Genomic DNA, 57,671 nt, shown 5'->3' with positions numbered 1-57,671 from the left:
GCCAAACCTTTATTCATAAAACGATCATCAAAGTGGTATAACCCTGACACCCGAAACAACTCCTGTGATAAATCTCCTCCATGTGCCTGAGATACCGTTACAACCAGTCGATCTCCCAGATCAACCTCTAGTAAATCAGCCAGATCATCACCAATTATAATTTCACCTTTTTTAGCCGTCAGATAATGTCCTTTTATCATTGCCTGCTTTAACTTACTAATCTGTGATTCTTTTTCTGCATTAACGCCATATACAATCACTGAGGTTACATTTTCAGATGATGACAGCATAGCGCCGGTTAATATTCTTGGTGCATAACTTTTTATCTGTTTTATATTTTCAAGCTTTTGATAAAGGCTGTTATTGTCTTTTAAATAAATATCAATATCACTTGCTTCTCTAAAACCCTGTTGATGTATTTGCGCATCACCTAAAAAAGTTTCCGTACTGGTTTTTATCATTGAAACAGACATACCGCGTATAAATGCATCAGTAAATAAAAGCGCAGCCAGGCCACTGGCTATCAGACAAATCGTCAAAGCAGTACGTCGCGTATTACGAAAAATATTACGTAGCGCCAGAGAATAGTTTAAATGCATCATACGGCCTGCAATGCCTGTAATGGTGAAATACGTGCTGCACGAACAGCAGGAATAAGGCTCACTAATAAAGTACTGCTAACAACCACCAGTGCAGGTACCCCCATGCTAAACCAGCTTATTTCTCCAAGCATAGATTCAAATAATACTCCACCCATATCGATTGGCTCGGGCATGGTTATACCAACAACGGAAAGCCAGTAATTTGCCGGCAAGGCAAACACCAACCCCAACAGACAGCTGATCATAGAAAGAAAAAAAGACTCGAGCATAATTAATTTAAAAATTGTTGCAGGTCGTGTCCCGACTGCTTTCAAAACACCAAATTCACGTGTACGTTCCAGTGTTCCCATCAGTACGGTATTTAACACACCAATAGATACAATAAAAATAATGATACCCATTGAAATATAATTACCTTTTAGATCTGCCTGCATACTTTTATAAAATACCTCTTCTACTTTTTGCCAGGGTTTCACCTGCAAATCATTTTGCTGTAAAATTTGCTGTAGTTTTTTAGAAAAATCCCGGGCAAGTGACTGGTGGTTAAGACTAATAGCCAGTTCATGAACCTGATCACCCATACTTAGAAACTGCCGCATACCATCCATACTTAAATATACATTCATACGTTCGAAAGATTCAGCTGTGCCGACAATGGCCACAACTTCAAAAACATCATTGGCGATAGAACCATCAACACCCTGAGAGATTAATACCAGCTCATCGCCAATTTCCAGATGCAGGTTTTTTGCCAGTGATTTACCTAACATTGCAGGAAAATAACCGTTAGATGTCACTCCGCTAGTTAGATATTGACCCTGATTTACTTTTTCTTTAAGAAACGTTGTTTCAGATTCCAGCTCGGGATTTATGCCAATCACATTCGCAGGAAATGTTTTATTTTTACCATACGCAAGAGAAGGTCCATATATTCTGGCTGTAACACCTATAACCTGTGGATTATTTTTAATACTTTCTATTAAAGAAGTTGTTTGGTTTATAGTTTTAAAAAGAGATGGGCGATCAAGGTAATTACCCTTATGAACCTGTACGTGCCCAGTATGATCACGCGTAAACAGATCAATCATATTACTATAACTACCTTCAGTCATAGACAACATAAAAGACAGCATAAAATAACCACCGCCCATACTTAAAATCGTTAATAAACTACGCCTTCGATTACGTAATATATTTCGTAAGGCCAGTTTTATGATTAACATTACTGAACACGTTTCTGTAAGTTTCGAAGGGTAAATACACCCTTATTTATATCGTTATTAAACTCAAGTTTAATATATTCAAATTCTGTTTTATGCCCTTTTTTGTTATGAGGCACCATACTCATGGTTGCGGGTATTTTTTTACCTGAAAAATCACGAACATTACTAAAGTACATACTACGTACCTTTTCACCTTTTTCATTAAAATAATTTTGCTCTACCGGCAACAGCCCTTCTTTTTCTACCAGAACGTCTATACGTGCCCAGACGGTTACCGTGTCTTTTTTAGGTATTAAGACGAGCTGGTATTGATCGCTCGATTCTGTCATCTGCACATTATATTCTTTTACCAGTGAAACCTCGCGCACCAGATCATCATTAGTAAAATCAGACCCCATCCAGGAACCCATCATCATAGAAGGAGGCACTTTGATGACTTTGTTAATTTTAGGAAAATAGTTCCACATCTCACGACCCTTTTTTAAGGTAGCTACTCCACGGTCTTTCTTTGGTGACAATATTCGAATAAAGGTATCATCCATACCAATGGTCCAGCTCTGTAATTCGAGGGTACGATTCCAGTTAGGCGTCACTATGTGCATTTTCATGGTTGAAACTGAGCTATCAGAACGATACAACTCATCGATTTTTTTTAATAATGCAACTGCTTCAGAATTCGCAGAAACAGGCATACTAAACACCGAAAATATTAGTATTATTATAAAGGTTGTAAAATAATGCCCCATCACTATCCCCTATAGATATTAATGTTATAAGCTTCATACTACCGTATAAACATTCGCTTAGAAATAGATTTATGAACACCTGTAAATATAGATAATGATCAATTAAAAAAATCCGGTAGGCCATTCCAGAAAATACCGGGATTTTAGCAACTACCGGACAATACCCACGCTAATTCTTAGCTTGCTACTTTCTTAATTGGTACAACATTCAACGTCTGCTGAATAAAATCTCCATCATACAGATCATCATGATTAGCGAACATTTCCTTACCTTGCTCAAGAGAAGTTTGCATCCAGGTCGATGTTTGACTGAAGAGCTTTTTAAGCAATTTCTGATTCAGGCTATGTCCTGCTTTATACGCATAATAATGACCAATAATTGGCGCGCCTGCTAATGACATATCACCGACTACGTCCAGTATTTTATGTCGTACAAACTCATTCTCTACTCGCAACCCTTCAGGATTAACTATTTTCTTACCATCAACAACTATTGCATTAATTAATGATCCGCCTTTAGCGAGACCTTTTTCTTTCAGGTCTTCAACCTGCTCCGCAAAACCAAACGTTCTAGCGTAAGCAATATCTTTAAAATAACTATCTTCTTCCAGCGTAACCGAATAACACTGAGCTCCAATAGCAGTATCAGGAAAATCAATACACATGCTTACACGTGGCACTGAATGAGGCATCAACATGGCATATTTATCACCATCATTAACCACAACAGGTTTTTGAATCCAGATACCCTGCTTAGGCGCTTTCAGATAACTTTTACCTGCATTTTTAATCACTTCAACAAAGACCTCTGCACTACCATCCATAATAGGTATTTCAGGTCCATCAACTTCAATTCTTACATTGTCGATACCACATGCAATCAGGGCAGACATAAGGTGCTCTACCGTATTCACACCTACACCATATTGATTAGTCAAATTTGTAGACAGAATAGTATCTGAAACATTACTCCAGTTAGCGTCAATGACACCCTGACCAGGATGCGCATCGGTTCTAACAAAATAAATGCCTCTTTCATCAATACTGGGTTTCAGGCTAACCGTTGTTAGCTTTCCGGTATGCAATCCGATACCAATAAATGAAACGGGTTTGCGAACAGTTGATCTATTATATTTATATATTGTATCCATCGCCGTTCTCCATAATGAGTGGGTGAATACAATTTATTGGATCTATGACGTTCGGGATGGTCAGTTAATGCCAGTCATGAGTCATTTAACGCCAGACATTAATAAAGACGGTTAAAAGTGTGATTTAGCTCGTATATTTAGGGAGTTATTAATTTTAATATTCATATTCTGTAGGCGTTAACGCGGGGTTTCCCTATATTCATGAGGAGAGAAACCGGTCCAGCGACGAAACGCTCTGGCAAAATTGCTCGGCTCAGAAAAACCTAACAAAAAGCCAACTTCAATTATCGACCGATCACTACCCCGTAAATATTGTTTTGATAGTTCACTTCGTGTTTCATCAAGAATGGTTTTAAAATTAGTTTTTTCATCTTTGAGTTTACGTTGTAAATTTCTCAAACTCATATTAAGACTACCGGCAATTTTCTCCTGATTAGGTACGCCGTTATTCAGTTCTTCAATAATACGCGCTCTAACCTGCATACTGAGATTGCTTTTATCAAATTTTTTCAAATATGTGATAACGGTCTTATCACTCATTCTTGCGAGATCAGGGTTTGCAGATACCAGTTTTCTTTCGAATGTATTCTTTGCAAATATTAACTGATTTTCAGAACCACCAAACTCTACTTTAACATCAAAAAAATCATCAAATTTTTCTGTATTTTCAGGTGGTTCATGAGCAATAACAACTCTCTCGACTTTCAGTTCCGGCCCAAATGTAATTCGACACATATGAAACAATGTGGCAACTGCAGCATCCATTGAAACAGTAACAGGTTGTTTTAACTTTGAACGCATTACAATCTGATAACAGTCGTTTAACTCATTTAGTGAAAAATCAGTAGCTGTTGTGACTGCACTCTGAAATCTGATCAGCCGATTTATCGAGTCTTTAAGTGTATCACTTGTAATCCAGGCAAGACCAAGACCACATAATGATGCCGGTTGTATAAGGGCTGCATAAGTTAAACCAATGGACTCATCTTGCGTTTGTTGCAGGGCAATTTTCCATACTTTCTGTAACATCGATGTACTAATTCGATCATTGGGCTGGTATGCAACATCCATATCTATACCCGCCTGTTTTGCTATAGCGAATTTATCAAGCCCATAATAATCGAGTAACTGCCCGAGAACAGATGCGACACTAACTATCGTTGTAGCCTGATCTTTTTCCATTTAAATCGATTCCATTTATTTCTTTTTTTCTGGTAATAATGATTCACGCAAATCATAAACAATTCTGTGTGTATTATGACAACGAGCACAAACCGTAACCGCTATCTCACCCATTAGTTTCTGACTTTCTTTTATATGACCCAGCTTAATATTTTTCTCAAGACTTTTTATTCTATTGCTAGTCGCTTCACCTAAAATACGTTCCTGTGGATACTCATCATCCTTGTGGCAAGACTGACAGCTACTTCGTAAATTTTTCAATTGTTGTTTAAAGTTCTGAGTCGTATTTAATGCGGCCTGATTATTTCCATCAGCTAATGAAATCAATATACGATTAACATACATAGATAAATCCTGCATGTTATTCTCTATATTCTGCGGCTCACCATCAACATCATTAATTTTCAAATCACTATAATCGGGCGAACGATAAATTGCCGTCACCTGAGGCTGATAATCATCATGGCAATTATCACAGGTCTCACGTATTTTATTCAATGTTATAGCAACGTTATAAAAATCTTTATTTTGAGCATGTTTTCTTACACTGGAAACAAGCTCAGGTTTAATTTTATCTTCCCACTCCGGCACCATTTCAGAAATTTTATTATAATGTTTTTCAAAATTTGCAAGCCATTTACGCATATGCACTTCATCTTCCTGCCCGGCATACTCTCTCATAGCCTGCATTTCACGACGAAGTTTAAACATAGTATGTAACCACACCTGTCTTTTATTTTCTGGTTTGTACCATTTAGCAAGTACAACCGGTGGTTTTTTTATATCAATAGAGCTATCAGGTTCTGCATTAACAGCTGACATTCCTGTACTGAATACAATGCTACAAAGTAAAAGTAATTTTAATATTTTCATTTTAATATATAACCGAAACATTATTATCACCCGCCAGTTTATCCAGACGGTTAATGAGTTCATCACTGGGCTGCACACGCCAGTCATCACTTAAGGATATTTTTGCCATGACATCATTACGTGTATAGTTAATCCATATTGGACAATTGCCTTCTCTAAAAGGATTCAGCACGTGATTAAGCTGATGCACAATACTATGGTCACCATCGTTTTCTTTTAGATTAATTTCCAGACGTTGGGCAAATTTTTGTCTGGCCTCTGTTATATCGTATATTGTATCTGCCGTTATTCTATAACCACCGAAATAGTCATCGTAAATAACTTTACCTTCAACAATTATTAATTTATCTTTATTCAGGAGATAATTATATTGTTCAAATTTTTCTTCAAATATACGCACTTCTACCCGTGCAGTACGATCATCAAGTACCGCTGAAACAATTTTCCCACCGGTTTTTGTTTTTCTCACACGCATACCAATCATTAAACCGGCGAGTTTGTAACTTTTAGCATTGCGTTGCGACATATAACCACCACCCGCACCAGATGCTAAATCACTCTGGTCGGCTAAAGCACCAAGGGAACAATCGGTAAATTTTCTCAATTCCTTTTCATAACGTTCAATAGGGTGACCGGTAAGATATAATCCCAATGTGTCTTTTTCAAAGGTGAGACGTTTTTCTTCTTCCCATTCAGCAACGGTTACTTCATCAATCGGTGCGATTGTATCTTCTTCTGCAGCACTGCCAAATAAATCATCCTGCCCGATACTTGCATTTTTCTGATACTGCTCCGCTCCCTGCATCGCATCACGTAAACGCGCCATTAAACTCGCACGATTTGGACCAAGCTCCTGTAATGCACCTGCTTTTATTAATGCCTCTAGTACACGCTTATTAACTTTACGTCCGTCAACACGGCGACATAAATCATATAAATCTTTATAAGCACCATTATTATCTCGCTCTTCAATGATGCCTTCTAAAGCAGCATCACCAACACCCTTAATTGCACCCAGACCATATAAAACCTGCGTTTCATCGGGCACTGAGAACTTGATAATTGAACGATTAATATTTGGCGTTAAAACTTCCAGCTCCATACGGTGGCAATCTTCAATTAAGATAACCACTTTGTCCGTATTATCCATATCGGCTGATAATACGGCAGCCATAAATTCAGCAGGATAATGTGCTTTTAACCAGGCCGTTTGATATGACAGTAATGCATATGCAGCTGAATGGGATTTATTAAAACCGTATCCGGCAAATTTCTCCACCAGATCGAATATTTTCATCGAAAGTTCTGAATCAATACCATTTTCCAGTGCACCGGCTTCAAACACGGCACGCTGTTCAGCCATAACTTCGGCTTTCTTTTTACCCATGGCACGACGCAACATATCTGCGCCACCCAGCGTATACCCGGATAACACCTGAGCAATCTGCATTACCTGTTCCTGATACAGAATAATGCCGTAGGTTGGCTCCAGAATCGGCTTCAGAGATTCATGTTGATATTGAGCATCTGGGTAGGATACTTCTTCCCTGCCGTGTTTACGGTTAATAAAGTTATCAACCATACCTGACTGAAGCGGGCCGGGACGAAACAAAGCCACTAATGCGATAATATCTTCAAAACAATCCGGCTGCAGACGTTTGATAAGATCTTTCATTCCACTGGATTCCAGCTGGAATACTGCGGTGGTTTCAGATGCTTTTAATAAGGTAAACGCTTTTTCATCATCCAGTACAATCCGGTTAATATCCAGATCATGCTGATCAGCATGCCGGGCTTTTATATTCCTCACTGCCCAGTCGATAATTGTTAAGGTGCGTAAGCCCAGAAAGTCAAATTTAACCAGGCCTATCGCTTCTACATCATCTTTATCAAACTGGGTAACAATACTGTGACCACCCTGTTCACAGTAAAGCGGGGTAAAGTCGGTGAGCACCGAAGGTGATATAACAACCCCCCCCGCATGTTTACCCGCATTTCTGGTACAACCCTCTAAAGACAGACACATATTGATTAAGTCTGTGACATCAGCTTCATTTTTATATGCATTAGCTAAATCATCAGATTCATCTAATGCTTTAGTCAGGGTCATACCAATTTCAAAAGGGATCATTTTGGCAATACGGTCTACAAAACCATAACCCAGCCCGGATACACGCCCAACATCTCGTATAACCGCTTTAGCAGCCATTGAACCATAAGTGATAATCTGAGATACCGCATCTCGCCCATAGGTTTCTGCAACATAGGCAATTACCCGATCACGACCATCCATACAGAAGTCGACATCGAAATCCGGTAGTGAAACACGTTCAGGGTTAAGGAATCGCTCAAACAGCAACTCATACTCAAGGGGGTCAAGATCGGTTATGAGTAATGCATAAGCCACGAGAGAGCCGGCGCCTGAACCACGACCCGGACCCACAGGAATTTCATTATCTTTTGACCACTGAATGAAATCTGCAACAATCAGGAAGTACCCCGGGAACCCCATCGTGTTGATAACGTCCAGCTCAATATCTAAACGTTCGTAATAAGGCTTGCGTCTCTCCTGTGCATTTTCTGAATCGAGTGGAACGAGTATCTCAAGACGCTTATCCAGACCTTCTTTTGATACTCGAATGAAATACGACTCAATTGTATCTCCTTCCGGTATGGGGAAATTAGGTAAGAAACTTTCACCCAGTCGTACATCGATACTACAACGCTGGGCAATTTCAACGGTATTCTGTAAAGCTTCCGGAATATCCGCAAACAGCTCACACATTTCTTCTTCTGTTCGCAGGTATTGCTGATCACTATATAATTTCTGACGACGGGGATCATCCAGCGTTCGACCATCATGAATACAAACTCTGACCTCATGACTATCAAATTCATCCTGCTTTAAAAAACGAACATCATTGGTAGCAACAACCGGCGTATTCGTCGCCATTGCCAGACTCACAGCCGCATGCAAATACTCTTCTTCATCCTCACGACCGGTACGCTGTAATTCAAGATAAAATCGGTCAGGGAAAATGTGCTGCCAGGCTTTCAATAACGCTTCGGCCTGCATCTGATTTCCAGATAATAAAGCTCTTCCCACATCACCTTCGCGGCCACCCGAAAGCGCAATAATGCCTGCACTGGATTCTCGTAGCCAGTCCACTTCAATCATCGGGATTCCACCATGCTGACCTTCGAGATAGGCGCGTGAAATTAGCTGGGTGACATTCAGGTAACCTTCATTATTCTGGCACAGCAAAACCATTCGCGATGGCTTCTCGGTTTCAACTGCAGAACGTAACCAGACATCGACACCCACGATAGGTTTTATACCGGCAGACATAGCTGCACGATAAAATTTCACCATGGCAAAAAGATTAGACTGGTCAGTCAGAGCGACTGCAGGCGCATTCCGATCTGACAGTGTTTTTATCAAAGGCTTGATGCGAACTACACCATCCACCAGTGAATATTCGGTGTGTAGACGTAAGTGTATAAAACGGGGATTCATTAATCTATAATCTACTTTAATTACTCAATGTAACTTATTGATTTTATTTAATTATGGGGCTTTATTTTAATTATGTATTTGCACGGTCATTATGAAACAGAAAGTGATGACTAACAATCACTAATCACGATTTACCACTATTATTTGTTTTTCAGGGATTAGAAACAGGGTATTTTCCCACTTTGAGGTTAAAACGCTATCAAAACAGGTTAAAAATAACCACTTTATCGGTTATTGAATTGAGAGGCAGCCCTATTGCGTTATTACAAAATACACAAGACGGATAGATAGATTAATAAAGCCACGTAACTTATTGATAACCATAACTTTATAATTACTTAACAAAAGATAAACCGGTTGTTATGAAACACATCCATCGGGGAAAGGTCTCGCTTTTTGAGCCCTGTCCCCTGTGCTGATTCCAATCTGATTGTCAGAGCCATGAACTACTCCGTACAACTCCTGGTGGCCTCAATAAGGAAACAGAGCGCCAAAAAAGCAGCGGTCTATCCCCGATGGATAAGATCCTAAACAGGGTAAAAAACAAATCACATAACAAGAGCCAGACCATGCGAAAAGGGTCAAACTCCGATGAATATACGTCTGAATAGAACTCAGAAAAACACGGATACTAGCCCTCCAACAATCGCCTCACCGGCCCAAAAGTTTTACGATGCTCAGGGCATGGACCATGCTCTTCAAGTAGTGCCATATGCACTTTTGTGGGATAACCTTTATGCCGGTCAAACTCATATTGAGGGTACTCTTTATGCAGATCTTGCATCTGCTGATCCCGCTCAACTTTAGCCAAAATTGATGCCGCTGCTATTGATTTAACCCTGGCATCCCCCTTAACAATTGCTTCTGCTTCACAACTCAAATCGGGTAATTTATTACCATCAATTAGCGCAAAATCCGGTGCAATAACCAGAGCCTCAACTGCCTTTTTCATAGCCAGCAAACTCGCCTGAAGTATGTTTATTTCATCAATAACTTCAGGTCCAATCGTCGCAATTGACCATGACTTTGCCTGCAGCTTTATTTCAAGAGCCAACTTCTCACGCTTTTTAGCCGTCAGTTTTTTCGAGTCATTCAAACCCTCAATCGGGTTTTCCTCATCCAGAATAACGGCTGCCGCCACAACAGAACCAACTAATGGCCCCCTGCCCGCCTCATCCACGCCGGCAACAAATCGGTAGTTTTTAAGATCAATTTCAATGTCGTCTATCATCTTTTCCGGTACAATCCACTGCTAAATAAATACCGAATAATACATAATAGCCACACCCAAGAGCAAGGTTAAACAACCCTCAGATTATGAAAAGAGTAATGATCAGTGCAGGAGAAGCCTCCGGTGATATGCACGCGGCAAATATAGTAAAAGCCATAAAGAGCAATCACAACAATATTGAATTTTATGGCATGGGCAGCACACAACTGCATGATGCAGGTGCCGAACTATTGATCGATTGCGCTGATATTGCGGTGGTTGGCCTGGTAGAAGTACTGGTACATTATCGAAAAATAAAACGAGCATTAAACACATTACGAGAGTCATTACGTGACAATCCGCCAGATTTACTTGTACTGGTTGACTATCAGGAATTTAATTTCAAGCTCGCCGAAACAGCCAAAAGCCTTGGAATTAAAGTTTTATTTTATATCAGCCCTCAAGTCTGGGCATGGCGCGAACATCGGGTTCACAAAATAGGTAAAATTATAGATATGATGGCCGTTATACTGCCATTTGAAGAAAAATTCTATAAAGATGCCAATGTACCGGTTCGCTTTGTGGGAAACCCGCTTGTCGATAAGACCCATCCAGATAAAGACAAACAAACTTGCTTTGAAGAATATGGCTTAAGTAATGCAAAAAAAGTCGTAGGACTATTTCCCGGCAGCAGACATGGTGAAATTAAGCGAGTATTACCCATACAGCTAGCTGCGGCTGAAATATTGCTCAAAGATAAACCTGACCTACAGTTTATTCTACCTGTTGCCAGCACTTTAAATAAAGAGCTATTTGACAGTTATCTTGAACAATATAGCCACCTTAATATTAAACTCGTTAAAGACCTTCCCTATAACGTAATGCAGTGCTGCGACACTATTATGACCGCATCCGGTACTGCCACTCTGGAAATTGCGTTGATGGGTATACCAAATTGCATGGTTTATAAAATTGCAACTATCTCATACCTGATACTTCTCCAGCTTGTTAAAATTAAACATATAGGCCTGGTAAATATTGTTGCAGAAAAATACATAGTTAAGGAATTTTTACAATTTGATGCAAAACCACAACTGGTTGCCGACGAGATTAATTTAATTCTAGATGATGCTACCTACAGAAAGAATATGGTAAACGAACTAAATGCGGTACGAGATAAACTAGGCAAAACCGGCGGCATAGATAATATGGCTGATTTAATTCTTGAGATGTTAGATTAACAATCAGATAACTATAAGCGATTAAACTTATGCCAGTATTTCATCGATTTTATTTATAAACTTGTTAGCTGAATAAGGTTTAGTCAAATAGCCCTTTATACCAATATCTCCAGCTTTCTTTTCGTCCATCTCTAATGACTGACCAGTACACAAGATTATAGGAAAATCAGGCTTCACTTCAAATATTTTTTTAGACAAAGTTGTACCATTCATTTCCGGCATTGTCATATCTGTAATCATCAAATCAACTTCATTTATATTTTTTAAAATGTAATCAAGTGCATCGATAGATCGGCTAAAAGTAACAACTCGAGCCCCATGTAAACTGAGAAGATCTCTAATAAACTCTAAAATTAGCAGCTCGTCATCAACAACAACAATGGTTTTATTTAATTCAGAACTAGAAGTGTCCTGCCCTAAATCAGGAGATTCCATATTCTTTTCTTGCTCAGATACAGGTAACAATATTGTCATCCTGGTACCTGAATGAGATGAACTAATAAGCACATGACCATGATGTGAATGCACAATACCATGAACGACAGACATCCCCATGCCCGTACCTTTACCTACCTCTTTAGTGGTAAAAAATGGATCAAATATTTTATCCATTACATCTTCTTCAATCCCACTACCATTATCTTCGATAGTCAGACTAACGAAGTCACCCGAAAATTTCTCATGACAAGAATCACATTCAGAGGAAACATAACCAGACTGTAATGTAATCTTTATTTTACCAATATCCTGAATAGCATCACGCGAATTAACACAAAGATTAATTAATATCTGTTGCGCCTGAATTGGATCTATAACAACATCAGGTAGATTATTAGGGATTAGAGACGTTATTTTAATACTGGAAGGAATCGTTGATTTTAACATTTTAACACTTTCCTTTACTAAAGGAGCAAGCGCAACAGGTTCATCATGAGTTGCATGAGCTCTGCTAAACAACATCATTTGAGCAACAAGATCTTTAGCGCGCTGACCTGCAAGATACACATTATCAAGATACTCGTTAAGCTTTTCATCCCCACTAGAAGACACCATTAATTTAGCTAACTCCGTATACCCCAACATGGATGCTAATATATTATTAAAGTCATGTGCGATACCACCAGTTAAGTGCCCTATAGTCTCCATTTTACGAGATTGATCAAGCTGTCGATTCAACTCGATATTTTTAATATCAATTTCTTTAGTATGCGTAATATCCTGAACAATACCAAACATCTTTAGAGGTTTTTTATCTAAATCACGTAAAACATAGCCTTTTTCTAAAACCCAACATATGGCTCCATCAGGCCTAATGACTCGATGTTCGACACTATAATCAAACCCGTCGAAACAGGCCTGAATAGCCGTTTTAACAATTTCACGATCATCCGGGTGTATAAATAAAATAAAATTATCAAAATTAATTTCTGTATCTAATCTGGAACAACCGAATATATTATAAATTTCATCAGACCACTCCAGATCACCTGTTGATATATCCCAATCCCATACACCCAGAGACGAGTAACTATGAATATAATTCATTTTATCAACTTTTTGAGATAACTCTTTTGTAGACAACGTTTGCTTCTCTACATTATCTTTTAACGAAACGTAAAGATAAGAATTAACCAGTGAAACCGACACCTGAACCAGCATCATTTTAATAAAGTCAAACAGCTCTAACGATAAGGGAATATTTTTCCTTGAATTCTCTAAATACAAAATCGCAAGAACTCGCTGCCGATAAATAACAGGAACACAGATAATAGATTTTATAGAATTATTAATAACATAATCTTCTTTCATAAAAGGCGAAAAAGATTCATCACTATCAAGATACACACTTGTTTGAGTACCAAAACAATAATGCACGAGATCATCTAAAATAACATTACTACCCTGCTCAACATCATGATTCAAATCACTATTCAGCACACCACCAATACAACTACATGCAATCTCAAAACCATGATTCAAACAAGATACAAAATAAATCTTATCTGCAGACGACTCACTATATGCCGACTCAACTGTAGTCCTGATAACCGATTCTGAACTAAGCGCACCTGAAACAGCTACAGATGCTTTCAACAGTCGACTAAACTCACCAGTCCATTTGTTTTTATCTTTAGACTCAAAACGACCAACTCCATCAGAAACAAGCACTGCCGCATAATCATGTGATAACTGTTTTACTTTAAGATCAGCCCCCCATTCACCGTACTCATCTACAGACCGCAACACATACTCTCTAGCCATCAAATACTCATGCTTTAAACAGGCGTCCTGAGCTAAAATTTCAAATAAAATACCCTTTTCAAGGTAACTACCTTCATTTATTACATGCTTAACCATCTGATCTAGATCTTCATTTATTTCAAAAAGATCAATATCATTTAATAAAAAAGAAATCTTAATTATGCAGAACTGCACATTATAATTTAAAGGCCCAACACGAGACAATTTAGACAAAGACTTTGCACTAATTTCAAGTTTATTTAAAATAGAAAGGTATTGATCCTCTTTATGATTATGATTTTTCAACAACTGCAACAACGAAAGTGACTCATAAAAATATATCTGTGTTACAGGGAACATTACAATATCAATATTCATACCTACAAGACGTTTATCTATAACATCAATCACCACCTGATAATTACCATAAATATAATTAGTAATTAAATTAACTATTGCCTGCCACGCAATACCAGGAGAAAACTTAATTTCAGAAAAATACTCATACGAATCCTTGCTTAACTCACATGATTTCTGCTCATCCTTGAGAAACGTTAAATCATTATTCGACAACACATTAACAGCGTCACAAAGATAAAAATACGACATTAACATCTTTTTATCATTTGTTTTATTCAGAAATGAAAACACATCTTTTGAAGAATCAAGAACACAACTCAATTTTTCACCCGACAAAAACTTTGTCCAAACAAAAAAATAGGAAGCCCAGGCTCCAAACAAAAAGTCACTCGTTAAAACAGATGATTTATAACTTGAATAATATCTTTCAGAGATATCACTAAAACTCTCAACATAAAAAGCAGTATAATTACAAAATAAATTTGTAATTTTAGGAAACATTATTTTATCATCATATTTATCTATTATTTTTAGTGCTAATAACCCCGATTCATAGGCCTGGTCATGTTCGCCTTTTTCTGACAAATACATTGAATACATTACAAAACCGAATGAAGATTCACTATACAATGTTCCAAAAATCGAAACATCTAATATTTTATAAATCGACAATTCCATTAAATCAAGATTTTGAGAATAATAAGCTGCCTCCCATAAATCGAGCAATATTCTTATCTGATATTTTTCTTCATCGACACTCTTATACTCACCCCCATCAAGACCATCAAATATATGTGAACTTATTTCTACCAGATCAATGCTTTCTACTTTCCGTTTCAATTCTTTTAATTTAATATCAGTAGAAGGCAAACCAAAATCAAAACGCGACAGCAATTCCACCCCTTTCGTAGCTGCAGAACCATACCCCTCATCTGTGCTTACAATAATATCTTTATATAACGCATAATATTTAGCAGCATCTGCCAATTCTTTACATTGATTCAGTAATTTATCAATTTTGTCAATCAACCCAGAAAAATCACCACTCAAAAATGAGGTATAAACACTACCATAGTGTATTGACTCTACAAATTTTTCTCCTAGCTCTTCCTCATGAGAACAAACATAATCCAGAGCGTACTTATAAAACGAATTAGATGTATTATAAGAAAGTTGATTCAGTGAATATCTGGCAGCTTCTACATTGATTTTTACAGCATCTAAACGCTCACTATCATTTAATATTGATTTCGCTAAATTAAGCTGTATTACCGACTCGAATAGATTGTTTTCACCTATATTCTTCTGCAATGAGTAAGATATATTTTTATGAATAAATCGTTGCTCGTCAATATCAATGCTTGCGTAAATCACCTCTTTTACTTTGTCATTTGAAAACGAAAAACCATCAAACAACATTAAAACACAACCAATATCTATGCATTCCTGTAAAACCTCACTAACATCTGACAAATCCATCAATGAAATATCAGACAATAAAACTTCACTTATAGGCTTCCCATAACATGCCATATATTTTAATAACTGGATGTGTTTTTCACTAATATTATTTATATTTTCTCTTATATAATATTCTAGGCTCATATACTCACCTGAAAGTTCTTTTAGTGCTAACTCATCCAGACTGTCTGCATTCAGGTCTTTTGAATACAAACTAATCAATATTTGCTTTAAAAAAAACGGATTTCCCTGCGATCTTCTATTAATATTGTTTAAATATATATCGCTGAGACTCAAGCCCAAGTAATTACTTGAAAAATCACAAAACTCAATATTAGAAAACCCATTAATAGATTGAAAATAAACATTGTTATCCTGCATGCATTTTTCTATTAATTGAGCGGCATAAACATTGGTAGCAACTTCATTCGATCTATACGAAAATATAAAGTGTATATAAGTCGATCTGTTATTTAAAATACTCATGATTAACTCATGATTTTCTTTATCACACCATTGAATATTTTCCATAACCAGGAACACATGTCGCTTATCAATTAAATGCTCTATAAAAATAATCAGACCTTTATAAAAACCCTCACTACCCATCGCCTCATCGACTACATCATCAAATACCGATATATCGAACACATCTCTACATAAAGAAAAAACAGAGCTAAACGCATGTTTATCAACTTTATTTTTCAAATACTTAAAACTATTAACTATATTTTCAGTTGAATAAAAACCTGCAAGAGATAACAGGCATTGTTTAATTGCGGCAAATGGTTGACTAATCGACTGCTCATAAAAAACACCTTTTAGAAAAAGAAAGTTTAATGAGTGACATTTCATTTCAAGATTTTCAATAAACACGCTCTTGCCGTAACCAGAGTAACCACTTATCACAATATCACTTAAATTATTTTCATATAACTCTGTAATTTTATCAAAAGCATGGTTATATAATTTTCGGGGATAAATACTGTTGTTAATTTTATGAAGGTATATGTTCTTGCAGTTAATTCTAGACGCATCGACACATGTATTAATATATGCAAGAGTCGACCTCAATTCATTATCCGTACAAAATCTTTTTTCAGCTCTGAACTCGGTTAGTCGGGTCAAAGCATTTTTTATAATTAAATCGACTTCTTCAATTTCTACAGGCTCTATATCTTTATTATGGAGTGACCTTATTTCATCTGTATTTAATAGTTTTCTTTTTAATATCAACTCATAAAAGATCAGACCTAACTTATAATAATCACTCCTCCAGTCAACAACACAGTCTGTTTCTTCTAACTCTTCCGGAGAAACATATAAAGTATGTTCAGTATTTTTTATTACTCTGGAATTAGTATAACGATCTGATCTCATCAAAACGGGAATAATCGTCACTACATTGTTAACACTGTCAAAATATATATGATCAGGTCTTAAAGTATGAGAAAAATACGACAGCTGATGTGTCTGTTTTAGAAATATGGCTATTTGATTAACAATATATAACGTCTGAGACAGTGTTAGCTGTTTAATAAAAGTATAATTTGATAGAGGTTCACCTTTTATAGCTTTAAAAGCAACCGCAATAACACTGTCAGTATGATCCAGTTCTTCAACAGTTGCTATATTCGCGACAGAAGACAATTTATCTGATTTAAAAATATCTATTATATTGTTAAACAGTTCATCTTTATTTTGAAATGTTTTTATATAAAATGCCTGATTATATAATTTATCAGTCTTTACAAAAGCACCCTCTGCCTTGTCGTCACTGATATTCACATATTCATCAATATCATTAATTTCTAAGGCCTTTTCCAGGTGTTTTATCATAAATATCACTATTAAATTTAAAGATCAAATCATATTAATACAGTCTAGCAGTTATAACATCAGATGCAGTAAAACATGCCTAAACGGGATATTTAGTCATGATTAGTTACTTAGTATAAAGAAACTCTTATGAAACATAAGATTTGTCTGGAATTGACAGAATAAAATCACATCTTCAAATAGATGTAGGACTAATAAAATAAGATTTGTCCAGAATCAAAATCGTTAACCTGTATTCAGTAGGTTTTTTAATCAGGGTATTGAATATACCCTATATGGTACTGGAAACCAAAGAGGCTTATCGAATAATGCCGCGTTCTGACTGGCAAATAAAATCGGCCATTAGTTTGACCTCAGGATATTGATTTATAAGCTCAGATGCTTCTTCCATTGCCTGATTTCTCGGTTTTTTGGATCGCACCATCAATTTATAACCATTTACAATGGCTCGAATAACCTCGTCACTACAGCCACTTCTCTTTAAACCAACTTTATTAATACCGCTAGCTTTACCATAACTACTGGCAACAATGACATAAGGGGGCACATCCTGATTTATAATTGAACCCATACTGGTAAAAGCACGACTGCCTATTTTTGTAAACTGATGCACGAGTGTAAAACCACCCAGTATGGCATGATCACCAACTTCTACATGTCCTGCACAGGAGGCTGAATTGGCAAATATTATATGATTGCCGATCTGGCAATCATGAGCTACGTGAACATATGCCATTAGTAAATTATGGTCACCTATTCTAGTAATACTACAACCGTCATCCGTTCCACGTGAAATCGTTACATTTTCACGAATAATATTGTTATCACCAATTTCCAGATACGATGTTTCTCCAGAAAATTTTAAATCCTGAGGCTCTTCACCAACAGAGGCAAACTGAAAAATTTTATTATTTTTACCTATTTTTGTTGGCCCGTTAATAACAACATGAGGACCAACCCAGGTGCCAGAGTCAATTTCAACACCAGCGCCTATAATGCTATAAGGACCAATACTGACATCTTCAGCTATGCTGGCTTTTTCATCTACAATAGCAGTTTGGTGAATCAACTTAATTATTCCGGCTTTTCAGTTGCTGCACACATTATAGTAGCACTTGCAGCTAATTTACCATCTACTGAAGCTTTACAATCAAACTTCCAGATTGCACGTTTTCGTTTAATAAGCTCTACATCCAGGGTTAAAACATCACCCGGAACAACCTGACGCTTAAATCGAGCATCATCAATACCGACGAACAGGTATAAGGCGTCTGCTTCTGGACTCTCATCCATTGTTTTAAAACCAAGTAAACCTGTAGCCTGAGCTAATGCTTCCATAATTAACACACCCGGCATGACCGGATAACCAGGAAAATGCCCCTGAAAGAACGGCTCATTTATAGTTACATTTTTTACTGCAGTTAAGGTTTTACCTACTTCGTAATCAAGCACTTTATCAACCAGCAAAAAAGGATAGCGATGCGCTAGCAATTTTTGTATTTCAGCAATTTCGATTGTGTTCAAAATGACACCTTAACCTTTATTTTTAATTTGTTTTTCTAAATCACGAATTCGTTTGGCCATATCATCAAGCTGTCTGAAACGTACACTGTTTTTACGCCATGACCTTGTATCATCCATAGGCGTTGGTGACGAGTAAGAACCCGCTTTCTTGATAGACGATGAAACCAGTGTCATAGCGGTAATGATAACATTGTCAGTAATTTCAATATTATCCCGTATACCTACCATACCGGCAAATAAACAATTTGCACCAACTTTTGTGCTTCCGCCGACACCTACACCACGGGACATAAGTGTGTGTGCACCAATATGAACGTTATGTGCTATTTGCACATGATTATCAAGCTTTACACCATCTTCAATAACTGTATCGTTTAAAGCTCCTCGATCAACTATAGAGCAAGCCCCTATCTCAACTTTATCGCCTATTCTAACACCGCCAATCTGAGAGATCTTCAACCATTCTGTTTTATCAAATTCAAAACCAAAGCCATCAGAACCAATAACTGACGATGAATGAAGTATACAGTGCTCACCAATACTACACTCATAATACACGGTTACATTTGGATATAAGTGTGTAGATTTACCAATTTTACTATTTCGGCCAATCACGCACCCAGCCTCAACGATCACATTATCGGCAATCTCGGCTTTTTCTTCAATTACAACATTCGCACCAATATAAGCAGATTCTGAAACTTTAGCCGTCTCATCAATACTGGCTGATGGGTGCACACCTGCATCAGGGCGCGACAATGGGTAAAGCAGGTTAACAACTCTTGCATAGGTAGCACGCGGGTTATCTACGACAAGCGATGAAACGTCTGTTTCTTCAAGCATCTCTTCTTTTATGATAACCGCACTTGCAGATGTACTACGTAAATTATCGATATATCTGGCACTTGAAACAAAACAGATATCACCTTCAGCTGCTTTATCAACAGGGGCTACTGAATTAACAACAACATTCTCATCACCATGCAATTTAACGCCTAGTTCTTTAGCAAGTTGTTTTAATTTATAACCCATCGATAACCTCAGCGATCTTTACAATTACTTCTTAACTGCTTTTAATACAAGAGCTGAAATATCGTCAGTGATGTTTGATTTATCATCAACATAAAGAACACCCTCATTCACAACAAAGTCATATTTATTTTCAGTTGCATATTTTTTAACAACTGTATTAACTACTTTTCCAAACACCTGCATCTCTTTTTTACGCACTTCTTTTAATTTTGTTTCTAATGCCAGGGCCATTTGCTTATACTCAGCAAACATTTTTGCTACTTTTGTTTTAGAGGCGATTAATTTATTTTCAGTCATTAACAACTCATTTGTTTTAATCTCTTTTTCTAATGCTTTGATAGCAGTTGCCTTATCATCTATGGCCTGTTTTGGGCCGTTAAATTGTGCTTCAAGTTTTTTCTCTATACCTGTCGCCTCTGCATATTCACTAAGCAATATATTCGGATTTACATAACCTATTTTTAGTGCATAACCTGAAACTGGAGCGACTAACAAACTCAGCGTAAATAAAGTTGATATTAATTTTTTCATCTAAAATTCCCCTAAAAGAACGAACCTATACTAAATTGAAATGCCTGTGTTTGATCACCCGGCACATTATTAATTGTTTCTGCATAACTAAATCTTAATGGCCCTATTGGTGCTAACCAGACAAACGAAACACCATATGAACTCCTCAGCTCATCAGCCTGAAATCCACCTTTAAAATCATTTGCCAGAACATCATCCTTTAAAAACACATTACCGATATCATAGAACACACTCAAACGCACAGAACCGGGTGGTTTTTCCATAAAAGGAACCGGGAATATTAATTCCGCACTTGCTACCGTTCTTATATCACCACCAATTGGATCACCTGTGCTTGCTATCGGATCACCATTTTCATCAGTACCTGTTGATTGGGGGCCTAACGAGTTAGAGTCATAACCACGAACCGTTCTTAGACCACCTGCGAAGAAACGCTCATAAAACGGATATAGCTCAGTATTTCTATAACCATCACCATAAGCGACATCAGTTCTTATTAAAGTGGTTACATTACCACTAATCGGGAAATAAAACTTATTACGATAAGTGACTTTATAGTACTCCAGATCACTTCCGGGAGTTGTTATATCCAGTAATATTGACTGACTATTACCACTGGTAGCAAAAACAGTTCTGTTTCGAGTATCATGAGTATAACCAGCTAACATAGTAAAGGCATCTATTCCTGCTTCCAGAAAGTCTCCATTTACATCGACCTGGCCCTCTCCATTCTCAGTTAGAAAATCCAGAACATCCTGCGAGACTGTTGTTGTACCCCTGATTATATCTGTGTGTTCATAACCGACACCTAAACGAAGACGATCAAATTCACTCAGTGGTATACCATAAGATAAATTCAGTCCGTAGTTATTTTCAAGATAATTAACGATATCCTGTTCAGCTGTATCTCGTTCACGATATGACAAAGCAAGCGTGCGGCTTATACCGTCTATAGTATGATAAGGGTCTGTAAATGATACACTGTATGTTTGACCAGCGGCTTCACGGTTAAGCGTAAGCGCCAGCTTTTCACCGGTACCATTCAGATTATCCAGCGTCATACCCAGATTAAACACAAAGCCCTGACTCTGAGAAAAACCCGCTCCAATATTAAAACTACCTGATAATCGCTCAGTTACGCTAATATTAATATCAACAAGGTCTTCAGTTCCCGGCACCGGGTCTTTATCAACATTAACTTCTTCTATATATGCTAAACGCTGCAAACGGATTTTAGATCGTTCAAGCTTGCTATTAGACAGCTCTCCACCTTCCATTAATCGTAATTCGCGTCTTAATACTTCATCATTGGTTTTATAATTACCCGTAAAATTAATTCGGCGCACATACACTTTCTTGCCCGGATTCACGAAGTAACTCAATTCTACTTCGAGTGTTTCATCATCGATAACTGGCATCACTTTTACTTTAGCAAATGAAAAACCCTCATTTCCAAGTCTTCGAGTTACCAGATCTTTACCCTGCACCATTTTATCACGTGAAAAAACATCACCTTTCTCAATAAAGATAAGTTTTCTCAATTCTTCTTCTGGCAGTTTTAAATCACCCGCCAGTTTCACTTCTTTAACCTTATACTTATCACCTTCTGTAACATTCATCGTGATATAGATATCTTTCTTATCAGGCGTAATTGTTACCTGTGTTGAGTCAACGGCAAAACGAACATAACCCCTGTCCTGATAATATGATTTTAATGTTTCTTCATCAGCAGCCAGTTTTGGTTTCGCATATTCATCCATGCTTGTAAACCAGTCCCATGTACCAGGCACACCAAGTTGTAACTCGGATAATAAAGTATCATCATCAAATACACTATTGCCTACAATATTAACCTGCTTGATTTTTGCTATAACACCTTCCGATATTTCTATATCAATATCAACTCGATTACGCTCCAGCTCTTTAACTGACGTTGTAATCCGAACCGCATATTTGCCGCGACTAAAATATGCCTGCTGCTTAAGGCCCTGCTCAATTTTATCAAGTGCTGACGGATTAAATACCCGACCTTTTACAATACCAATATCAGTTAATATTTCTTCTAACTGTTCATCTTCAATATCACTGTTACCAGACCAGGTAATACCTGATATTGCCGGTCTTTCCAGTACTTTTACAACCAGAGTATTGCCATCTTTTAAAAGTTTTACGTCTTTAAAGAAGCCCGTGTTATACAGCTCCTGAATAACATAAGTTGATTGAGAAGTTTCAAACGGGTCACCAACTTTAACAGGTAAGTAATTTAGCAATGTACCATCAGGTATACGTTCCAGACCTTCCAGACGTATATCATCTACTACAAAGCTGCTACCAGCATATAGGTTGTGTTGAAAAATTAAGATAAAAAGTAAAAGTAATAACCTGCGCACAATTTCGCCAAATAAATATAAATTAATTAATTAAACGTTGAATATCATTAAAAATAGCCAGACTCATTAATAAAAACAATAATGTCAGTCCAAGCCGTTGCCCTAGTTCTTCAAAGTTCTGTGAAACAGGAGATCCTTTTACTATTTCGATAAGGTAATACATTAAATGCCCACCATCCAGCATAGGTACGGGTAGCAAATTCAATACACCCAGACTTACCGAGATCATAGCCAAAAATTTAATATAAGTCAGAAAGCCGATACTAGCAGTAATACCTGCATATGTTGCAATGGTAATAGGCCCTGATATGTTATCAAGAGCCGCTTCACCGGTTACCATTTTTCCAAGCACTTTTAACGTTAGCGCCGAAAATGTCCAGGTTTCATCAAGAGCACGGGTTAGCGCACCAAATAAACTATATTCAATACGAGTTTTAGTTTTATTAACCAGTTCTTCCGGTATTTCAGGATATGCACCCATAAAACCAACCAGTTTGTCTCCGCGTTTTTTTTCTGCCGGGGTTAACTGAATGTTTTCCTGACCGCCATCTCGTTCAACAATAAAGTGAAGTGTCTTACCTGCACTCTGCTGCACAATACCTACCAGTTCTTTCCAGTCTTTTATTGGCTTATCATTAATAAATAAAATCAGGTCCTGTGCTTTTAATCCGGCAGCTGAGGAAGCACTGTTTGGTGTAATACCTCCAATTAATGCCGGAATTTCAGGTGTCCAGAGTTTAAAACCAAGTAGTTTTGTAACGTCTGTTTTTTCCTGCAGTATTTTCAGATCACCTATAGGAACATTACGCTCAACAATGCGAAGTTCAGCTGTTTTAACCTTAACTGTTAATGAACCGCCATCAATACCCTGATCAATAAGCGCAAGCCTGAAAGACTGCCAGGTTTTAATCTGCGTATTACCAACAGCAAGTATTTCATCTTCATTCTCAAAGCCAGCCTGAGCAGCAGCTGACTCTACAACAGGCGCAGCAATAACGGGCTTTATACCTTCTTCACCGTTTATAAAAAATATGAAATAAAAGAAAGCAGCAAGAATAAAGTTAAAAATCGGGCCAGCGGCGACAATTGCAAAACGTTTTGCAACAGGTTGGGTATTAAAAGCTCGATGTCTTAACGAATCATCAACCTCACCCTCCCTTTCATCAAGCATTTTAACGTAGCCACCTAAAGGGATAGCCGCAATTACAAACTCAATAAGGTCTTCGCCTTTTTGTTTTTTCCACGAAAAAAGCGGTTTTCCAAAACCAATTGAAAAACGCAGAACTTTTACTTTAAGTAATCGAGCCACCCAGTAGTGACCAAACTCATGAAATGCAACCAGAACACCTATTGCAATAATAAAGAAAAGCACATTATATAAAAAACCACCAGAACTCATCGCTTAAACTCCAGTTGTTTTACCCAGTCTTCTGAGACCTGTCTCGCATCTGAATCAGCCTGAAGAATTATCTGTAAATTATCGGCATCAATTTTTGTTATGTTTTCCAATGTTTTTTCAATGACCCTGGAGATATTTGTAAAACTCAATTTCTTGTTTAAAAAAGCATCTACAGCAATTTCGTTTGCCGCATTTAATATAGTTGTCGAAGTACCACCCTCATTAAGCGCCTCGTAAGCCATTGCTAAACAGGGAAAACGCTTAAAGTCAGGTTTTTCAAACTCCAACTTTGCGACATCGAAAATATCTAATGGTTCAACTCCAGAGGGTATTCTTTCTGGCCAGGCCATCGCATGAGCGATAGGTGTACGCATATCCGGATTACCCATTTGCGCAAGCACCGATCCATCGGTATAACTCACCATAGAATGAATAATACTCTGTGAATGCAGTACAACCTGTATCATTTCTGGCTTTGTATTAAACAACCAGCAGGCCTCAATAACTTCAAGGCCTTTATTCATCATAGTTGCAGAATCAACTGAAATTTTTTGCCCCATAACCCAGTTTGGGTGAGCAACAGCCTCTTCCGGTGTCACATCGTGCAACGTATCAATACTGCGAGTTCTAAATGGGCCACCACTGGCAGTTAATAGTATTTTATTAACACCGGCTGCTTCCAGGCCTTTCTCAAAGTGAGATGGCATACATTGAAATATTGCATTATGCTCAGAATCTATCGGCAATAACTCAGCCTGATGCTTTTCTACTTCTTTTATAAATATATCACCCGACATCACCAGCGCTTCTTTATTAGCCAGCAAAATACGTTTGCCTGCACGAGCAGCTGCAAGTGTTGGCAGGAGTCCGGCGGCACCAACAATAGCCGCCATAACCTGATGCACATTATCAAGACCGGCAACTTTTTCCAGTGATTCAACACCTGACAATACTTCAGTATTCAGTCCGGCCTTATCAATTTTTTCTTTTAATCTTTGCGCTGCATCAGCATTTACCAGAACTGCATATTCAGGTTTAAATTCAACACATTGTTGATATAACTTCTCATCCGCCTGATTTGCAGTTAAAGCAACTACGTTATACTTTTCCGGGTGACGTTTAATAACATCAAGCGTATTAACACCTATAGTGCCGGTAGATCCCAGTATACAAACTCCCTGTGTAGATAAACCAGAGGTAGACATTAAAAAATCACCTGACTTAGCAGTAGGGCAAGAAATGGAGCAGAAGACAAAACGCTATCAATTCGATCTAAGATACCACCATGACCAGGCAAAATACTTCCTGTATCTTTTAGATCTTTTTCACGCTTAAGCAAACTGACTGACAAATCACCTGCTACAGAAATAAATGTGGCTAAAGCTGCAATAATCAACAACATTAAAAGTTCGATTATTTGCAACTCAAATAAAATAGCTGCAAGAAAGCTGTATACCGCTGTAGCAAAAACAGCCCCATACATACCTTCTTTAGTTTTCCCCGGGCTTAGCGTTGGAGCCAGTTTATTTTTACCAAAACGTTTACCAGAAAAATAAGCACCTATATCAGCTACCCAGACTATACTCAGACAATAAAAAAGCCACCATGCGCCTTCAGCACGCACTAACATAAGAGCAAGAACAGGGGGTATTAATGCAACTATACCTATAATTAACTTCGCTACCGATATTGACTGATTAGCAGGCTGCGGGCCTTTTGAAAACATATGATATATTGCAACAAACCAGACCAGAACGGTTATCGATAAAATAGACGTTAACCACTGAGGATTATCATTAATTAATAATTGGGAGAAATATGCCCCTGCCGTAATTAATAATGCATAAACAGCACGTAATGCTGCATGTTGAACACCACTTAGTCTTGCCCATTCCCAGCCAGAGATAAGCATCACAACCAGTAGAGAATAAAAAACAATATTTACAGGCTGGGTAATTATTCCCCAGACCACTAAAGCAGCTAAAGGAATAGCAGTTAGAACTCTTTGTTTAAGCATTAAACATTAGACCTGTTGTGTCTGAGTTGGCTCAACTTGCTCGCCAGTTTTACCAAATCGCCTTTGACGACCGGCATACCAGTTCAAAGCAGCTGAGAATTCTTCTGATTTAAAATCAGGCCATAACACATCAGTAAAATATAATTCAGTATAAGCTAGCTGCCAGATTAAAAAATTACTAATACGCATTTCACCACCTGTACGTATAAATAAATCTGGTTCTGGTAGCTGTTTTAAGCAAACAAATTCATCTATTAATTCAGCATCAATATCACAAACCTGTAACTCACCGAGCTGTATTTTCTTTACTATAGATTTACAGGCTTCAGCTATATCCCATCTACCACCATAATTAACAGCAATATTCAGTTGCAAACCCGTATTATTTTCAGTTAATTCTTTCGTTTCTTTAATTTTTTTCTGTAGTTTTTCAGAAAAAGCAGATATTTCACCTATAAAACGAACACGTACATTCTGTTTGTGCAAAGAATTGATTTCAGACTGAAGCGTAGAAACAAATAGCTCCATCAAACTGCTCACTTCCTGCTCAGGACGTTTCCAGTTTTCACTACTAAAAGCAAACAGGGTCAAAGCCTGTATTTTATTCTTAACACTCTCTTCTACAATTTTACGCGTTGATTTAACGCCGGCATGATGTCCTGCTGTTCTTGGCATAAATCGTTTTTTAGCCCAGCGTCCATTACCATCCATAACAACAACAATATGTTTTGGCCGGTCGTTTTCTTCCTGATCTTTATTATTTATTGATGTAACTGTCATTACTTTAGTCAGTAGTGAAAAATCACTAAATCTCCATCATTTCCTTTTCTTTTGCTTCCAGCAACTTATCGATTTCAGCAACATATTTATCTGTCAGTTTTTGAATAGCATCTTCCGCATTACGTGCTTCATCTTCTGAAATTTCTTTTTCTTTCAGCAAATCTTTAAAGTCACTATTCGCGTCACGACGTATATTCCTAACAGCGACCTTACCCGCTTCTCCTTCAGCTTTAACCACCTTAACCAGATCACGTCGACGCTCTTCAGTTAACATGGGCATAGGTACACGAATAACCGTACCTTGTGATGCAGGGTTTAAACCAAGATCAGCTGTCATAATCGCTTTTTCTATTGCACTCACCATAGGTTTCTCCCAGGGTGTAACAGCTAACGTTCTTGAATCTTCTGCTACGACATTGGCAACCTGTTTAATCGGCGTCATGCTGCCATAATAATCGACCATAACCTGGTCTAACAAGCTAGGATGTGCTCGGCCTGTGCGAATTTTCGTCAATGCTGTTTTCAGGGAGTCCACACTTTTAGTCATGCGTGATCTGGCATCCTGGGTTATTTCATCAATCATGTATCTCTCCGACTTATTTATTGCATCTTTATAATTTTATTTATGTATTTTTACTTGTTAATTAAGACGGTGTAACAGTAGTGCCTATAGACTGGTCTGAAATCGTACGAACCAGATCACCCGCCTCATTCAAATTAAAAATACGTAATGGCATATTCTGTTCTTTACACAAAACAATAGCAGTCGCATCCATCACTCCCAGGTTCTTAACTAACACTTCATCGTAACTAAGCGTTTCATAGCGTTTGGCATCCGGGTTTTTCATAGGGTCAGAATCATATACACCATCTACTTTTGTCGCTTTCATTAATACATCCGCTTCAATTTCAATTGCACGTAAAGCACCCGCACTATCGGTAGTAAAAAATGGATTTCCTGTACCTGCACCAAATATAACAACACGACCTTTTTCAAGATGACGAATTGCACGGCGACGCACATAATCTTCACAAACCTGATGAATACTTAAGGCTGACATAACTCGACAGCTAGGCCCTACTCTTTCAATTGCATCCTGAAGCGCCAGACAGTTCATCACCGTAGCCAGCATTCCCATATGGTCACCGGTTACACGGTCCATACCCGCTTCTGCCAGGCCTGCGCCACGAAAGATATTACCTGCGCCGATAACGACACCAACTTCTACACCTAAATCTACAATCTGTTTTATTTCCGCCGCAACACGACCAATAATATCAGGATCAATACCGGATTCCTGTGAACCCTGTAAAGCTTCACCACTTAATTTTAACAAAACACGTTTATAAACTGGTTTAGATTCACTCATTATTATATCCACTTATTATGTTTATTACGCATTAAATCACGATCTAAAGATCGCCCCTATAAAATCACCTGACATTAAATATTAAGTGACTTTTTTAAATTCTCTATATTCCTTATACACAAAAAACCGGAAAATTAATCCCGGTCTTAAGTCCATCCCTGAGTATTCTTATAACCTAACCGGTTATTTATAACGGTTCAGATTGCCTCTGGCTGACTTCAAATCAAGGCGGGAAATCTGAACATACAAATGTATGTGTCCATTTCCCAACGAAGAGTTGAAGTCAGCCAGAGGTGAGCTGAGCCGTTAGAAGTTAGCTGGCGCCTATCTGGGCCATTACTTCATCTGCAAAGTTCTCTACTTTCTTCTCAATACCTTCGCCTACTTCAAAACGAACAAAGCTATTAATAGTAGCGTCTTTTGATTTTACTAACTGCTCTACAGTTTGATCTGGATCTTTAACAAACGCCTGACCCATTAGAGTAATTTCAGCTAGATATTTACGAATACGACCACCGATCATTTTTTCGATAATTTCGTCAGGCTTACCACTTTCTTTTGCCTGTGCAACTAAGATGGCTTTTTCTTTAGCCAGCATTTCTTCAGGCACATCATCTTCACCAATACAGGTAGGATTAATTGCAGCAATATGCATAGCGATATCTTTAATCAGGTCCTGGTCATCTTTATTTAACTCAACCATTACACCCATACGAATACCGTGATTATATGAACCAAAAGCACCTTCAGTCGATTTACGTTCAAAGCGACGAACCTGGATATTTTCACCAATTTTGGCAACCATACCCTGTCGTGTTTCTTCAATCGTTTTACCACCTTCAAGCGTCATTGCACTCAACGCTTCAACATCAGCTGGAGAATTTGCTAAAATACATTGCGCAACACCGGTAGTAAATGCTTTGAATTCATCACCACCAGATACAAAATCTGTTTCACAGTTAATTTCAACAATAGCCGCTTCTTTCTTGTCATCACTTACTGCGATAACAACTAAACCTTCTGCAGCAACTCGACCCGCTTTCTTATCCGCTTTTGCAAGACCAGATTTGCGCATATTTGCAATTGCTGTTTCCATGTCGCCATCTACTTCCTGTAGTGCTTTTTTACATTCCATCATACCGGAGCCGGTGCGCTCACGTAATTCTTTAACCATTGCAGCAGTGATCTGCATAGTATTCACCTCATTAAATATTTATTTGTTAGAGCAGGCTTTCACCTGTCCGTTATATTTGCTATTTCAATCCGTTATTAATTAAATATTAATAACAGGAAGAATGGACGGGTTCAAAACCCGCCCCACAAGATTATTTGTCTTCAGCAGATGCTTCAGCTGCCTTCTTAGGCGCTGCTTTTTTCTTTACCGCTGCTTTCTTCTTAGGTGCTGCTTTTTCAGCTGCAACTACTTCTTCAGCTTCCTCTGCACCAATATTTAATGAAGCCGCTTTACCTTCAATAATTGAGTCTGCAACCGCTTCGATATAAAGCTTGATTGAACGAATTGCATCATCATTACCTGGCACAATGTAATCTACATCATCAGGTGAATTGTTAGTATCAACAACACCGATTACAGGAATGCCAAGAACTTTAGATTCATGTACTGCAATGGCTTCATTACCTGTATCGATAACAAAAACAGCATCAGGCAAACCGCCCATATCCTTAATACCACCCAGTGTTTTTTCAAGCTTTTCCATTTCACGGGTTTTGTTTAGCGCTTCTTTTTTGATCATCTTGTCAAAAGAACCGTCTGTAGACATCGTTTCTAATTCTTTAAGACGACGGATAGACTGACGTACTGTATTGAAGTTAGTCAGCATACCACCTAACCAGCGGTGGTTAACGAAAGGCATACCACAACGAGCTGCTTCTTCAGCGATTGCGCCGCGAGCTGCACGCTTAGTGCCTACAAATAAGATTTTACCATTAGAAGCAGCAACTTTGCTGATTGCATTCAACGCATCGTTGAACATAGGTAATGTTTTTTCAAGATTGATGATATGAATCTTGTTGCGGTCACCAAAGATGTATTCTGCCATCTTAGGATTCCAGAAACGTGTTTGATGTCCGAAATGAACGCCTGCTTCAAGCATTTGGCGCATTGTTACTTTAGCCATGATTTAACTCCAGTTAGGGTTAGGCCTCCACATACCCCTTGCAACAACCTGATCCAGAGAAAAAACCCTGTTCGAGGCACCCAGTTACTAAGGTGATGATATGTGTGCGTATTTAAAAAAATTATCGTTTGCGCATAAGCGCGGCGGCTTTATATCATATATACCGTTTTTTAACAATAAAAAGCGTATTTTTTATCTTAATAAAACCGCTAAGTCCAAGAAAACTAAGGAAATCTTGAAAATCGTCTATAATTCAGGCCTAATCGCTTTCCAAGACAAAAAACACAAGCAAATCGAGCATATGAGCATACTGATAAAAACACCGGAAGAAATCGAAAAAATGCGCATCGCAGGCCGTTTAGCGGCTGAAGTACTAGAGATGATCGAACCCCATGTAAAACCGGGGGTTACCACTAATGAGCTCGACCGTATATGCCATGATCACATTGTGAATAAACAGAAAGCGATTCCAGCCCCTCTTAACTACCACGGCTTTCCTAAATCTATCTGCACCTCTCTAAACTTTCAGGTTTGTCACGGCATACCGTGTGAGAAGAAACTTAAGAAAGGCGATATCATCAATATCGATATCACTGTAATTAAAGATGATTACCACGGAGACACCAGTAAAATGTTCCATGTAGGGGAACCAACTATCAAGGGTACTCGTGTGTCTGACGTTTCCCATGAGTGTCTGATTAAAGGCATTAAACTGGTTAGACCAGGTGCCCGCCTTGGCGATATAGGAGAAGTTATTCAGAAGCATGCCGAATCAAAAGGTTTTTCTGTAGTACGTGAATATTGCGGCCATGGTATTGGCAGAGGGTTTCACGAAGACCCACAGGTTATGCATTACGGCACGGCCGGCACGGGTGTGACATTACAGGAAGGAATGATCTTCACCATAGAACCTATGATCAATATTGGTAAACGTCAGGTTAAGGTACTTAAAGACAACTGGACCGTAGTGACTAAAGATCATAGCCTTTCAGCACAATGGGAGCACACTATTCTAGTCACACCTACCGGATACGACGTTCTAACACTGCGTGAAAACGAAACAATTTAATACTTCGAAATGGAGCCAGTTTAAACGCACTGAGCCTTAAAGACGGCTTGACCCGCCCGACCACCTGACGTCCATACACAAGCGTTACAGAAATACGATAGAGATTACATGACAAATATAACACTTCGTTCCATTGAAATTTTTAATGTAAAAAGCTTTAACAATCAGCTGGAGTCAAAGCCAGACCAACTACTCAGTTTACTGAAAGAAACCATTCAGTCTGGTCAGGAAGCGATCAAACAGGCATTTGAAGCTGGAGCAAGCACGCTTGAAATCGTCCATACCCGCGCCAGTTTTATTGATCAGATTTTAATTCAGGCATTTAATGTTCATTTTTCTGATTGCAACCAGAGCGTTGCATTGATAGCTGTAGGCGGTTATGGCCGAGGTGAGCTACACCCGGCATCAGATATTGATCTGATGTTATTATTAAAAGAAAAAGAAAGCCCGGAAACCAAAGAAAAACTTGAACAGTTTTTAATGCTGTTATGGGACAGTAAGCTCGATATCGGACACAGTGTACGCACCCTCACAGAATGTATCGACGAAGCAACAAAAGACATAACGGTAGTCACCAACCTGATGGAGTCACGCCTGCTAACGGGTGATGAATCACTCTTTAATGACATGGTGGATGCCACTGGACCTGACAAGATCTGGAACAGCAAGGATTTTTTCAAAGCCAAACTGGATGAGCAAACCCAACGCCACCGCAAATTTGGCGACACAGCTTACAATCTTGAACCAAATATAAAAGAAAATCCCGGTGGGCTGCGCGACCTGCAAATGATTGGCTGGGTTGCCAAACGTCATTTTGGTACACGAATATCACATGAACTGGCAGATCACAGCTTCCTTTCACAGACCGAATTATCTACGCTAAATGAATGTCAGACCTATTTATGGAAAATACGTATACATCTGCATTACCTTACAGGTAAACATGAAGACCGCATGTTATTTGACCTTCAAAGACAACTGGCTAGCGACTTTGGATACGAAGATGGTGATAACAACCTTGCCATTGAACAGTTTATGCAAAAGTACTATCGCACCGTACTTGAACTTGAACGACTAAATGAACTATTACTACAACTGTTTCGTCAGGAGATTCTATATACAGACGAACAGGAAGAACCGGTTGTTATAAATCTTCGTTTCCACGTTATAAATGACTACATTGCAGCCCGCAACGAAGATATTTTCATCGACCACCCCAGCTCATTATTAGAGATTTTTCTCATAATGGAGCTACACCCCGAGATACGCGGGGTACATGCCCAGACAATTCGCCTTATACGTGAGCACAAACACCTCATTGACGAAAAATTTCGTGCTTCACAAACAGCAAAACAGTTATTTATAGATATCATTACTCAGACCCGCGGTGTAACGCATGAGCTACGTCGTATGAACCGTTACGGCATTCTTGCAGCATATATACCGGCATTTAATCAAATTGTAGGGCGCATGCAGTACGATCTGTTTCATGCTTATACCGTCGACCAGCATACGCTGTTCGTTGTTAGAAACATGCGGCGTTTATCTGTGCCTAATTTTGCCCATGAGCAACCTCTTGCCAGTGGCATTTTTCACCACCTTGAGAAACCTGAACTGCTTTATCTGGCAGGCCTGTTTCACGATATTGCAAAAGGCCGCGGAGGCAATCACGCAGAACTGGGGGCTGTCGATGCTGAAGAGTTCTGCCTTAATCATGGCCAATCGGAAGAAGACAGTAAATTTGTTGGCTGGTTAGTCAAAAAACACCTGCTAATGTCAATGGTAGCTCAGCGTAAGGACATCAGTGACCCTGAGGTCATATTTGCCTTTGCAAATGAAATGGGCAGCCTAGCGCATCTGGATAACCTCTACCTGTTAACTATGTGTGATATACGTGCAACCAATCCGAAACAATGGAACTCATGGAAAGCCAACCTGCTAGCGGAGTTATACCATAAAGCCGCTGCTGCGATAAAAGCAGGTTTAGACAACCCAATACGACGGGAATTTGTATCTCAGGAAACACGCACGTCTGCAACACGCCTGTTAGCTAAACTCGGCGTCGTATCTGAGGAGTTAAATGAATTGTGGACACCCTTCCCTGATGACTACTTCATTAACCATACACCCTATGAAGTTAGCTGGCATAGCCAGATCCTGCTTGATCCAGAGCAGTCATTACCAAAAATAAAAAGCCGCATAACCTCACGTGGTGAAGCTGAAATATTCATCTATAGCGAAGAGAACGATAAATCATTCGCTATCATCGCATCAACACTAGAACAGCTCGGTCTAAATATTGCTGACGCTAAAATCAATATCACGGATGATAATTTCGCTATCAATAGCTTTAAGGTTCTAGAAGATAATGGCAGCAGCCCGACTGAACAGTACAGAATGGTTGAGATAACAGACAAACTTATGTCTCGATTAACCAACCCTGACGATATAATTAACCCGTCCAATAGACTTCCAAGCCGCACCCAGAAAAACTTTTCTGTAGAAACAAAAATACGTTTCGACCAGCTTGTAGGTAATGATATTACCGTATTAAATATCGTCGCAAGCGACCGTCACGGCTTACTGGCAAATATAGCCAAGGCCTTTGCAGAATGTGAAATACATATTCATCACGCAAAAATTGCTACAGCGGGTGAAAAAGCCCTGGATAATTTCTATATTACCGACAAAAACCATAATCCACTTCTTGATGACCAGTCGTTGGAAAAACTAAAATCAACCCTGCTTAAATATCTAAATTAGCATTACGGGGCAACACTCAAGTTGCCCCGGGCTCAATTTAGAGCACCTCTCACACATCAATTTTCAACACTTAATAACAGTTTTCTGTATATGTACTACAATAAAATGAAGGACTTAGGGGAATTTACTTAATTTTTCATTAAGATGATGACACTTTGTGACAATAAAACATAAAAATGCGGGCATTGGCTGTGCCAAATATTATATCGATTAAAAAATTACTCACTTCCGTCTGTCTTACACTGAGCATGGCAAGCACTTTATCTCATGCTGTTAACACCCCACTCGAGGACAAACTTCCTCTTGATACGGTCGTTATCATGGACAGCTCAGGTAGCATGAAACAAACCGACCCCAAACAGCTACGTAAACCTGCTGCTAAATTATTTATTTCACTACTTGGTAACCAGGATCGACTCAGTGTTGTCAGCTTCAGCAGCAAAGCCTGGCCAATTACTTATCTGACTCAACTTGAAAACGACAAGCAGCTTAATCAGGCACTACGTGCTACAGATAAAATCTCACACAAAGGCATGCACACCAATATTCACTCTGCAATTGAAAAAGGCATTGAGTTTTTAAAAGAAAGCGACCAGATCAACAGAGAACCTATTATTATCTTAATGTCTGATGGACAGATGGATGTAGGTAATGCTGAAAAATCTGCACAGTTAAGAACTCAGATATTTGAAGATTTGCTACCCAAATTAATTGAACACAATATAAAAATATACAGCATTGCATTTACCGAAGCATCCGATCAGGAATTATTACAGGAAATAGCTGAAGCAACAGACGGTCGTTATGCATTAGCTGCAAGTGACGATGTTTTACATAAGGTGTTCAGTAAAATATTTGAACAAACTAAACAACCTGACATGCTCCCCTTAAATGAAAATAAATTCATTGTTGATGCCAGCATTAATGAAATTACAATTATAGCTAATAAATCATCTGAAAATAGCCAGATATACCTTCAACCACCCACTGGGGAAAAAATAAACTCCACCTTTAAATCTGAAAAAATAAAATGGTTTGTCTCAACAAGCTTCGATATGATAACCATAAAAAAACCCGATGAAGGCGAATGGAAAATTTTATTCAGCGATGATGATAACCGGGCATATATCGTAACTGACGTAAAACTTCGCACCCAGTTCGAATTCAACGAAGACAGCTATCAACCTGAATTAATTATAAAATCATGGTTTATTCAGAACGAAGAAACTGAAGCTAATCAGGAGTTATTAAAGAGCATGGAAGTCGCTTTAGAAATAGAGCACCCGGACGACACCATAGAGACATTCCCAATTGAAGCTGCCAATGAACAGGGGGAATTTATTATTCACTTTAAACCTCAACTCGATGGAATATATGGGGCAGCCATCATTGCCAAATCACGAACATTTCAACGCCAACAAATATTCTCCTTTAAAAACACCATGCCTACTGAACCGGAGCCTGTTGAAGAAGTCATCATAAAAGAAGAAGTTATTATAGAAGAACCTGAGGCCCTGCCTATAGATGAAGAACCCGAAGAAGACATAACAAAGATATTGATTTACTTTGGCATATTTAATGTCGTAATAATATTTCTTGGATTAAATGGATTTCTTATTTATAGACATTTTAAAAACAGCAAAGCAACACCAGAAACCTCAAATGAAGAAGAATAGAAAATAAAATGCAAATCCCTCTAATATACGTATTGATCATAGCTGAAGTACTGCTTGTATTTATAGGGTTAAGTATAACTCTGGCAGTAATTCTATTACGTAAACCCAAACTCACTAATGCAGATCAAAAACTGACAGCTCAACAGGCCGAGGATGAATTTGATGCCATTGATCTGGGAAGCAGCTATATCGATTTTCTTGAGCAGGCAATGGAGCGCAACAACACAAAATCAGAGCAACAGAAAAGCATTGAAGAGGAAAAACCTGACAACACTGAAGAACAACTCGAAGATAAAAACACCTCACCCGCCCCCAATGAAACACAAAGCAGCTTATTACAGGCACGTGAACAGTTTTTGCTTATGGAAAAAGCCGCCGCTGAGAACACTGAACATGAAATACAATTCTGGGATAGCATCTACGATGGAATGAAAAACCTGCTTGAACAATTTTCAACTACAGAAACCATATCTTCTACGGAATCAAATGAAAACCCTGCACAGGAAAGCAAAGAAAAAGTATTTTATATCGAAACTCAGGGTAAAAAAATCGACGGTGAAGTTAACAAATTAAAAGATATAATTTACGAACAGGAAAACGCTTTAAGCAGCATGAAAAAAGCGATGGAAGGCGCTGAGCAGGAACACCCTGAAGAATCCGAATCACTTAAAATACTTAAAGAACAAATTGAAACTATCGAAAGACAACTCAGTGACTCTAAAATGTGCATGGAAGTTCTGGAAATGGAAAACAACCGCCTTCAGGAAGAAGTCGATAAAATGGAAGCCCGTCATGACTCTTTATTTGAAAAACAGGATGACAACAAAGCCGAGGAAAGCGACTCCCTCATTGACCTTGATCAGATAAAAGAAGTGGTCGAGCAGCAGGAAAATAAAATCAAACAACTTATTGATACTATTGAATCCCTTGAAATTGACGCTGCTCAGGCAGACAAACTAAAAGACACTATTAGTGATTTTGCCCGCACTTCAAAAGAAATGATGAGCTGCATATCAATACTTGAAGAGGAAAATGAGAGACTCAAAGAATCAACTGAAGAATCAGAAGCAGCTGAAGTAAATGATTCGGCTGCAGACAATGAAGAGACCGATGCATTAAAGAGCGCAATAAGTTCACTTGAAGAAGAGGTCATTAAAAAAGATGTTGCATTTGCACAGCTGCAGGATGAGTTCAGCTCTATGGAAACAGAGTACCTGGCCATGTATGAAGCAATGCACGGCGATAACTCATAATAAAATCCTGTAAATACAAACTATCCACTATAATATACACGCCATACATTATGAGAGAAGCGGATTTTTAGATCATGAAAATAGATAAGACTTTATATGACCGTCTTGGCGGCATTGAAACACTCAATAAGGTACATAAGATATTTTATGACAAAATCTATGCACACAGCTGGTTGAAAAAATACTTTGCTGAAAAACCACAGCACGTACTTGAAGAACAGCAAACTGATTTTATGATGCAGCTATTCGGTGGACCTAAAGGTTATAGCGGAAAAAGCCCCAAGTCTGCTCATCAACATATGTTAATCACCGAAGAGTTATTCGAAGAGCGAGCAAAGATTCTATCTGCATCCATCAAAGAAGCAGGTGTCGCTGATGATTTAAGAAATGAATGGATTGCTGCTGATGCAGCATTAAAAAAAGCATTAATAAAACACTCAATAGATGAGTGCTCCGTCGCCTACCCTACCCAGCCAATTCTTGATTTTCCAAAATAAATATAAATATCGTTACAACATATTAGTTAATATATTTATCCTGCACACTTCGCATCACACTATTTTTCGTCAGCTACAGCTACCCCTACAGCGTTAAATATCAGAAACTATTAGTTCCATAAACGACAACAGCCGGGCAATGCCCGGCTGTTGTTGAAGCTTATGATGAAAGTATGTAACTTATTCTTCACCAATAATCGTCAACTTAATCTGTGCATTTACATCAGAATGTAAATGTAGATCAATTTCATACTCACCCGCATTACGAATTGGACCAGTAGGAAGACGAACCACTTTCTTCTCGATATCTACGCCTGCAGCAACAATCGCTTCGGCAATATCTGCATTACCTACAGAACCGAATAACTTACCTTCAGAACCTGACTTAGATGTAATGCTAATAGTCATTTCATCTAATTTGGCTTTAAGTGCAGTTGCAGTTGCTAGTGTTTCAGCTTCTTTAGCTTCAAATTCAGCACGACGCTCTTCTAACTCTTTAACGTTTGCTTCGTTAGCAATTTTAGCTTTACCAAATGGTAATAGGAAATTACGTGCGAAGCCATTTTTAACGCTTACTACATCACCCAGCTTACCCAGGCGATCAACTTTTTCTAATAGAATGATATCCATTATTTAATCCTCTGAATTTAGTGCTGGTCAGTGTAAGGAAGCAATGCAAGGTAGCGCGCACGCTTAATTGCAGTTGTTACCTGACGTTGGTATTTAGCTTTAGTACCTGTGATACGTGCAGGTACAATTTTACCTGTTTCACCAACAAAGTTTTTCAGCAGATTAAGATCTTTGTAGTCACACTGTGTAATGCCTTCAGCAGTGAAACGACAGAATTTTTTACGACGAAAATATGCCATCTTTAATATCCTCTCAATTATTCAGCAGAAGCATCTGCTTCAGGAGCAGCTTCTTCAGTAGGTGCAGGTGCAGATTCTTCAGTTGTTTCAACTTTAGTTTCACGCTTATCAGACTTCTTGCTTTCTTCTTCTTTCATAAGAGGAGATTGCTCAGTGATAGCTTCTTTGCACTTGATAACCATATTACGTAGAACAGCATCGTTAAAACGGAAGCCAGATTCCAGCTCAGCCATTTCTTCATTGCCGCACTCTACATTCATCAGAACGTAATGAGCTTTATGGATTTTATTGATTGAATAAGCCAGTTGACGACGGCCCCAATCTTCAAGACGGTGAATTTTGCCACCTTTAGATTCAATAATGCCTTTATAGCGTTCTATCATCGCTGGCACCTGTTCGCTTTGGTCAGGGTGGACCAAAAACACTATTTCGTAATGACGCATTGTATGCTCCCTACGGTTAATGCCCTCTGCATAGCTGTATAAACAGTCCATCAGTAGAACAAGGAGTTAAAAAAACTGAGCCTCATGACTCAGGCGCGCGATTATACGGGGTAATAGGCCTTACTACAAGCCCTGATAACAACCTGAGGATCTCTTCTGCAAATATTCAACACCTACGGGTCTAATCACCAGATTTAGATAAACCTTTCGTGTTTTCAAAAAAGCCCCATATTTCCTCTGAGGCGTCAATATCCATAGAGCTATTGCCTAATAATCGTCTACCAAAGAACTTAAGAGGGTAACCAGGCCATATATGCCCCCCTCCCTCTATATCTAGCTGCTGCAATGTAACACCATCACGACATGAGTTATAACTCACCTGTGTCACAAGAGTATTGTCCTGAGTATCTTTATTTTCCAGCTGCATACGTCTTTGTCTCTCACACTGGTTATGTGAGCGCCAGAACGCCATCATCTTATCAACAGAAACAATTTTACCTCCTTTCCCCCTGAACCAGCCTTTCTTAACTTCGCCCCCACCCCATGGCACAAACGTATCTTCACGACCATTAATCATTAATATATTGATCGCATTCGACGGTTTACAGGATTGATAAAGTGACAGGCCCATTGTTGCAACGACAGATGCATAAGCTTTAAATGAGCTCGACTCACAGGCCAGACGCTGAGTAAAAAAACCACCGTTTGATATGCCTGTAGCAAAAACACTGGATTTATCGACCTCTTCGTTATCGACAAGCAGACTGATAATCGCATTTACATAAGCAATATCATTAACACCATCTGATGTCGATTTACGACCATCATTCCAGTGCCCTTTATGAGATTGTGCATAAACAACGATAAATTTTTCACGCCCTGCAATAACATCAAATTGACTAACATCACGCATTTTTTCCGCGTTACCGCCACCCCCATGAAAAACCATTAACAGGGGAACAGGTGTATTGATATTTTGCGGTTGATAAATATGAAATTCACGCTGCAGGCCATCTACAGTAATTGTACGTATAGCCGAAGCCACAGCGGTCGAAACAAACAACAGAGAAATAAAGCTATAAATATGTAAATATTTCATTTTAGACTTACAACTTAAATCACGCCCTGCGCCAGCTAGTTTCTGCCCCCTTATCTTCCAGCTCAATACCCTGTTCTTTTAACGCATCACGAATACGATCAGCTTCACCCCAGTTTTTATCGATTTTAGCCTGTGTACGCTGTGTTATTAAATCGTCTATCGCCGAATCATCCAGACCACCTGAACTACCACCACTTTTTAAGTAACTTTCAGGATCATCCTGTAACAAGCCTAAAACATCACCCAGGTGTTTTAATGTAGCAGCAAGTGCCGAGGCTTTATTAACATCTGTTGTTTTCAGCTTGTTAATCTGATTTGCAAGATCAAATAATACAGACATTGCCTCAGCCGTATTAAAATCTTCATTCATGGCACTTTCAAAACGCTGAACATATTCTTTCGAATCATCATTCATTTCTGTAATTTCAGTATCACGCAATGCTGTATATAAACGACTTAATGCAGCGCCCGCACTGTCTAATAATGTATCTGCGTAGTTTAACGGGCTACGATAATGGCTAGCTAAAATAAAGTAACGAACATCTTCTGCACGATAACGCTCTAAAATTTCACGAATGGTAAAGAAATTACCCAGTGACTTGGACATCTTTTCATCATCGATGCGCACAAAACCATTATGCATCCATAAATTTACAAATTTTTCACCTGTTGCCGCTTCACTTTGTGCAATTTCATTTTCATGATGAGGAAACTGCAAATCCTGCCCACCACCATGAATATCAAATGTATTACCCAGGCAACAGGTTGACATAGCAGAACACTCTATATGCCAGCCCGGACGTCCTTTACCCCAGGGTGACTCCCAGAAAGGTTCATCAGGTTTTGCCGCTTTCCATAATACAAAATCAACTGGATCATTTTTATTTTCATCGATCGCTACACGCTCACCTGCACGTAAGTCTTCAATAATTTTTCCGGAAAGCTTCCCGTAATCTTTGAACTCACTGACATCGTAATACACATCACCGTTACTCGCGGCATAAGCAAAACCTTTTTCAATCAGGGTTTCAATCATCGAAATAATATCATCCATAGATGAAGTTGCACGCGGCTCTTCATCCGGAGGCAGCACACCCAGCGCATGCGCATCTTCATGCATCGCTGTAATAAATCGGCTGGTTAGATCATTAAAATCTTCACCATTTTCATTCGCTCGGGCAATAATCTTATCGTCAATATCCGTTACATTACGCACATAGGTCACATCGTACCCCTGTGATTTAAGATAACGAGTCACCATATCAAACACCACCAGCACTCTGGCATGCCCTAAATGACACAGATCATAAACCGTCATACCACAGACATACATACGAACCTTATTTGGCTCGATAGGTTTGAATTGTTCTTTTTGATTCGTATAGGTATTGTAGATTTTTAACATATTGCCCATTTAACTTAAGTTAATAATAGTCGGTAAATTTTCGCGATTATTATACAATGCTTTGCAACAAAAATTGGAGTTATAAGAATGGTTAATGTGTTATTTGTTTGCATGGGCAATATTTGCCGATCACCCAGTGCTGAAGGTTATTTTCGTCATATTGTTGAAAAAGCTGGCCTAACGGAACAGATTAAAACGGATTCAGCCGGTACACACGCCTATCATATAGGATCTCCACCCGATACTCGTGCACAGGCATCAGCCTCTAAACGCGGCATAGATTTAAGCGATTTACGTGGCCGTAAGGTTGAAAATAAAGATTTTAAAAGCTTTGATTATGTAATTGCCATGGATAACAGTAACCATGCCGATCTTCAGGATGTTGCTAATGGCAACCCTGACAATCTATTTATGTTTCTAAAATTTGCAGAGAATTTTTCAGAAAATGAAGTTCCTGACCCATACTATGGTGGTGATCAGGGTTTTGAGCATGTCCTGGATTTAATTGAAGACGCTTCATTAGGTTTACTAAACGACATCCGCGAAAAGCACGATATTTAAATAATTAAATCAGGCACACATTCCCACGCAGCTGCGCAGGAATGTTTTCAGGTAACCTAAAATTCCCAGGGCTTACGCTCTGATTTTTCAGCCGGTTTAGAACTCTTATTATTAGCCGGTGCAGGTGCAGCTGATTTAGCTGGCTGTGCTGGCTTTTTCTGTTCAGGTTTAGCCTGCGATTTTTCTGCAGGCTTCTGCCCCTGAAATTCCCAGGGTTTAGCAGCAGACTTAGATGCATCTGCCTGTGGTTTAGATTGCTTCTGATGCACAGGTTTAGACTGAGGTTTTGCACTTTCTACCGTTTTAGGTGGAGCTGACTTAACCTCATTATTAACAGGTGCCTGAGCAGGTTTAGATTCAACCGGTTTAGACTCAGCTGACTTTGACTGCTTTGGTGTTGATGCTGGTGCTGGTGCAGGTGCTGCTTCAGCTTTAACATTTTGCGGTTTCGGTTTTGATTCCTGAGTTTTAACATCCTGCTTCACATTTTGTGTACTCTGTGGAGCGGGTGAATTATTTTCTGATTTATTTGCAGATGGATTTTGCTGCGGTTTTTTATCACCCGTCTGCTGCGCACGGTTACCATCAGCCTGTTTTTCTACCGGCTTATTTACTGATGGAGCCTGATCTGTTGTCTGCTGAGTCTTTTGCTGTGAAACCTGCTGATCACCCTGCTGACTATTCTGTTGATCACCCTGCTGACGATTATCATTACGATTCCCGCCACGACGGCGACCTCTACCACGACGATTTCCACGTTTTGAACCGTCTTTTTGAGTATCCTGCTGACCACTATTAGGCATTTCATTTTGCTGTGAAGCTGCCTGATTAACAGTTTGATCAGTTGAATCTTTATCTACTTTAGAAGAATCAGGTCTAGCTGACTGCTGTTTATCATCGCGCTGATTTTTATTTCTATTTTGCTGATTTCTATTTTGCTGATTTTTGTTCTGCCTGTTCGCATTTTGCTGCTCATCACGCTTGTCTGCAGAAGGTTTATTTTGTTGACGAGACTGCTGCTGTTTATTCTGCTGCTTATTTCCCTGCTTCTGACCGCGCCCCTTATTATCGTTACGATTACCATCACGACGTCCACGACTATTTCGATTACGATCGTTACGATTACGATTACGATTACCCTGCTGATTACCCTGTTTTGGCTTTTTAGGTTTTTCTTCTGACTCTGCGCCACCAAATAAAGACTTAATAAGACGTGCAAGTAAACCAGGCGGTTTCTCTTCTTTTTTCTCAACTACCGGAGCAGGTTGTGCAGGCGTAATCGATTGAACCGCTGGCTTTTCAGCTTCAACTGAATTTGCAGAATCACGACCGGGCACATAAACTTCTTCAGTTTCACTTGCAAGCTGGTATGAAGTTTTACCTTCTACACTACCCACTTCAGATTTACGTAAACGACTTACTTCATAATGTGGAAGCAACATGACTTTATCAGCAATAAATGAAATCTCTACACCCGTACGGTTTTCAATTTCAATTAAATCTTTACGTTTTTCATTAAAGATATAAGTTGCCACTTCAACCGGCACCTTAATAATCACACGACCGGTATGCTCTTTAAGTGATTCTTCTTCTGCAATTCGTAACAAAGATAGAGACAGTGATTCAATATTACGAATCGTGCCATAACCGTTACACTGAGGACATACTTTCTGTGTTGCCTCCCCTAGTGACGGACGCAATCTCTGACGCGACATTTCGAGTAAACCAAAACGTGAAATTCGACCAATCTGCACACGTGCACGATCCATCTTCAATGCATCACGTAAACGGTTTTCTACCGCACGTTGATTCTTATTTGCCATCATATCGATAAAATCGATAACCACCAGACCACCCAGATCACGTAAACGTAACTGACGAGCAATTTCATCGGCCGCTTCAAGGTTGGTATTAGTAGCTGTTTCCTCAATATCACCGCCTTTTGTAGCACGGGCTGAGTTAATATCGATTGATATCAGTGCTTCAGTAAGGTCAACAACGATTGAACCACCTGAAGGCAATGTCACTTCACGCTGGAACGCAGACTCTATCTGGCCTTCAATCTGATATCGATTAAACATCGGAATATCATCTTGATATAACTTCAATTTACGCTGGCTATTAGGCATAACCTGCTTTACAAAATCTTCAGCTGTTTTATAAACTTCCGGGCTGTCTATCAGGATTTCACCGATATCATCACGGAAATAGTCACGCAGTGCGCGAATAATAACATTACTTTCCTGGTATATAAGGAATGGAGCCTGACGGGCATCGGCTGCTTTTTCTATAGCACCCCAGACCTGCGCCTGATAATCCATATCCCATTGTAATTCTTCTGTCGCACGACCTACGCCTGCGGTGCGCACAATAAGCCCCATACCTTTAGGGATTTCCAGACCACTCATCGCATCGCGAATTTCTTTACGATCATCACCTTCAATACGACGAGAAACACCACCGGCACGCGGGTTATTTGGCATTAATACCAGATAACGACCTGCCAGAGATATAAATGTTGTCAGTGCAGCGCCTTTATTACCACGCTCTTCTTTATCAACCTGCACAATAACCTGCTGACCTTCCTTAATCGCTGTGCGAATATCAGGGCGACCAGATGCATTACGCGCTTCATCGGTAAAGTAGGTGCGAGAGATTTCTTTAAAAGGCAGGAAACCATGGCGATCAGCACCATAGTTAACGAAAGCCGCTTCCAGACTTGGCTCAACCCGGGTAATTGTACCCTTGTATATGCTGGCTTTCTTTTGCTCGTGTGAGGATACTTCGATATCCAGATCGTAAAGTTGCTGGCCATCGACCATCGCAACGCGCGTCTCCTCTTTCTGGAGAGCGTTGATTAAAATTCGTTTCATTGGAATGTAAACCTGAGTTAGTTTGACACTCTGATGGGGGTAAACCTGAAATTACTGGAGACACTGCATAGGCGGGCTGTTGATTGTGAACAGTATTAGTACCGCTCATACAAAACATATAAACAGCCGCGAGCCACTCTTCCATAAGCGTAAAGGATATTACCTGCGCTTCTGGGTTGCAGTTCAGTTTTTGTTTCAAGTTGTAGATCAAAGTGAAATTCATTAATTACTAATTAGTTGGTGATAGATTTAATAAGGCTCTACCTAACCGGTGTGGGTTTATAACTACGCATAAACCCGTATTCTTTAATACTGCATCTGTTACATATGATGCTAATTCCTGAAATATCAAGCCTGCTCCCTTTAAAATCATATGTAAGTCATTGATTTTAAATGTCAGAACCAAATATACTATTTCTGGAACTCATAGAGTCTTACAAATTGTGGCAAGCAGGTCAAGCCATAAAACAGCCTTATGGCAGTTAATTAGCTAAGTTTGGGTAAAATAAGCTGTAAATAGTCGGATATAACAATATTTAAGATAACAAAACAGCTAAAGATGAGTAACACCAGAAGTAGATTTGTCCACAACTTAAGCTCTTCACACATAATTCATCTCCCCCGTAAACCTTAATCTGATATCATTCGCCAAATGTCAGATTTACCCCATCACGGCGTCCAGTTACTGGAAATAGGCCCCCGCAATGAAAAACAACGACTCGACAACTACCTGTTAAGTCAGCTCAAGGGCGTACCTAAAAGTCGGGTATACAAACTCTTGCGTAGCGGTCAGGTTCGAGTCAATAAAGGTCGAAAAAAAGCCGATTATCGATTAAAAGCCGGGGATATTGTACGCATCCCGCCGGTTCGCATGGAAGTGGCAGACGATAGCAAAGCCCCTCAGCACCTGGTTAACCGAGTTAGCCAGTCAGTCATATTTGAAGATGATCAACTACTCGTTTTAAACAAACCTGCTGGTATTGCCGTTCACAGTGGCAGTAACCTCAAATTTGGTGTCATTGAAATGTTACGTCAGGCTCGCCCCGATGATCCGATGCTTGAACTGGTGCACCGCTTAGACAGGGAAACATCAGGTTGCCTGATCATTGCAAAAACACTGAAAACCTTAAACCAGCTTCACCAGCACTTTCGTGACAAAGCCGAGCACATGGAAAAAATTTACCGGGCAATTGTTATTGGGCGTTGGCAAGGTGCCGAAAAAATCATCGATCTGCCATTACTTAAAAGCGGTTCCCGTAGTGGTGAACGATTTGTAGAAGTAAACCCACAGGGAAAAGAAGCACGCAGTTTGTTTACGCCACTGGAATATAAAGACCAGTTGAGTTTGATGGAAGTAAAAATATTTACCGGACGTACACACCAGATTCGTGTACATGCTCAGGCAGTGGGATTCCCGATTGTTGGTGATAGTAAATATGGAAACCTGGATTTCAATGCATCTCTTAAAAAACACGGTTTTAAACGTATGTATCTGCACGCATACAAGCTGGGCTTTTCTTTAGGATCACAAAACTATAATATTTGCGCGCCACTCGATAGTGAGTGGGAAAAATTATTAAACGAACACGAATAATTGCGATCTAACAATCGCGACTACAGAAGACATTACCAATGAATACACCACTTCCATACAAACTATTAATTTTCGACTGGGACGGCACCATTATGGATTCCGTTGCACGTATCGTTGACTGCCTGCGAATTTCAAGTGAACAGGTACTCGGCGAAGAAAAGCGCAGTGACCATGAACTTAAAGATGTGATTGGTTTAGGTTTACGTGAAGCCATTCAGCAACTACATCCGACATCAAACGAAAAACAGATCAGTGAAATGTCAGATGCTTATCGTTACCAGTATATGGAAGTAAATAAAACCTCATCTGTTTTATTTGACGGTGCTGAAGCCATTTTAGAAAACCTTGAAATGCAGGGTTACTGGCTTGCAGTTGCCACAGGCAAAGGCCGCCAGGGCCTTGATCAGGTTCTGGAAATTACCGGACTGAGACCTCGCTTTCATACAACGCGATGTGCCTCTGAAACATTTTCTAAACCGCATCCTTTAATGCTGGAAGAAATTCTTCAACAATTAGGCCTTGATGTCGAAGATGCTCTAATGATCGGTGACACCGAATATGATATGGAAATGGCAAAAAATGCCAATATGGATCGCCTGGGAGTGAGTTATGGAGTACACCCGACAGAGCGCCTAATGAAACACCAGCCAATTGGCTGTATTGATCATATAAATCAGCTACAAAATTTCCTGAACAACCTGTAGAAAGCCTCAATATTTAAGCCATAAAGCCTGATTCCACGCATTTTAGAGAGCAAAATAAACTGAAAAACATGATCTATACTTAAAACACTCATATTTCACAGCTCAATGATTTAAAGGGCTCCTCTAAATATGCTATTCAGAGACAACCAGCAACAACCTATTGCTACAAACATAAGAATCATTCTCATGGCTGGCATTCTGGTGTCGTGCATGCTGGTTGCCACTATTGGTATTATTACCTGGTACGCCTTACAAAATGTAAATCATCAGGTAGAAAACCTGGTCAATGAAACCGCAACTAAAAGCAATCTCATATATGAAATGCGTATAGCCGCACGTGAGCGCAATCTTCATTTAGCCATGTCACTCTTAGTTGACGACCCTTTTCTTATTGATGAAGAATGGATGAAATTCAAGGAACAGGGAACGCTATTCCTGATCGCTCGGGAAAAATTTAAAAGCCAGAACCCGGGAAAGACTGAAAGCCTGCTATTACAAAAGCAACGGGAATTATCAAAACATGCAGTAAAATTACAATATGAATTAAACGATTTACGACTTTCCGGTAATTACATTAAAGCCATAGAAGTATTACACGAGGAAATTTCTATTCAGGTAAAAGTATTCAGCGTATTAGACGAAATACTCGCAATACACGAAAAAAACAACAAGCTAATTATAAATAAACTATTTTCTTCACAGGAAAAAACACAGAAAGCCATCGCACTATTAATTATTTCTATTTTTTCAATCATATATTTGACATCTACCTTCCTTATTAAACGATTATCCATACAGGCAGAAGAAATAAAAAATGAAGGAATAAAGTACAAAGCACTAATAGAAGGCAGCATGGATGGCATACTTGTACTTGATAAAAAATCAATAATTGACTGCAACAATAACGCACTTCGACTTTTTGGCGTTGACTCACTGACGGAATTAAATCGTATCGGCCTGGACTATTTTTCTCAATTTTCAGAAGAAAAATCTGCTATAAAAAGTGACGGCATATTCAACGCTATTAATCACGCACTTGTAAACAATAAAAAACGTTATGAATGGGTATTTAAAAAAGCTAATAACGATACATTCCCATCAGATATAGAATTGCAAGGCATTGAGCTGAATGAAAACAACTATGTTCAAATGATAATACGAGACATCACCGAAAGAGAAAGAATTAAAAAAGCACTTCAAGATGCCAATGAAAACCTTGAAAATAAAGTAAAGGAAAGGACGGATGAGCTAACAAAAACCAATCAGAAAATGCTAGGGCTTGCACACAGCGCCGGCATGTCTGAAGTCGCCAGCGGCGTATTACACAATGTAGGTAATGTATTAAATAGTGTAAACGTATCATCATCAATAATAAAAAATAGAGCATTAAACTCAAGAGCTAGAAATTTAAATAAAGTCATAGATATATTACATAAAAACAAAGGAAATATAGACGATTTCTTAAAGAATGATGAAGCAGGAAAATTAGTCATTCCCTTTCTTGAGCAACTTTCTGAAAAAATAACCAGAGAGCAGGAAGATCAAATACAGGAAATTAACAGTCTGACTAATAATGTAGATCACATAAAAAACATAATTTCAATGCAACAGTCTTACGCTGGAAATATTGGCGTGATAGAAAAAATAAAAACAGGTGACATTGCCAATGATGCAATTGATATAAACCTTTCAAGTATAAATAATAGCGGCATAAACCTGAGTAAGTACTATGATACTGATTATGAAATATCAATAGATAAACACAAGTTAATTCAAATACTGGTAAACCTTATTAGCAATGCAAAACATGCCGTCATGAATGGTGGAAAATCAGATAAGAATATTATTCTAGGAATCAAAAAACACAATAACAATATCATTTTCTTTGTTGAAGACAATGGCATAGGGATTGATGAAAAAGATATTGAACATGTATTTGAATTTGGCTTTAAAAAGAGAGTAGAAGGACATGGATATGGACTGCATCACAGCGCTATTTCTGCAAAGGAGTTAGGCGGCACACTCACAGTTGATAGCGACGGAATGAACAAAGGAGCAACTTTCACACTCACCATTCCAATTGAACAGAAATAATTTTTAATAGCACTAATTCACTATAAACTGATACTTAAAATCGTTAATCCAAAAGCATATTCAAAGCTTATTATGTGGTCTATACTTATTAATACAGCCCTCAAACAGAGTGTTTCATATTAAACAATACTCAATATAATCAGGAAGTTACAACATAAGGAGATTTTAAACCGCTTTCATCAGGAGGCTTCAAATGACAGAAAGAACCTGGAGATTCATATTTGGCTTTTTATGTCTGGTATTTCTGACTTTCGAAATGTATAACGCAATATACGTTATGGTTGGTATAGCCGTATTTGAAGGCATTACAAATTTAAGACTCCCTCTTCTACTCTCTAAAATTAAATTTCTGAGCAACAAAAATCCTTTAATGATACAGGATACACTTTCAATAACACCTGAGAACAGAAAAGTTATCCCCTTCGAAGCACAACGCATGTTCAGATTAACTGTTTCGATATTTGTTGCCATTCCTTTACTTATTTTCCCCCAGTCACTGTGGTTTTTCCCCTGGTTTGTGGGAATAATGCTTACCATGTCAGGAGTTACCGGCGTCTGCCCAATGATGCTACTTTTACAGTGGTTAGGTTTTAAGAGTGCCACGTAGTATGTTAAGCAGAAGCAAAAAATGTTAGATAAAAGCCTTACATCTGACTGGACCACCGGCTGGTATGGTTCATTATCAGTTAAAATAACCTCTATTGTTTTATGGGGAATAGCTATTATCGGTGCCAGTATTGCTGTGGTTTTAGTTTGGAATAGCGATACTGAAATACGTTTAAAGTTTGACCACTATGCAGATACGATTGCACTAACGGCATCACATGATCTATTTCAATCAGTTTCCGCGAAGGAAAACTTAAACTGGGACAACCTGATGATTCAGGCTAAATCATTAGGCTTCACCGGTATGACCATCAATTTCAATCATTCAATTTCGTATCGAAGCGGGGAAACAAATTCAGATAATAAAATAATTAGAAAACTTTATTATCATGAAAACCAAAAACCCAAAGTTGCCAACTTAACACTATACCACTTACCTTTCGAACGTTTACAAAGCCTTGAACAAAAAAGATTATTATTAACCACTGTCGCAATATGCCTTGTATTTGGCCTATTGTTAAACTGGATCATTCAGAAGATTTTAGCTAACCCTTTTCAGGCATTACTAGAAGCCACAAAAAAAATATCTGAAGGACAGATGGATCTCAGGCTTGATGATGCCAGACAGGATGAATTTGGTCAGTTAGCACGATTTTTTAATAAAATGATGGACCAGATATCAGCGCAACAGAACTTTTTAAAAGAAACAACAAAACAGGCAGAAAGTGCAACACGGGCAAAATCCACATTCATAGCTAATATGAGCCATGAATTAAGAACACCATTAAATTCAATTATAGGTTTCACATCAACCGTAAAAGAAGGTATGGCGGGAGAGGTTAACAAAGAACAGGTTTTACAACTTAACAAGGCTCATTCCAGTGCAAAGCACCTGTTATCACTTATAAACGAGTTACTTGATTTATCAAAAATTGAAGCTGGAAAAGCAGACCTGAATATCAAAGAATTTAATGTTGCTGAATTAGTAACTGAAGTCACAGACATGTTAAAACCTTTATGTGAAAAAAAATCCCTTCGCTTGCAAGTTGAATGCAATAACTGCGGTCTACTTTCAAGTGACCAGATGAAAATTCGACAAATTCTGATTATCCTTATTGATAATGCCATTAAATTTACTCAATCGGGTAGCATCTCTGTTAAAAGTTGGCTAGAAAATAATAAGGTCTGGTTCGAGGTAAAAGATACAGGCTCAGGTATTAAAGTTAGCAATATCGATATTATCTTTACACCTTTTTATCAGGAAGATTCAAAAGGTGACAAACAACACGATGGGTCAGGGCTGGGTCTGGCTATATGCAAGCAGTTTCTAGACATGTTATCAGGTGACATTGAAGTTATTAGCGTGCAGGGAAAAGGTAGTCGCTTTATTTTTAACTTACCAGAATCTGATAACCATGAATAAATTACAAACCAATCTCTTTTCTATACTTATAGTCGATGATAATCCTGACAATATTTACCTGATACGATTTTTACTTGAGCGTGCAGGATTCAAAATACTGGAAGCAACAAATGCAAAACAGGCAATAAGTATTGTTAAAAAAAACAACATTTCACTTATTCTTATGGACATACAGATGCCGGGTATGGATGGTATAGAAGCAACAAGAATAATTAAAAATCTGGCTACACCCGTTATTATAGTTGCATTGACAGCCAGAATTATGGAAGAGGATAAAAATGAAATAGAAACAGCAGGTTGTGATGGCATAATAGAGAAACCCATCGATCCCTGCCTTTTTCAGCAACAAATAGAATCTTATCTGGATAAAAACTAAACTACTCGCCTCAAATCATCAAATAACCAGAATACATATAAAAAATTATCACAAGATGCTTCACATGTCGCATAACAATGCATACACTTTACCTTCTTTAAAATATCAAAATCTGGGATTAAAATGAGCGAAGGCAACAACTGGGAAAAAGATGTACTGACATCTATTGCTACAGAAGGACTAAAAGAACAGAAAAGAACCCGCCGCTGGGGAATCTTTTTTAAATTACTGACCTTTGCCTATCTAATTACATTACTGGTCATGCTTAACCCTGATTTTCAGGAAGCCGCCAGTAAGAATGAGAAACACACGGCTTTAGTCGATCTTAAAGGCGTTATAGCTCCGAGCGCAGAAGCCAGTGCTGACAACGTGGTAACCGGCTTACGTAAGGCATTTAAAGACCCGGCTACTGCTGGTGTAGTATTACGCATTAATAGCCCGGGTGGTAGCCCGGTTCAATCCGGTTACATCTATGATGAAATTCTAAGACTTCGTGAAAAATATCCTGATATTCCGATGTATGCGGTTATTAGTGATATTTGTGCTTCCGGTGGTTATTACGTAGCGTCTGCAGCAGAAAAAATATACGCCGATCAGGCCAGCATAGTCGGTTCAATTGGTGTTCGCATGGATAACTTTGGCTTTGTCGATGCTATGAAAAAAATTGGTGTTGAACGCAGAACCCTGACAGCTGGTAAAAACAAGGCATTACTCGATCCATTTGGACCTGAAGACCCGGTCGTCATCGCCCATATGAGAGGTTTACTTAAGAGTGTGCACGATCAATTTATAAATGCAGTTAAACAGGGTCGTGGCGATCGCCTGAAAGAAGTAGATGGTATGTTTGAGGGACTAATCTGGACTGGTGATCAAAGTGTTGAGATTGGACTGGTAGATGAACTGGGCAATTCCAGTTACGTAGCGCGTGAAGTTATAGGTGAAGAAACTATAGTTAAGTTTACTGAAGAACCCGATTTTCTGGAGCGTTTTTCCGATAAAATCGGTGTTCACATCAGTACTCTGCTTATTGAGAAAGAGTTAACACCGCAGCTTCGTTAAACAAGCTATTTCGTTTCAACTAAACGTATGGCTTTTAGTCAATCAAAACTAATTTATCGTTAATATTCTATTAATGATAAATTAGTTTAAAAAGCACTTATCTACACTTCGCTTAAATCCTGAAAAACTTCTATACATTGTATGATTTTCTCCTAACACAACGTCACCGGGCGAGCGTTTAATATCAGGTGACTTTAATTAAAAATGATATACACTTAAAGTTAAGGAAAATACTGAATAAACTACACGTCAGTAACTAATTATCTGACATAGACTTGCATTTTATGACAAAACTAAATGACGATCAGCTCCAGCTTGAAAACATTAACCGTGCAAAGATCCAGTGGGAACTGGTAGTCGACTCATTACCTCAGCTTGTTATTGCCATTGATGAAAATGCAAGAATAACTCGCGCTAACAAAACGATAGAGACATGGGGTATAGGAAAAGTAAATGAGGTAAATGGACTATATATCAGTGATTTTCTTAAAATTTTCAACGATAACATGTCAAAAGATATCACTGACTTCCTTGGAAATTTCAATAATGAGACACATCAGGACAATGATGATCCCGACTGGGCTTATATCTGGCAGCAAATCAAAAATAAAGATACTTTTATAAAGAAAACAAAGAAAACACACGCGGGTAGAACTTATAATTACACTCTAAGAAAAATAGAAAATTATAATATTAATAAAGACCAATGTTTTGCTGTATTAATAATTGATGATATTACCAAACTTCAACATATAGAAAAATCCTTAAAATTTCAGGCTCAGGATCTTGAAAAAAAAGTAATCCAGCGAACAAAAGAACTTAAACAACTAAACCTTCAACTTGAACATGAACTTCAAAATAAAGAGGAAACAAATATAAAACTTAAAGAATCTCATGATTATCATCGAGAACTTTTACAGGTAATATTTACCACACAGGAAAACGAGAGAAAGAGAATTGCTTGTGAACTACATGATTCGATTGGTCAAAGCCTTGCAGCAACTAAATTTAAAATAGAAGGACTACTTTTAAACAATAAAAATATTTTTAATAAAGATGATAATAATCAGTTTAATAACATCGTGGATACAATAAAAAACCTGATAGATGAAACCCGCCACATATCGATGAATTTAAGACCTGCAACACTTGATGATCTTGGCGCTATAGCAACATTAAAATGGTTTTGTAGAGAATTTGAAAATACTTATTCAAAAATAAAAATAGATCTATCATTAAATATAGATGAACATGATATTTCAGACGATAAAAAAACTGTCATATATCGTATCGTTCAGGAATCCATGAATAACATTGCTAAACACGGCGATGCTACAACCATACAACTTGAGCTAAACAGATCTAATTCAAACTTAAATTTAAATATAAGCGATAATGGGCGTGGTTTTAATATAAGCTCATTAACTAAGAAGTTAAACAAAAGCGATCAACCATCAATATGCGGATTTGGTTTAAATAGTATGCGTGAACGCGCTGAGTCAATAAATGGAACATTTAAAATTGAATCTAAACCAGGAAAAGGAACGTCAATCCTGGTTTCATGGAAAATATAACACCTTCCCGATAAAAGTTATTCCATTAAAACCAGACCATTAAATAACGAATAATATTTTTTATCAATCACCTGCCCTTAACGTATTTTTTGAATTAAATTTCCTATTGCAATACAGACTAAACAACAGAGCAAACATCAATAAATCAAAACTACCAGCGCCACCATTACTAGCGTTAACATTATTACCATTACCATCCGTAATGTCATCAGGAACAACCTCCTCTATTTCCGGTACCGCTTTTATAGTAGCAACCCCACCTGGATCCTCTATCACACCATTTTTACGGCCATCCGTATCATTTGGACCACCATCTTCAATCATAAGCTGCACACAATGATTATTTGCAGTTAACCCGGGAGTATAAGCAGGATCACCTGGTGGTGGACAAATACCCACTGCCCCCTTTGCTGATGCAAGTTTATTTCTATCGTCTTCAATAAAATCTGTCCAACCGCTAACTGTCGCATACTTTCTATATACAGGGCGTACAGGAATTGCAGCATACTGAGGTATAACTAAAAGAGCTGATTGCCCCGGATGAGACAGGCCATGTATTATAAAGTCGAAATAACCACCTATATTAGTTAATGTATCATTTGTCTCTGCAGGCGCAAGCGTCTCAAGTTTTCCACTAAAATCATTTATTTGCTGCTTTGTTACTGCCGCAGTATGTTTTTTCGCATAGAGTGAAGTTTTACCCAATCGTATCCCTAAACCAGGTTGAGCATTCAATAACCACTTATTCGTTATACCCTGCTTACCCTGCATGACAGCAGGATTATTTATAGCATCCAGATAATCTGCAATACCATCACCATCCCTGTCACCCAGTCCTTCTGATAAATCACTATTACCATCACCATCACTGTCACTCACATCTGAAAGTAAAGGCATTGTTTCAAGCACACTTAATATGAGTTCGTTTTGTGTTCCAAGATTAGGTAAACCATCATCCATTACATTAATAACAACTCGGTAAAAACCTGCTTCTATGTTTGTTGGATCGAGTACAAAATTCGGCACATCAGTGTTAGGAGCCAGTAAAATATTATCCGTATCACTCCAGTCATAACTGTGACTATCATTTTTATTAATATCGGAAACATTAACACTTATATTAACTGGGCCACCATTAGCGGTTATAAACCTTGTTAACACACCACCCTGAGAAATTTTTATTTCAGATAATGGAGCAACATTCTGATTAACAACATTTAACATTTGAGAGCTTTTAGAGCCTTTTACCCCATTAACTAATGTCTTTAAGTTGAAAAGAATACTACCTGATTGAATATCAACAGGTACCTGATAATTAATAATACCCTCTGTACCGGATGCAATTGATATATTGCTATTTATTACAGCAGCATTATTTTCATGAATCGAATAACCAATTTCAACAGGGTAAACAGGTGCATCACCATTTAGTAAAACTCGAATTTGTACATTAGCTCCAGGAACAACAAGTTTGTCTGATTCAAACTCAATTAAAGGTTTAACATCAATTATCTGTATTGCTGTTGCCGTATTACCTGACGAGTCTGTTGCAGACCAGATCACTTCATTTCGACCCGGAGCAAATGGACCTTTACGATTAGGCGTAACCAGTATAGTTCCATCTTCATGATCAATTGCAGTAGCAACAGGGTTCTTATCAATATGAGTTAAAAGACCTTTTGCATTAATAATTATTTGTGGAGGAAGTGTAATAACGGGTGGACGCGTATCAAATACATTCACAGTTCTAACAACTGGATTTGCATCATTACCCGCTTTATCACTCACATTATAAGTAACACTATAACTACCTGGCACTTCGGTATTCACAGCATTGGTTGTTATGATGCTTTCACTGAGATCACCATCCACGTTATCAATGGCAGTTGCACCTTCATCAACATAAGCACTACCGGTCTCAACATCAACAGGTGTTGCTCCTAACAAGTTTATTACCGGTGCTGTTACATCTGCCGTTACATTCACAGTCCTAACAACTGAATTTGCGAAATTACCCGCAGCATCACTCACATTATAAGTCACACTATAATTACCAGCTGATTCAATATTAACAGTACTAGTCACTACGATAGTGTCAGTAATATCACCATCAATGTTATCGCTTGCAGTTGCACCTGCATCATTATAAGTGCTACCCAGTTCTATATTTACCGGCGTTGAACCGAGTAATGTTATTACTGGTACAGTGACATCCGCCGTTACATTAACCACGCGGCTAACCGTACTTGCAGCATTACCCACCGCATCACTGACGTTATACGTCACACTGTAATTACCCACCGCACTGGTATTTACATTACTGCTCATTATTATATTCGCGGTAATGTTGCCATCAACATCATCCGATGCAGTGGCACCCGCATCATTATAGGGGTTACCTAGTTCTACATTTATCGGCGNTTGAACCAAGTAATATTATTACCGGTGCGGTAACATCCGCGGTTACATTTACTACACGAGTAACCGTACTTGCTGCATTACCCGCCGCATCACTGACGTTATACGTCACGCTGTAATTACCCACCACACTGATATTTACATTACTGCTCGTGATTATATTTGCGCTAATGTTTCCATCAATGTTATCTGACGCAGTAGCACCCGCATCATTATAGGTTCCGCCCAGTTCTATATTTACCGGAGTAGAACCTAACAAAGTTATCACCGGCACGGTTACATCAACAGTTACATTTACTACACGAGTAACCGTACTTGCTGCATTGCCCGCCGCATCACTGACGTTATACGTCACACTGTAATTACCCACCACACTGGTATTTACATTACTGCTCATTATTATATTTGCGCTAATGTTGCCATCAATATTATCTGACGCAGTAGCACCTGCATCATTATAAGTACTCCCCAGTTCTACATTTATCGGC

45 protein-coding genes (1 of these 45 cut by a window edge) are annotated in these 57,671 nt (G+C 38.5%); 15 read left to right on the top strand and 30 right to left on the bottom strand.

What is annotated here, in order from left to right:
• The 8 genes from DIZ80_02350 to DIZ80_02315 all read right to left on the bottom strand — a co-directional run.
• Positions 1 to 602, bottom strand: partial view of a hypothetical protein gene (locus DIZ80_02350; protein RDH85278.1) — the start only. Its footprint begins 622 nt before the window's first position; the window shows 602 of its 1,224 coding nt (coding positions 1-602); its start codon is at positions 600 to 602; its stop codon lies off the left edge, out of view.
• Entirely contained in the window at positions 599 to 1,825 is a 1,227-nt protein-coding gene (locus tag DIZ80_02345; GenBank protein ID RDH85277.1) for an ABC transporter permease, read from the bottom strand. The genes DIZ80_02350 and DIZ80_02345 overlap by 4 nt, the downstream gene beginning before the upstream one ends.
• Positions 1,825 to 2,571: an outer membrane lipoprotein-sorting protein gene (locus tag DIZ80_02340; protein ID RDH85276.1), complete on the bottom strand. Its 747-nt coding sequence runs from the start codon at positions 2,569 to 2,571 to the stop codon at positions 1,825 to 1,827. Before DIZ80_02340 ends, DIZ80_02345 begins: the two co-directional genes overlap by 1 nt.
• Before the next feature lie 176 nt (positions 2,572 to 2,747).
• Complete coding sequence (locus tag DIZ80_02335; protein ID RDH85275.1) at positions 2,748 to 3,722, bottom strand: UDP-3-O-[3-hydroxymyristoyl] N-acetylglucosamine deacetylase; 975 nt, start codon at positions 3,720 to 3,722, stop codon at positions 2,748 to 2,750.
• Positions 3,723 to 3,899: 177 nt separating this feature from the next.
• Entirely contained in the window at positions 3,900 to 4,904 is a 1,005-nt protein-coding gene (locus DIZ80_02330) for a hypothetical protein (GenBank protein RDH85274.1), read from the bottom strand.
• Between the two features lie 15 nt (positions 4,905 to 4,919).
• Complete coding sequence (locus DIZ80_02325) at positions 4,920 to 5,798, bottom strand: hypothetical protein (GenBank protein RDH85273.1); 879 nt, start codon at positions 5,796 to 5,798, stop codon at positions 4,920 to 4,922.
• Positions 5,779 to 9,294 (bottom strand): DNA polymerase III subunit alpha, encoded by a 3,516-nt coding sequence (locus tag DIZ80_02320; protein RDH85272.1) that lies wholly within the window; start codon positions 9,292 to 9,294, stop codon positions 5,779 to 5,781. The genes DIZ80_02325 and DIZ80_02320 overlap by 20 nt, the downstream gene beginning before the upstream one ends.
• A gap of 631 nt (positions 9,295 to 9,925) precedes the next feature.
• The gene (locus tag DIZ80_02315) at positions 9,926 to 10,525 is read right to left on the bottom strand and encodes a ribonuclease HII (protein ID RDH85271.1); all 600 of its coding nucleotides are present in this window, start codon (positions 10,523 to 10,525) and stop codon (positions 9,926 to 9,928) included.
• A gap of 86 nt (positions 10,526 to 10,611) precedes the next feature.
• On the opposite strand from DIZ80_02315, the gene DIZ80_02310 reads away from it, so the two are divergent.
• Positions 10,612 to 11,745, top strand: coding sequence for a lipid-A-disaccharide synthase (locus DIZ80_02310; protein RDH85270.1), 1,134 nt, complete (start codon positions 10,612 to 10,614; stop codon positions 11,743 to 11,745).
• Positions 11,746 to 11,772: 27 nt separating this feature from the next.
• Here the strand turns inward: DIZ80_02310 and DIZ80_02305 are convergent, their stop codons facing one another.
• The 14 genes from DIZ80_02305 to rpsB form a co-directional block, all read right to left on the bottom strand.
• Positions 11,773 to 17,646 (bottom strand): hypothetical protein, encoded by a 5,874-nt coding sequence (locus DIZ80_02305; GenBank protein ID RDH85269.1) that lies wholly within the window; start codon positions 17,644 to 17,646, stop codon positions 11,773 to 11,775.
• A gap of 298 nt (positions 17,647 to 17,944) precedes the next feature.
• On the bottom strand, positions 17,945 to 18,715 hold the full coding sequence (locus tag DIZ80_02300) for an acyl-[acyl-carrier-protein]--UDP-N-acetylglucosamine O-acyltransferase (protein RDH85268.1): 771 nt from the start codon (positions 18,713 to 18,715) through the stop codon (positions 17,945 to 17,947).
• Positions 18,716 to 18,720: 5 nt separating this feature from the next.
• On the bottom strand, positions 18,721 to 19,170 hold the full coding sequence (fabZ, locus tag DIZ80_02295; protein ID RDH85267.1) for a 3-hydroxyacyl-[acyl-carrier-protein] dehydratase FabZ: 450 nt from the start codon (positions 19,168 to 19,170) through the stop codon (positions 18,721 to 18,723).
• Positions 19,171 to 19,179: 9 nt separating this feature from the next.
• Complete coding sequence (gene lpxD, locus DIZ80_02290) at positions 19,180 to 20,202, bottom strand: UDP-3-O-(3-hydroxymyristoyl)glucosamine N-acyltransferase (protein ID RDH85266.1); 1,023 nt, start codon at positions 20,200 to 20,202, stop codon at positions 19,180 to 19,182.
• A gap of 24 nt (positions 20,203 to 20,226) precedes the next feature.
• A complete protein-coding gene (locus DIZ80_02285) occupies positions 20,227 to 20,733 on the bottom strand; it encodes a hypothetical protein (GenBank protein ID RDH85265.1) in 507 nt (168 codons plus the stop codon).
• A gap of 11 nt (positions 20,734 to 20,744) precedes the next feature.
• Positions 20,745 to 23,150, bottom strand: coding sequence for an outer membrane protein assembly factor BamA (gene bamA / locus DIZ80_02280; GenBank protein ID RDH85264.1), 2,406 nt, complete (start codon positions 23,148 to 23,150; stop codon positions 20,745 to 20,747).
• Positions 23,146 to 24,522: an RIP metalloprotease RseP gene (gene rseP / locus DIZ80_02275; GenBank protein ID RDH85263.1), complete on the bottom strand. Its 1,377-nt coding sequence runs from the start codon at positions 24,520 to 24,522 to the stop codon at positions 23,146 to 23,148. The genes bamA and rseP overlap by 5 nt, the downstream gene beginning before the upstream one ends.
• Positions 24,519 to 25,727, bottom strand: coding sequence for a 1-deoxy-D-xylulose-5-phosphate reductoisomerase (locus DIZ80_02270; GenBank protein ID RDH85262.1), 1,209 nt, complete (start codon positions 25,725 to 25,727; stop codon positions 24,519 to 24,521). The genes rseP and DIZ80_02270 overlap by 4 nt, the downstream gene beginning before the upstream one ends.
• Positions 25,727 to 26,539: a phosphatidate cytidylyltransferase gene (locus tag DIZ80_02265; GenBank protein ID RDH85261.1), complete on the bottom strand. Its 813-nt coding sequence runs from the start codon at positions 26,537 to 26,539 to the stop codon at positions 25,727 to 25,729. The genes DIZ80_02270 and DIZ80_02265 overlap by 1 nt, the downstream gene beginning before the upstream one ends.
• Before the next feature lie 6 nt (positions 26,540 to 26,545).
• Entirely contained in the window at positions 26,546 to 27,319 is a 774-nt protein-coding gene (locus tag DIZ80_02260) for an isoprenyl transferase (protein ID RDH85260.1), read from the bottom strand.
• Between the two features lie 25 nt (positions 27,320 to 27,344).
• A complete protein-coding gene (locus DIZ80_02255; protein ID RDH85259.1) occupies positions 27,345 to 27,902 on the bottom strand; it encodes a ribosome recycling factor in 558 nt (185 codons plus the stop codon).
• 61 nt (positions 27,903 to 27,963) lie between these two features.
• Positions 27,964 to 28,692: a UMP kinase gene (locus DIZ80_02250; protein RDH85314.1), complete on the bottom strand. Its 729-nt coding sequence runs from the start codon at positions 28,690 to 28,692 to the stop codon at positions 27,964 to 27,966.
• A 310-nt stretch (positions 28,693 to 29,002) separates the two neighbouring features.
• Positions 29,003 to 29,881 (bottom strand): elongation factor Ts, encoded by an 879-nt coding sequence (locus tag DIZ80_02245; protein RDH85258.1) that lies wholly within the window; start codon positions 29,879 to 29,881, stop codon positions 29,003 to 29,005.
• Positions 29,882 to 30,014: 133 nt separating this feature from the next.
• Positions 30,015 to 30,827: a 30S ribosomal protein S2 gene (gene rpsB, locus DIZ80_02240; protein ID RDH85257.1), complete on the bottom strand. Its 813-nt coding sequence runs from the start codon at positions 30,825 to 30,827 to the stop codon at positions 30,015 to 30,017.
• A 100-nt stretch (positions 30,828 to 30,927) separates the two neighbouring features.
• Here rpsB and DIZ80_02235 point away from each other — a divergent pair, with 100 nt between their 5' ends.
• The 5 genes from DIZ80_02235 to DIZ80_02215 all read left to right on the top strand — a co-directional run bounded on the left by DIZ80_02235 (position 30,928) and on the right by DIZ80_02215 (position 38,085).
• Positions 30,928 to 31,896, top strand: coding sequence for a type I methionyl aminopeptidase (locus tag DIZ80_02235; protein RDH85256.1), 969 nt, complete (start codon positions 30,928 to 30,930; stop codon positions 31,894 to 31,896).
• Positions 31,897 to 32,004: 108 nt separating this feature from the next.
• Positions 32,005 to 34,659 carry a [protein-PII] uridylyltransferase gene (gene glnD / locus DIZ80_02230; GenBank protein RDH85255.1) on the top strand — a complete coding sequence of 885 codons (2,655 nt, stop codon included), beginning with the start codon at positions 32,005 to 32,007 and terminating at the stop codon, positions 34,657 to 34,659.
• 176 nt (positions 34,660 to 34,835) lie between these two features.
• Positions 34,836 to 36,335 (top strand): hypothetical protein, encoded by a 1,500-nt coding sequence (locus DIZ80_02225; protein ID RDH85254.1) that lies wholly within the window; start codon positions 34,836 to 34,838, stop codon positions 36,333 to 36,335.
• An 8-nt stretch (positions 36,336 to 36,343) separates the two neighbouring features.
• Complete coding sequence (locus tag DIZ80_02220) at positions 36,344 to 37,588, top strand: hypothetical protein (protein RDH85253.1); 1,245 nt, start codon at positions 36,344 to 36,346, stop codon at positions 37,586 to 37,588.
• A gap of 74 nt (positions 37,589 to 37,662) precedes the next feature.
• Positions 37,663 to 38,085: a group 1 truncated hemoglobin gene (locus DIZ80_02215; protein RDH85252.1), complete on the top strand. Its 423-nt coding sequence runs from the start codon at positions 37,663 to 37,665 to the stop codon at positions 38,083 to 38,085.
• A 180-nt stretch (positions 38,086 to 38,265) separates the two neighbouring features.
• Here DIZ80_02215 and DIZ80_02210 read toward each other — a convergent pair whose 3' ends face one another.
• The 5 genes from DIZ80_02210 to DIZ80_02190 all read right to left on the bottom strand — a co-directional run bounded on the left by DIZ80_02210 (position 38,266) and on the right by DIZ80_02190 (position 41,901).
• Complete coding sequence (locus tag DIZ80_02210) at positions 38,266 to 38,715, bottom strand: 50S ribosomal protein L9 (protein ID RDH85251.1); 450 nt, start codon at positions 38,713 to 38,715, stop codon at positions 38,266 to 38,268.
• 17 nt (positions 38,716 to 38,732) lie between these two features.
• The gene (rpsR, locus tag DIZ80_02205; protein ID RDH85250.1) at positions 38,733 to 38,954 is read right to left on the bottom strand and encodes a 30S ribosomal protein S18; all 222 of its coding nucleotides are present in this window, start codon (positions 38,952 to 38,954) and stop codon (positions 38,733 to 38,735) included.
• Positions 38,955 to 38,971: 17 nt separating this feature from the next.
• Complete coding sequence (locus tag DIZ80_02200) at positions 38,972 to 39,397, bottom strand: 30S ribosomal protein S6 (protein ID RDH85249.1); 426 nt, start codon at positions 39,395 to 39,397, stop codon at positions 38,972 to 38,974.
• Between the two features lie 181 nt (positions 39,398 to 39,578).
• Entirely contained in the window at positions 39,579 to 40,496 is a 918-nt protein-coding gene (locus DIZ80_02195; protein ID RDH85248.1) for a hydrolase, read from the bottom strand.
• 19 nt (positions 40,497 to 40,515) lie between these two features.
• The gene (locus tag DIZ80_02190; protein ID RDH85313.1) at positions 40,516 to 41,901 is read right to left on the bottom strand and encodes a cysteine--tRNA ligase; all 1,386 of its coding nucleotides are present in this window, start codon (positions 41,899 to 41,901) and stop codon (positions 40,516 to 40,518) included.
• Positions 41,902 to 41,988: 87 nt separating this feature from the next.
• On the opposite strand from DIZ80_02190, the gene DIZ80_02185 reads away from it, so the two are divergent.
• Positions 41,989 to 42,462 (top strand): phosphotyrosine protein phosphatase, encoded by a 474-nt coding sequence (locus tag DIZ80_02185; protein RDH85247.1) that lies wholly within the window; start codon positions 41,989 to 41,991, stop codon positions 42,460 to 42,462.
• 56 nt (positions 42,463 to 42,518) lie between these two features.
• Here DIZ80_02185 and DIZ80_02180 read toward each other — a convergent pair whose 3' ends face one another.
• Positions 42,519 to 45,335, bottom strand: a complete 2,817-nt coding sequence (locus DIZ80_02180; protein RDH85246.1) for a ribonuclease E/G — start codon at positions 45,333 to 45,335, stop codon at positions 42,519 to 42,521.
• A 652-nt stretch (positions 45,336 to 45,987) separates the two neighbouring features.
• On the opposite strand from DIZ80_02180, the gene DIZ80_02175 reads away from it, so the two are divergent.
• The 8 genes from DIZ80_02175 to DIZ80_02140 all read left to right on the top strand — a co-directional run bounded on the left by DIZ80_02175 (position 45,988) and on the right by DIZ80_02140 (position 54,765).
• On the top strand, positions 45,988 to 46,929 hold the full coding sequence (locus DIZ80_02175; GenBank protein RDH85245.1) for a 23S rRNA pseudouridine(955/2504/2580) synthase: 942 nt from the start codon (positions 45,988 to 45,990) through the stop codon (positions 46,927 to 46,929).
• A gap of 38 nt (positions 46,930 to 46,967) precedes the next feature.
• Positions 46,968 to 47,633: an HAD family hydrolase gene (locus DIZ80_02170; GenBank protein RDH85244.1), complete on the top strand. Its 666-nt coding sequence runs from the start codon at positions 46,968 to 46,970 to the stop codon at positions 47,631 to 47,633.
• A gap of 129 nt (positions 47,634 to 47,762) precedes the next feature.
• Entirely contained in the window at positions 47,763 to 49,727 is a 1,965-nt protein-coding gene (locus DIZ80_02165; GenBank protein ID RDH85243.1) for a hypothetical protein, read from the top strand.
• Positions 49,728 to 50,163: 436 nt separating this feature from the next.
• Complete coding sequence (locus tag DIZ80_02160; GenBank protein RDH85312.1) at positions 50,164 to 50,334, top strand: DUF2892 domain-containing protein; 171 nt, start codon at positions 50,164 to 50,166, stop codon at positions 50,332 to 50,334.
• A 21-nt stretch (positions 50,335 to 50,355) separates the two neighbouring features.
• Entirely contained in the window at positions 50,356 to 51,756 is a 1,401-nt protein-coding gene (locus tag DIZ80_02155) for a hypothetical protein (protein RDH85242.1), read from the top strand.
• The gene (locus tag DIZ80_02150; GenBank protein RDH85241.1) at positions 51,749 to 52,132 is read left to right on the top strand and encodes a hypothetical protein; all 384 of its coding nucleotides are present in this window, start codon (positions 51,749 to 51,751) and stop codon (positions 52,130 to 52,132) included. The genes DIZ80_02155 and DIZ80_02150 overlap by 8 nt, the downstream gene beginning before the upstream one ends.
• 123 nt (positions 52,133 to 52,255) lie before the next feature.
• Positions 52,256 to 53,191 (top strand): S49 family peptidase, encoded by a 936-nt coding sequence (locus DIZ80_02145; GenBank protein RDH85240.1) that lies wholly within the window; start codon positions 52,256 to 52,258, stop codon positions 53,189 to 53,191.
• 284 nt (positions 53,192 to 53,475) lie between these two features.
• Positions 53,476 to 54,765 carry a hypothetical protein gene (locus DIZ80_02140; GenBank protein ID RDH85239.1) on the top strand — a complete coding sequence of 430 codons (1,290 nt, stop codon included), beginning with the start codon at positions 53,476 to 53,478 and terminating at the stop codon, positions 54,763 to 54,765.
• Positions 54,766 to 54,828: 63 nt separating this feature from the next.
• Here DIZ80_02140 and DIZ80_02135 read toward each other — a convergent pair whose 3' ends face one another.
• Positions 54,829 to 57,195, bottom strand: coding sequence for a hypothetical protein (locus DIZ80_02135; GenBank protein RDH85238.1), 2,367 nt, complete (start codon positions 57,193 to 57,195; stop codon positions 54,829 to 54,831).
• Positions 57,161 to 57,671: cell wall-binding protein (locus tag DIZ80_02130; GenBank protein ID RDH85237.1), on the bottom strand; the 511-nt coding region annotated here is incomplete at its 5' end. The genes DIZ80_02135 and DIZ80_02130, both read right to left, overlap by 35 nt.

It is taken from the genome of endosymbiont of Galathealinum brachiosum, assembly GCA_003349885.1.
GTDB lineage: Bacteria > Pseudomonadota > Gammaproteobacteria > SZUA-229 > SZUA-229 > SZUA-229.
This window is presented reverse-complemented; position numbering and strand designations above follow the sequence as displayed.

What these genes read in the sequence shown, in the direction of transcription:
- DIZ80_02345 (RDH85277.1), bottom strand. Translation starts at nt 1,825, where the DNA reads ATGTTAATCATAAAACTGGCCTTACGAAATATATTACGTAATCGAAGG.
- DIZ80_02340 (RDH85276.1), bottom strand. Translation starts at nt 2,571, where the DNA reads ATGGGGCATTATTTTACAACCTTTATAATAATACTAATATTTTCGGTG.
- DIZ80_02335 (RDH85275.1), bottom strand. Translation starts at nt 3,722, where the DNA reads ATGGATACAATATATAAATATAATAGATCAACTGTTCGCAAACCCGTT.
- DIZ80_02330 (RDH85274.1), bottom strand. Translation starts at nt 4,904, where the DNA reads ATGGAAAAAGATCAGGCTACAACGATAGTTAGTGTCGCATCTGTTCTC.
- DIZ80_02325 (RDH85273.1), bottom strand. Translation starts at nt 5,798, where the DNA reads ATGTTTCGGTTATATATTAAAATGAAAATATTAAAATTACTTTTACTT.
- DIZ80_02320 (RDH85272.1), bottom strand. Translation starts at nt 9,294, where the DNA reads ATGAATCCCCGTTTTATACACTTACGTCTACACACCGAATATTCACTG.
- DIZ80_02315 (RDH85271.1), bottom strand. Translation starts at nt 10,525, where the DNA reads ATGATAGACGACATTGAAATTGATCTTAAAAACTACCGATTTGTTGCC.
- DIZ80_02310 (RDH85270.1), top strand. Translation starts at nt 10,612, where the DNA reads ATGAAAAGAGTAATGATCAGTGCAGGAGAAGCCTCCGGTGATATGCAC.
- DIZ80_02305 (RDH85269.1), bottom strand. Translation starts at nt 17,646, where the DNA reads ATGATAAAACACCTGGAAAAGGCCTTAGAAATTAATGATATTGATGAA.
- lpxD (RDH85266.1), bottom strand. Translation starts at nt 20,202, where the DNA reads ATGGGTTATAAATTAAAACAACTTGCTAAAGAACTAGGCGTTAAATTG.
- DIZ80_02285 (RDH85265.1), bottom strand. Translation starts at nt 20,733, where the DNA reads ATGAAAAAATTAATATCAACTTTATTTACGCTGAGTTTGTTAGTCGCT.
- rseP (RDH85263.1), bottom strand. Translation starts at nt 24,522, where the DNA reads ATGAGTTCTGGTGGTTTTTTATATAATGTGCTTTTCTTTATTATTGCA.
- DIZ80_02270 (RDH85262.1), bottom strand. Translation starts at nt 25,727, where the DNA reads ATGTCTACCTCTGGTTTATCTACACAGGGAGTTTGTATACTGGGATCT.
- DIZ80_02265 (RDH85261.1), bottom strand. Translation starts at nt 26,539, where the DNA reads ATGCTTAAACAAAGAGTTCTAACTGCTATTCCTTTAGCTGCTTTAGTG.
- DIZ80_02260 (RDH85260.1), bottom strand. Translation starts at nt 27,319, where the DNA reads ATGACAGTTACATCAATAAATAATAAAGATCAGGAAGAAAACGACCGG.
- DIZ80_02255 (RDH85259.1), bottom strand. Translation starts at nt 27,902, where the DNA reads ATGATTGATGAAATAACCCAGGATGCCAGATCACGCATGACTAAAAGT.
- DIZ80_02245 (RDH85258.1), bottom strand. Translation starts at nt 29,881, where the DNA reads ATGCAGATCACTGCTGCAATGGTTAAAGAATTACGTGAGCGCACCGGC.
- rpsB (RDH85257.1), bottom strand. Translation starts at nt 30,827, where the DNA reads ATGGCTAAAGTAACAATGCGCCAAATGCTTGAAGCAGGCGTTCATTTC.
- DIZ80_02235 (RDH85256.1), top strand. Translation starts at nt 30,928, where the DNA reads ATGTGTGCGTATTTAAAAAAATTATCGTTTGCGCATAAGCGCGGCGGC.
- glnD (RDH85255.1), top strand. Translation starts at nt 32,005, where the DNA reads ATGACAAATATAACACTTCGTTCCATTGAAATTTTTAATGTAAAAAGC.
- DIZ80_02225 (RDH85254.1), top strand. Translation starts at nt 34,836, where the DNA reads ATGCGGGCATTGGCTGTGCCAAATATTATATCGATTAAAAAATTACTC.
- DIZ80_02220 (RDH85253.1), top strand. Translation starts at nt 36,344, where the DNA reads ATGCAAATCCCTCTAATATACGTATTGATCATAGCTGAAGTACTGCTT.
- DIZ80_02215 (RDH85252.1), top strand. Translation starts at nt 37,663, where the DNA reads ATGAAAATAGATAAGACTTTATATGACCGTCTTGGCGGCATTGAAACA.
- DIZ80_02210 (RDH85251.1), bottom strand. Translation starts at nt 38,715, where the DNA reads ATGGATATCATTCTATTAGAAAAAGTTGATCGCCTGGGTAAGCTGGGT.
- rpsR (RDH85250.1), bottom strand. Translation starts at nt 38,954, where the DNA reads ATGGCATATTTTCGTCGTAAAAAATTCTGTCGTTTCACTGCTGAAGGC.
- DIZ80_02200 (RDH85249.1), bottom strand. Translation starts at nt 39,397, where the DNA reads ATGCGTCATTACGAAATAGTGTTTTTGGTCCACCCTGACCAAAGCGAA.
- DIZ80_02195 (RDH85248.1), bottom strand. Translation starts at nt 40,496, where the DNA reads ATGAAATATTTACATATTTATAGCTTTATTTCTCTGTTGTTTGTTTCG.
- DIZ80_02190 (RDH85313.1), bottom strand. Translation starts at nt 41,901, where the DNA reads ATGTTAAAAATCTACAATACCTATACGAATCAAAAAGAACAATTCAAA.
- DIZ80_02185 (RDH85247.1), top strand. Translation starts at nt 41,989, where the DNA reads ATGGTTAATGTGTTATTTGTTTGCATGGGCAATATTTGCCGATCACCC.
- DIZ80_02180 (RDH85246.1), bottom strand. Translation starts at nt 45,335, where the DNA reads ATGAAACGAATTTTAATCAACGCTCTCCAGAAAGAGGAGACGCGCGTT.
- DIZ80_02175 (RDH85245.1), top strand. Translation starts at nt 45,988, where the DNA reads ATGTCAGATTTACCCCATCACGGCGTCCAGTTACTGGAAATAGGCCCC.
- DIZ80_02170 (RDH85244.1), top strand. Translation starts at nt 46,968, where the DNA reads ATGAATACACCACTTCCATACAAACTATTAATTTTCGACTGGGACGGC.
- DIZ80_02165 (RDH85243.1), top strand. Translation starts at nt 47,763, where the DNA reads ATGCTATTCAGAGACAACCAGCAACAACCTATTGCTACAAACATAAGA.
- DIZ80_02160 (RDH85312.1), top strand. Translation starts at nt 50,164, where the DNA reads ATGTTCAGATTAACTGTTTCGATATTTGTTGCCATTCCTTTACTTATT.
- DIZ80_02155 (RDH85242.1), top strand. Translation starts at nt 50,356, where the DNA reads ATGTTAGATAAAAGCCTTACATCTGACTGGACCACCGGCTGGTATGGT.
- DIZ80_02150 (RDH85241.1), top strand. Translation starts at nt 51,749, where the DNA reads ATGAATAAATTACAAACCAATCTCTTTTCTATACTTATAGTCGATGAT.
- DIZ80_02145 (RDH85240.1), top strand. Translation starts at nt 52,256, where the DNA reads ATGAGCGAAGGCAACAACTGGGAAAAAGATGTACTGACATCTATTGCT.
- DIZ80_02140 (RDH85239.1), top strand. Translation starts at nt 53,476, where the DNA reads ATGACAAAACTAAATGACGATCAGCTCCAGCTTGAAAACATTAACCGT.